The 55,276-nt window shown below is 65.9% G+C and carries 54 protein-coding genes and 2 pseudogenes (1 of these 56 running past the window's edge); 19 read left to right on the top strand and 37 right to left on the bottom strand.

Features of this window, described 5'->3' with window-relative positions:
• Together AB4Y79_RS14630 and AB4Y79_RS14625 are read right to left on the bottom strand one after the other, a co-directional pair.
• Nucleotides 1-557, bottom strand: the 5' portion of a protein-coding gene (locus AB4Y79_RS14630) for an NAD-dependent epimerase/dehydratase family protein (protein ID WP_441863149.1). 322 nt of this gene lie to the left of the window's left edge; only the first 557 of its 879 coding nucleotides appear in the window; it begins with the start codon at nt 555-557; its stop codon lies off the left edge, out of view.
• Nucleotides 558-598: 41 nt separating this feature from the next.
• The gene (locus AB4Y79_RS14625; protein WP_441863147.1) at nt 599-1,192 is read right to left on the bottom strand and encodes an adenylate kinase; all 594 of its coding nucleotides are present in this window, start codon (nt 1,190-1,192) and stop codon (nt 599-601) included.
• Between the two features lie 289 nt (nt 1,193-1,481).
• Between AB4Y79_RS14625 and AB4Y79_RS14620 the strand changes: the two genes are divergently transcribed.
• Both AB4Y79_RS14620 and AB4Y79_RS14615 read left to right on the top strand, forming a co-directional pair.
• Entirely contained in the window at nt 1,482-2,225 is a 744-nt protein-coding gene (locus AB4Y79_RS14620; RefSeq protein ID WP_441863145.1) for a GAF and ANTAR domain-containing protein, read from the top strand.
• Between the two features lie 68 nt (nt 2,226-2,293).
• Nucleotides 2,294-2,701 carry a response regulator transcription factor gene (locus tag AB4Y79_RS14615; RefSeq protein ID WP_441863143.1) on the top strand — a complete coding sequence of 136 codons (408 nt, stop codon included), beginning with the start codon at nt 2,294-2,296 and terminating at the stop codon, nt 2,699-2,701.
• Between the two features lie 51 nt (nt 2,702-2,752).
• Here AB4Y79_RS14615 and AB4Y79_RS14610 read toward each other — a convergent pair whose 3' ends face one another.
• A complete protein-coding gene (locus tag AB4Y79_RS14610; protein WP_441863141.1) occupies nt 2,753-3,589 on the bottom strand; it encodes an alpha/beta fold hydrolase in 837 nt (278 codons plus the stop codon).
• 155 nt (nt 3,590-3,744) lie between these two features.
• Between AB4Y79_RS14610 and AB4Y79_RS14605 the strand changes: the two genes are divergently transcribed.
• Both AB4Y79_RS14605 and AB4Y79_RS14600 read left to right on the top strand, forming a co-directional pair.
• Complete coding sequence (locus AB4Y79_RS14605) at nt 3,745-4,122, top strand: ArsR/SmtB family transcription factor (RefSeq protein WP_441863138.1); 378 nt, start codon at nt 3,745-3,747, stop codon at nt 4,120-4,122.
• Nucleotides 4,119-5,177, top strand: a complete 1,059-nt coding sequence (locus AB4Y79_RS14600; protein ID WP_441863136.1) for a cation diffusion facilitator family transporter — start codon at nt 4,119-4,121, stop codon at nt 5,175-5,177. The genes AB4Y79_RS14605 and AB4Y79_RS14600 overlap by 4 nt, the downstream gene beginning before the upstream one ends.
• A gap of 86 nt (nt 5,178-5,263) precedes the next feature.
• Here AB4Y79_RS14600 and AB4Y79_RS14595 read toward each other — a convergent pair whose 3' ends face one another.
• From AB4Y79_RS14595 to AB4Y79_RS14585, 3 genes are all read right to left on the bottom strand, one after another.
• Nucleotides 5,264-6,433 (bottom strand): fatty acid desaturase family protein, encoded by a 1,170-nt coding sequence (locus AB4Y79_RS14595; protein WP_441863134.1) that lies wholly within the window; start codon nt 6,431-6,433, stop codon nt 5,264-5,266.
• Nucleotides 6,434-6,446: 13 nt separating this feature from the next.
• Nucleotides 6,447-7,544, bottom strand: a complete 1,098-nt coding sequence (locus tag AB4Y79_RS14590) for a ferredoxin reductase (protein WP_441863131.1) — start codon at nt 7,542-7,544, stop codon at nt 6,447-6,449.
• A 143-nt stretch (nt 7,545-7,687) separates the two neighbouring features.
• On the bottom strand, nt 7,688-8,716 hold the full coding sequence (locus AB4Y79_RS14585; protein WP_441863128.1) for an LLM class flavin-dependent oxidoreductase: 1,029 nt from the start codon (nt 8,714-8,716) through the stop codon (nt 7,688-7,690).
• A 207-nt stretch (nt 8,717-8,923) separates the two neighbouring features.
• Between AB4Y79_RS14585 and lhgO the strand changes: the two genes are divergently transcribed.
• The 3 genes from lhgO to AB4Y79_RS14570 are packed head-to-tail and all read left to right on the top strand — an operon-like array spanning nt 8,924 to nt 10,902.
• Nucleotides 8,924-10,126: an L-2-hydroxyglutarate oxidase gene (gene lhgO / locus AB4Y79_RS14580; protein ID WP_441863125.1), complete on the top strand. Its 1,203-nt coding sequence runs from the start codon at nt 8,924-8,926 to the stop codon at nt 10,124-10,126.
• 39 nt (nt 10,127-10,165) lie between these two features.
• Entirely contained in the window at nt 10,166-10,570 is a 405-nt protein-coding gene (locus AB4Y79_RS14575; RefSeq protein ID WP_308929791.1) for a YidH family protein, read from the top strand.
• Nucleotides 10,570-10,902, top strand: a complete 333-nt coding sequence (locus AB4Y79_RS14570) for a DUF202 domain-containing protein (protein ID WP_308929790.1) — start codon at nt 10,570-10,572, stop codon at nt 10,900-10,902. The genes AB4Y79_RS14575 and AB4Y79_RS14570 overlap by 1 nt, the downstream gene beginning before the upstream one ends.
• A 7-nt stretch (nt 10,903-10,909) precedes the next feature.
• Here the strand turns inward: AB4Y79_RS14570 and AB4Y79_RS14565 are convergent, their stop codons facing one another.
• Nucleotides 10,910-11,308 carry a hypothetical protein gene (locus AB4Y79_RS14565; RefSeq protein ID WP_308929789.1) on the bottom strand — a complete coding sequence of 133 codons (399 nt, stop codon included), beginning with the start codon at nt 11,306-11,308 and terminating at the stop codon, nt 10,910-10,912.
• Between the two features lie 85 nt (nt 11,309-11,393).
• Here AB4Y79_RS14565 and AB4Y79_RS14560 point away from each other — a divergent pair, with 85 nt between their 5' ends.
• Nucleotides 11,394-11,630, top strand: a complete 237-nt coding sequence (locus AB4Y79_RS14560; RefSeq protein WP_441863121.1) for a DUF2630 family protein — start codon at nt 11,394-11,396, stop codon at nt 11,628-11,630.
• A 91-nt stretch (nt 11,631-11,721) separates the two neighbouring features.
• Here the strand turns inward: AB4Y79_RS14560 and AB4Y79_RS14555 are convergent, their stop codons facing one another.
• Nucleotides 11,722-12,408 (bottom strand): DUF2848 domain-containing protein, encoded by a 687-nt coding sequence (locus tag AB4Y79_RS14555; RefSeq protein ID WP_441863119.1) that lies wholly within the window; start codon nt 12,406-12,408, stop codon nt 11,722-11,724.
• 160 nt (nt 12,409-12,568) lie between these two features.
• On the opposite strand from AB4Y79_RS14555, the gene AB4Y79_RS14550 reads away from it, so the two are divergent.
• Nucleotides 12,569-13,978 (top strand): MFS transporter, encoded by a 1,410-nt coding sequence (locus AB4Y79_RS14550; RefSeq protein WP_441863117.1) that lies wholly within the window; start codon nt 12,569-12,571, stop codon nt 13,976-13,978.
• Here the strand turns inward: AB4Y79_RS14550 and AB4Y79_RS14545 are convergent, their stop codons facing one another.
• Nucleotides 13,979-14,635 carry a GntR family transcriptional regulator gene (locus AB4Y79_RS14545; RefSeq protein WP_441863114.1) on the bottom strand — a complete coding sequence of 219 codons (657 nt, stop codon included), beginning with the start codon at nt 14,633-14,635 and terminating at the stop codon, nt 13,979-13,981.
• A 32-nt stretch (nt 14,636-14,667) separates the two neighbouring features.
• Here AB4Y79_RS14545 and AB4Y79_RS14540 point away from each other — a divergent pair, with 32 nt between their 5' ends.
• Together AB4Y79_RS14540 and AB4Y79_RS14535 are read left to right on the top strand one after the other, a co-directional pair.
• Nucleotides 14,668-15,462, top strand: a complete 795-nt coding sequence (locus AB4Y79_RS14540; protein ID WP_441863112.1) for a carbon-nitrogen hydrolase family protein — start codon at nt 14,668-14,670, stop codon at nt 15,460-15,462.
• 323 nt (nt 15,463-15,785) lie between these two features.
• Entirely contained in the window at nt 15,786-17,117 is a 1,332-nt protein-coding gene (locus tag AB4Y79_RS14535) for an ammonium transporter (protein WP_441863110.1), read from the top strand.
• A gap of 109 nt (nt 17,118-17,226) precedes the next feature.
• Here AB4Y79_RS14535 and AB4Y79_RS14530 read toward each other — a convergent pair whose 3' ends face one another.
• Nucleotides 17,227-17,853 (bottom strand): PadR family transcriptional regulator, encoded by a 627-nt coding sequence (locus AB4Y79_RS14530; RefSeq protein ID WP_441863107.1) that lies wholly within the window; start codon nt 17,851-17,853, stop codon nt 17,227-17,229.
• A gap of 175 nt (nt 17,854-18,028) precedes the next feature.
• Between AB4Y79_RS14530 and AB4Y79_RS14525 the strand changes: the two genes are divergently transcribed.
• The gene (locus AB4Y79_RS14525) at nt 18,029-20,200 is read left to right on the top strand and encodes a transglycosylase domain-containing protein (protein WP_441863104.1); all 2,172 of its coding nucleotides are present in this window, start codon (nt 18,029-18,031) and stop codon (nt 20,198-20,200) included.
• Nucleotides 20,201-20,357: 157 nt separating this feature from the next.
• Here the strand turns inward: AB4Y79_RS14525 and AB4Y79_RS14520 are convergent, their stop codons facing one another.
• The 4 genes from AB4Y79_RS14520 to AB4Y79_RS14505 form a co-directional block, all read right to left on the bottom strand.
• Nucleotides 20,358-20,957, bottom strand: coding sequence for a J-domain-containing protein (locus AB4Y79_RS14520; protein ID WP_441863102.1), 600 nt, complete (start codon nt 20,955-20,957; stop codon nt 20,358-20,360).
• Between the two features lie 153 nt (nt 20,958-21,110).
• Nucleotides 21,111-21,608, bottom strand: a complete 498-nt coding sequence (locus AB4Y79_RS14515) for an SRPBCC family protein (protein ID WP_441863100.1) — start codon at nt 21,606-21,608, stop codon at nt 21,111-21,113.
• 12 nt (nt 21,609-21,620) lie between these two features.
• A complete protein-coding gene (locus AB4Y79_RS14510) occupies nt 21,621-21,953 on the bottom strand; it encodes an ArsR/SmtB family transcription factor (protein ID WP_441863097.1) in 333 nt (110 codons plus the stop codon).
• A 79-nt stretch (nt 21,954-22,032) separates the two neighbouring features.
• Entirely contained in the window at nt 22,033-22,767 is a 735-nt protein-coding gene (locus AB4Y79_RS14505) for a GAF and ANTAR domain-containing protein (RefSeq protein WP_441863094.1), read from the bottom strand.
• Between the two features lie 472 nt (nt 22,768-23,239).
• Here AB4Y79_RS14505 and AB4Y79_RS14500 point away from each other — a divergent pair, with 472 nt between their 5' ends.
• The gene (locus tag AB4Y79_RS14500; RefSeq protein ID WP_441863092.1) at nt 23,240-24,277 is read left to right on the top strand and encodes a nitronate monooxygenase; all 1,038 of its coding nucleotides are present in this window, start codon (nt 23,240-23,242) and stop codon (nt 24,275-24,277) included.
• Between the two features lie 91 nt (nt 24,278-24,368).
• On the opposite strand, the gene AB4Y79_RS14495 is transcribed toward AB4Y79_RS14500, so the two are convergent.
• On the bottom strand, nt 24,369-25,409 hold the full coding sequence (locus AB4Y79_RS14495; protein WP_441863090.1) for an NAD(P)-dependent alcohol dehydrogenase: 1,041 nt from the start codon (nt 25,407-25,409) through the stop codon (nt 24,369-24,371).
• Nucleotides 25,410-25,563: 154 nt separating this feature from the next.
• Nucleotides 25,564-26,580: a zinc-dependent alcohol dehydrogenase family protein gene (locus AB4Y79_RS14490; protein ID WP_441863088.1), complete on the bottom strand. Its 1,017-nt coding sequence runs from the start codon at nt 26,578-26,580 to the stop codon at nt 25,564-25,566.
• Nucleotides 26,581-26,720: 140 nt separating this feature from the next.
• Here AB4Y79_RS14490 and AB4Y79_RS14485 point away from each other — a divergent pair.
• Both AB4Y79_RS14485 and AB4Y79_RS14480 read left to right on the top strand, forming a co-directional pair.
• Nucleotides 26,721-27,615 (top strand): annotated as a pseudogene (locus AB4Y79_RS14485) (helix-turn-helix transcriptional regulator).
• Between the two features lie 133 nt (nt 27,616-27,748).
• A complete protein-coding gene (locus AB4Y79_RS14480) occupies nt 27,749-28,171 on the top strand; it encodes a universal stress protein (protein ID WP_441863086.1) in 423 nt (140 codons plus the stop codon).
• Nucleotides 28,172-28,250: 79 nt separating this feature from the next.
• Here the strand turns inward: AB4Y79_RS14480 and AB4Y79_RS14475 are convergent, their stop codons facing one another.
• From AB4Y79_RS14475 to ilvD, 6 genes are all read right to left on the bottom strand, one after another.
• Nucleotides 28,251-28,646, bottom strand: a complete 396-nt coding sequence (locus AB4Y79_RS14475; RefSeq protein WP_441863084.1) for a (R)-mandelonitrile lyase — start codon at nt 28,644-28,646, stop codon at nt 28,251-28,253.
• Nucleotides 28,647-28,690: 44 nt separating this feature from the next.
• Nucleotides 28,691-29,917: an MFS transporter gene (locus AB4Y79_RS14470; protein WP_441863081.1), complete on the bottom strand. Its 1,227-nt coding sequence runs from the start codon at nt 29,915-29,917 to the stop codon at nt 28,691-28,693.
• Nucleotides 29,918-29,987: 70 nt separating this feature from the next.
• Entirely contained in the window at nt 29,988-30,884 is an 897-nt protein-coding gene (locus tag AB4Y79_RS14465) for a DUF817 domain-containing protein (RefSeq protein WP_441863079.1), read from the bottom strand.
• Nucleotides 30,877-31,695, bottom strand: a complete 819-nt coding sequence (locus AB4Y79_RS14460) for an oxygenase MpaB family protein (RefSeq protein WP_441863077.1) — start codon at nt 31,693-31,695, stop codon at nt 30,877-30,879. Before AB4Y79_RS14460 ends, AB4Y79_RS14465 begins: the two co-directional genes overlap by 8 nt.
• An 85-nt stretch (nt 31,696-31,780) precedes the next feature.
• Nucleotides 31,781-32,554, bottom strand: a complete 774-nt coding sequence (locus AB4Y79_RS14455; RefSeq protein WP_441863075.1) for a hypothetical protein — start codon at nt 32,552-32,554, stop codon at nt 31,781-31,783.
• 100 nt (nt 32,555-32,654) lie between these two features.
• The gene (ilvD, locus tag AB4Y79_RS14450) at nt 32,655-34,514 is read right to left on the bottom strand and encodes a dihydroxy-acid dehydratase (protein ID WP_441863072.1); all 1,860 of its coding nucleotides are present in this window, start codon (nt 34,512-34,514) and stop codon (nt 32,655-32,657) included.
• A gap of 85 nt (nt 34,515-34,599) precedes the next feature.
• Here ilvD and AB4Y79_RS14445 point away from each other — a divergent pair, with 85 nt between their 5' ends.
• Nucleotides 34,600-35,436 (top strand): helix-turn-helix transcriptional regulator, encoded by an 837-nt coding sequence (locus tag AB4Y79_RS14445; RefSeq protein ID WP_441863069.1) that lies wholly within the window; start codon nt 34,600-34,602, stop codon nt 35,434-35,436.
• A gap of 51 nt (nt 35,437-35,487) precedes the next feature.
• On the opposite strand, the gene AB4Y79_RS14440 is transcribed toward AB4Y79_RS14445, so the two are convergent.
• Both AB4Y79_RS14440 and AB4Y79_RS14435 read right to left on the bottom strand, forming a co-directional pair.
• Nucleotides 35,488-36,435, bottom strand: a complete 948-nt coding sequence (locus tag AB4Y79_RS14440) for a polysaccharide deacetylase family protein (protein ID WP_441863067.1) — start codon at nt 36,433-36,435, stop codon at nt 35,488-35,490.
• Between the two features lie 63 nt (nt 36,436-36,498).
• Nucleotides 36,499-38,049 (bottom strand): purine-cytosine permease family protein, encoded by a 1,551-nt coding sequence (locus AB4Y79_RS14435; protein ID WP_441863064.1) that lies wholly within the window; start codon nt 38,047-38,049, stop codon nt 36,499-36,501.
• Nucleotides 38,050-38,155: 106 nt separating this feature from the next.
• Here AB4Y79_RS14435 and AB4Y79_RS14430 point away from each other — a divergent pair, with 106 nt between their 5' ends.
• Nucleotides 38,156-39,766 (top strand): PucR family transcriptional regulator, encoded by a 1,611-nt coding sequence (locus AB4Y79_RS14430; protein WP_441863061.1) that lies wholly within the window; start codon nt 38,156-38,158, stop codon nt 39,764-39,766.
• A 47-nt stretch (nt 39,767-39,813) separates the two neighbouring features.
• Here the strand turns inward: AB4Y79_RS14430 and AB4Y79_RS14425 are convergent, their stop codons facing one another.
• The gene (locus AB4Y79_RS14425) at nt 39,814-40,398 is read right to left on the bottom strand and encodes a dihydrofolate reductase family protein (protein ID WP_441863058.1); all 585 of its coding nucleotides are present in this window, start codon (nt 40,396-40,398) and stop codon (nt 39,814-39,816) included.
• A gap of 159 nt (nt 40,399-40,557) precedes the next feature.
• On the opposite strand from AB4Y79_RS14425, the gene AB4Y79_RS14420 reads away from it, so the two are divergent.
• Nucleotides 40,558-41,397: a sulfurtransferase gene (locus AB4Y79_RS14420; RefSeq protein WP_441863055.1), complete on the top strand. Its 840-nt coding sequence runs from the start codon at nt 40,558-40,560 to the stop codon at nt 41,395-41,397.
• A gap of 182 nt (nt 41,398-41,579) precedes the next feature.
• On the top strand, nt 41,580-42,287 hold the full coding sequence (locus AB4Y79_RS14415) for a VOC family protein (RefSeq protein WP_441863053.1): 708 nt from the start codon (nt 41,580-41,582) through the stop codon (nt 42,285-42,287).
• A gap of 36 nt (nt 42,288-42,323) precedes the next feature.
• Here AB4Y79_RS14415 and AB4Y79_RS14410 read toward each other — a convergent pair.
• The 12 genes and pseudogenes from AB4Y79_RS14410 to AB4Y79_RS14355 all read right to left on the bottom strand — a co-directional run.
• Nucleotides 42,324-43,019, bottom strand: a pseudogene (locus AB4Y79_RS14410) (IclR family transcriptional regulator); the annotation flags it as partial.
• Between the two features lie 40 nt (nt 43,020-43,059).
• A complete protein-coding gene (locus tag AB4Y79_RS14405) occupies nt 43,060-44,316 on the bottom strand; it encodes an aminopeptidase P family protein (protein ID WP_441863050.1) in 1,257 nt (418 codons plus the stop codon).
• A gap of 80 nt (nt 44,317-44,396) precedes the next feature.
• Nucleotides 44,397-45,767, bottom strand: a complete 1,371-nt coding sequence (locus AB4Y79_RS14400; RefSeq protein ID WP_441863047.1) for an MFS transporter — start codon at nt 45,765-45,767, stop codon at nt 44,397-44,399.
• Nucleotides 45,768-46,037: 270 nt separating this feature from the next.
• Entirely contained in the window at nt 46,038-46,358 is a 321-nt protein-coding gene (gene fdxA, locus AB4Y79_RS14395; protein ID WP_308929755.1) for a ferredoxin, read from the bottom strand.
• A gap of 4 nt (nt 46,359-46,362) precedes the next feature.
• On the bottom strand, nt 46,363-47,832 hold the full coding sequence (locus tag AB4Y79_RS14390) for an aldehyde dehydrogenase family protein (RefSeq protein ID WP_441863044.1): 1,470 nt from the start codon (nt 47,830-47,832) through the stop codon (nt 46,363-46,365).
• Nucleotides 47,833-47,856: 24 nt separating this feature from the next.
• Entirely contained in the window at nt 47,857-48,657 is an 801-nt protein-coding gene (locus tag AB4Y79_RS14385) for an SDR family oxidoreductase (RefSeq protein ID WP_441863041.1), read from the bottom strand.
• Nucleotides 48,657-49,610: a dihydrodipicolinate synthase family protein gene (locus tag AB4Y79_RS14380; RefSeq protein WP_441863038.1), complete on the bottom strand. Its 954-nt coding sequence runs from the start codon at nt 49,608-49,610 to the stop codon at nt 48,657-48,659. The genes AB4Y79_RS14385 and AB4Y79_RS14380 overlap by 1 nt, the downstream gene beginning before the upstream one ends.
• A gap of 12 nt (nt 49,611-49,622) precedes the next feature.
• On the bottom strand, nt 49,623-50,429 hold the full coding sequence (locus tag AB4Y79_RS14375) for an enoyl-CoA hydratase-related protein (protein WP_441863036.1): 807 nt from the start codon (nt 50,427-50,429) through the stop codon (nt 49,623-49,625).
• A gap of 20 nt (nt 50,430-50,449) precedes the next feature.
• Nucleotides 50,450-51,697: a CaiB/BaiF CoA transferase family protein gene (locus tag AB4Y79_RS14370; RefSeq protein WP_441863034.1), complete on the bottom strand. Its 1,248-nt coding sequence runs from the start codon at nt 51,695-51,697 to the stop codon at nt 50,450-50,452.
• The gene (locus AB4Y79_RS14365) at nt 51,694-53,091 is read right to left on the bottom strand and encodes an FAD-dependent oxidoreductase (protein ID WP_441863032.1); all 1,398 of its coding nucleotides are present in this window, start codon (nt 53,089-53,091) and stop codon (nt 51,694-51,696) included. Before AB4Y79_RS14365 ends, AB4Y79_RS14370 begins: the two co-directional genes overlap by 4 nt.
• Nucleotides 53,092-53,101: 10 nt before the next feature.
• Nucleotides 53,102-54,433, bottom strand: coding sequence for an MFS transporter (locus AB4Y79_RS14360; protein WP_441863030.1), 1,332 nt, complete (start codon nt 54,431-54,433; stop codon nt 53,102-53,104).
• 163 nt (nt 54,434-54,596) lie between these two features.
• Nucleotides 54,597-55,202, bottom strand: a complete 606-nt coding sequence (locus AB4Y79_RS14355) for a helix-turn-helix domain-containing protein (protein ID WP_441863028.1) — start codon at nt 55,200-55,202, stop codon at nt 54,597-54,599.
• Between the last annotated feature and the right edge of the window lie 74 nt (nt 55,203-55,276).

Here is a 55,276-nt window from a genome sequence, read left to right as displayed (position 1 = left end):
TCGAAAGAGGGGAACCGCGCATAGTCTGACTCGTCCATGACGTTCGAGAACCGCAGCCCGGTGATGCTCAGTTCCGGGTCCCAGCGGGTCAGTTCCACCGCCATCCGCTCCTCGAGGGTCTTCACCAGGGAATAGGTGCTTTCCGGCCGCGGAGGATATTCCTCGTCCACGGGAATGTAAGGCGGGTCAATGTCGAATGGCAGCCCCAGTACTGTCTCGCTGGAGGCGTACACCACCTTCTTGATGCCGGCCCGTCGCGCCGCCTGGAAGACGTTGTAAGTGGAGAGCATGTTGTTCTCGAACGTCGCGGCGTCCGGAAGGATGCCCGGGGCGGGAATGGCACCGAGGTGTACCACGGCGTCGAACCCGTCATGGCGGTCATCCACTCCCAGCAGCGCATCCACTACCTGGCCATAGTCGCGCAGGTCCACCACGAGCAGGCCAGGGCTCCGGGTCCCGGCACGGTCCAGGTTGAGGACCTGGTGGCCGTCCTCGGTGAGCCGGCGCACCACGTGCCGGCCAAGTTTTCCGCTTCCGCCGGTAACGGCAATTCTCATCAGTGTTTCCTTCTGTTGGAGTTCACCATGCGTTGCTTCGGTCAGGATGGCCGCCTGGGTGCTGCCAGGAATTGTTCGACGGCGGCAATCGCCAGCGCGGTAATTTCCTCCGGGTCTCCGCTGCCGTTGACGGATAGCAGGATTCCCCGGCCCGCGTACACCGAGACTACTTCATGCGTCTGGCGGCGGTAGAGGTCCAACCGGCGCCGGAAGACGTCGATGGTGTCGTCGGTGCGCCCTTGCTCCACCGCCCGCCGGTGCATCCGCTCTTCCAGTTCAGCATCGGGAGCCTGCAATTCGATGACGGCGTCCAGCCCGTGTCCCTGCGCAGCGAGCATATCGTCCAGTTCCATTGCCTGCGGCGCGGTGCGGGGGTAACCGTCCAGCAGGAAACCGTGCCTGACGTCGCCATCAAGGAGGCGGTCCTTCACGAGTGCATTGGTGAGGTGGTCCGGAACGAAATGGCCACCGTCGAGGTATTCGGCGGCCTGGTTCCCCAGCTCTGTCTTCCGGCTGACGTTGCTCCGGAAGATATCTCCCGTCGATACGGCCGGGATCCCGAAGTGGCGGGCCAGGTGTTCAGCCTGGGTGCCCTTGCCGGAGCCCGGCGGACCGATGATGAGAAGCCTGGTCATGTTCCTGTCCTTCCCCGGCGGGCAGCCTTTGGGTTGGCGCCGCATCCGGTGGCCGGCTCCCGCTTCATTGTGCCGGTTACCCCCTGCATGGCGCCAGCACCCGGCTGTGACGGCCGGCGGACATGACGTTTCGCCTTCCTTGCGGATGTATATACTCTGGTTATCGGTTTAGCAGCGGGCCGTTGGAAAGTTCTTCGATCCAGCGACCATCACCGGCTCCCCGCCCAAGTTGCGGGGCGTTTGTGTGTTGCCGGTTCGTTTTGACCTGAGCGAATGGCACCAAGAAACAGTGGCCAGCGAGTCAACAGCTAAACCCGATACATCCATAACCGAGTACCTGCATGAAATTGTCCTTGACAGCTCTGACGTTGAGGACTTCCTCAACGAACTGGCGCAGGTCTCAGCACGCAACCTGTCTGAACCCGGTGATGAGATGCTGTGCGCCGTCACCCTGCTCAGGCAGCGGAAGGGCACCACGGTCGCCAGCAGCAGCCATGAGGCACGGTCCATTGGACGGCTGGAGCACCGGTTCACCGAGACGCCGGGCATGACGGCGGCAACCACCCAGGAAACTGTCCATATTCCGGATCTCACCTCTGACGGCCGCTGGCCGGACTATTCCTCGGCCGTACTGGCGGAGGGGATCCGCTCCGTTGCGGCGCTCCCGTTCCGACTGGAGGGCGACACCAAGGCAGCCCTGTTGCTGTACTCCGGGCGTGTGCACCGTTTCGAGGGCCGCATCCTGGAGTTCGCCGAGGATTTCGTCAGCCAGACCTCATTGGCCTTGCGCCTTGCAATTCGCTTTGCGCATTTCAGCGAGACGGCGGCGAACCTCCGCGCCACCCTGGAAACCCGGACCGTTATTGACATGGCGGTGGGGATCATCATGGCCCAGAACCGGTGCAGTCAGCAGGACGCCTTCGACATCCTTAAGACGGCGTCAAGCACCCGCAATTCGAAACTGCATGATGTGGCCGCTGCCGTGGTCCACTCCCTGGGCCAGGGTCCCGCGCGGACACATTACGACGGATAAGGCCAAGGCCCGATAAACCCGCCACAGCCCCGGTAGACTGTAGCCAACTTTTTCGCCGGGGGGCTTGGATGGAACAGCAGCGCACCTGCCTTGTCGTTGAGGATAACGACGATATCCGCGGACTGATCTCAGTAGTCCTTTCGCGTGCGGGCTTCGTCGTGAAAGCCGTAGGCACGGGAGCGGAGGGCATCGCCGCCGCGGCCGATCCCGCCATCGTCCTGGTCACCCTGGACCTTGGCCTCCCGGACATGGACGGGCATGTGGTTGCCCGCGCCATCCGGGCCAGGACCTCTGCCCCGCTGCTTTTCCTGACGGCCCGTTCGGAGAGCGATGACGTGTTGGCCGGCATGGCGTCCGGGGCCGCCGCCTACCTCACCAAGCCCTTCCACCCCCGGGAACTCAAGGCACTTGCCGAGCAGCTGTGCCCCGTACCCGTGGCACAGGAGCCCCGCATCACTGGCCCGTCCCTCTGCTGACAGGATAAGCAAAGGGCGACGACGGGAGTCCCGCCGCCGCCCAAGGATGCCCTACCTGGAGAGGAACCCGAGCAACGCTTCGTTGACCTCTGCGGCGTGCGTCCAGAGCAGGCCGTGCGGCGCGCCTTCGATTTCGACGTATTCCGCGCTGGGCAGCGCTTTGGCGAACAGCCGGCCCGTCGAGTCGATGGGCAGGATTTTGTCAGCGGTGCCGTGGACGATCAGGGCGGGAACATCGATCTTGGGGATGTCCTGCCGGAAGTCCGTCAGCCATGTCGGCTGGGCGGCAACGGACGCGGTGGCTCCGGCACCGGCGGCGAGGTTCCAACTGGCGTTGACGGCTTCCTGGCTGAGGCGCGGAGTTCCCAGGAAGGTGTCCGAGTTGTAGAAATTCTTGAAGAACTCAGTGAAGAAGGCATACCTGTCAGCAGTGACCGCAGCCTTGAGGCCATCGAACACGTCCTGCGGGACGCCGTCGGGGTTGTCATCGGTCTTGAGCAGGAAGGGCTCCAGCGACCCGAGGAAGGCGGCCCGGGCAACGCGCTCGGAGCCATAAGTACCAAGGTAGCGGCCCACCTCGCCGGTGCCCATGGAGAAGCCCACCAGCACCACGTTGCCCAGGTCCAGGGTTGTCAGCAGTGTGTTGAGGTCCGCCGCGAAAGTGTCGTAATCGTACCCCTCGGCGGGCTTGCTGGACTTGCCGAAGCCGCGGCGGTCGTAGGTGATGACCCGGTAGCCGGCGTCGAGTAGTGCCGCGGTCTGCTTCTCCCAGGATGATCCGTCCAGGGGGTAGCCGTGGATCAGCACCACGGGCTGGCCCGAACCATGATCCTCATAGTAGAGCTCGATATCAGTGCTGTTCTCAGTACCTACGGTGATGAAAGCCATCGGGTAAATTCCTTTCGAGACTGACCGGAGCCGCCGGCTGCACGCCGTGCCCATACCCTCCTACTCTAGGTGGCCGCCCCGCCCCCACGCCGTCGGTCAGCAAACCTGCAGGATGCCAACATGCGCGGCAGCCGGCATTGTGACACTATATGCGCATGAATGCAGATAAGAATGCTTGCTCGCTGGGAACGGAAAGCCAGTACGTGGAGTTGGCCGTAGAGGTCTTCTCCATGCTGGCTGACGCCACAAGGGTGCGGATCATCCTGGCCCTTCGCGACGGCGAAATGGCAGTGGGTGCCCTGGCGGAAGCCGTAGGGAAATCCCCCGCAGCCGTATCCCAGCACCTGGCCAAAATGCGGCTGGCCAGGATGGTGTCCACGCGGCAGGACGGGACGCGGGTGTTGTACCGGCTGGAGAACGAACACGCCCGGCAACTGGTGGCCGACGCCATCTTCCAAGCAGAACATGCGCTCGGCGGCGAGCCGGCGCACCACCGGGCACCCTCCCATCACGCACACAGGAGCGCCTCATGACCGGGCCGCACCAGGAATCAACCCATACGCACATTCACGCCGGGCATGATCACGGCCACGACCATGACCACGGGCATGACCACGCACACGACCATGGGCATGACCACGGCCACCATCACCATTCCGGCTTCAAGGGGTGGCTTTTCGAGCTGTTCGTTCCGCATACCCATGACGCCGCCGATTCCATCGACGACGCCATGGAGGCCAGCACCGAGGGCATCCGGGCGCTGAAGATCAGCATGTTCGTCCTGCTGGCCACCACGGTGCTGCAGTTCCTGGTGGTCCTGTTCAGCAGTTCGGTGGCACTGCTCGCGGACACCATCCACAACTTCTCTGACGCCCTGACCGCCGTGCCACTGTGGATTGCCTTCATCCTGGGTCGCAGGGCGGCGACCCGCAGGTACACGTACGGGTACGGCAGGGCCGAGGACCTGGCCGGCCTGTTCATCGTGGCCGTGGTGGCACTCTCCGCCATTGTGGCGGGCTGGCAGTCCGTGGACCGGCTCATCCATCCGCAGCCGCTGCAAAACCTGGGCTGGGTCATGGCGGCCGGCCTGATTGGATTCGCCGGCAACGAGGCCGTGGCCATCTACCGCATCCGGGTGGGCCGCAGGATTGGTTCTGCGGCGCTGGTGGCGGATGGGGTGCACGCCAGGACGGACGGCTTCACCTCGCTCGCCGTGGTGATCGGCGCCATTGGCGTCATGCTCGGATTCCCGCTGGCGGACCCGATCGTGGGATTGGTCATTTCCGCCGCCATCATGGTGCTGCTCTGGGGGACGGTCCGCAGCATCGGGCGGCGGCTCATGGACGGCATCGAACCGGAACTGGTGGAGCGTGCCGAGGCCGCGCTGCAGGGCACGCCCGGTGTCCTGGCGGTCCGGCAGCTGCAACTGCGGTGGTCCGGCCACCGGCTGCAGGGCTCTGCCCGCCTGGAACTGGCCGATATCGGCTTATCCCAGGCGGCGGAGATCCTTGACCGCGCCGAACACCGGCTCCGGCATGCCCTGCCGAAGCTGGACCATATGCTCCTGGCGCCCGAAAGCCGGCGCTGAAGGTCCGCACAAAAGGGACAAAACGCAGGAAGTGACCCGGCCGGACAGCTCCGGCCGGGTCACTTCCCGGGTTGTGCTTGTGGTTCTTAGGCGCGGGCAGCCTTACCGGGCAGTGCCAGCTTGAAGACCTTCGCCCAGGACGAACCCACCTGCTTGAGCAGCGGACCGGTGGTGTACTTCAGGCCGTAGCGCTGGCAGATCTCACGGACCCTGGGTGCCACCTCTGCGTACCGGTTGGAGGGCAGGTCCGGGAAGAGGTGGTGCTCGATCTGGTGGGACAGGTTTCCGGTCATGAGGTGCATGAATTTGGACCCGGAGATGTTCGCGGAGCCGATCATCTGGCGCACGTACCAGTCGCCCCGGGTTTCCCCTTCCACCATTTCTTCGGTGAACGTGTCAGTGCCTTCCGGGAAGTGGCCGCAGAAGATGACGGCGTGGGCCCACACATTGCGGACCGCATTGGCGGCAATGGTGCCGAAAAGCGCCTGCTTCGCGGAGCCGGTGAGCATGGCCAGGGCAGGGGTGGCGGCGTAGTCCTTGGTGAACTGGGTGATCACCTTGCGGCCGAGGGCCTTGAGGTCCTTGAGCAGGGCTTCCTTGGACTTGGTGCCTTCTTTGTACTCGGTCAGTTCGAGGTCGTAGACGGCGATGCCCCACTCGAACACGGGAGCAAGGATGGCATTGAACAGCGGGTTGGCCAGGTTGATGGGCTTCCACGGCTGGTTCTCGTCCATCCGGAGGAGGTTGTATCCAACGTCGTTGTCCTTGCCCACCACGTTGGTCCAGCGGTGGTGGAGGTCGTTATGGGTGTGCTGCCAGGAGCGTGACGGGGTGACGAAGTCCCACTCCCAGGTGGTGGAGTGGATATCAGGGTCCCGCATCCAGTCCCACTGTCCGTGCAGGATGTTGTGGCCGAGCTCCATGTTTTCCAGGATTTTGGCCAGGCTCAGGAGGGTGGTGCCGGTAACCCAGGCAGCCTTGTTCTTGCTGACCAGCAGCGCGGCCCGGCCGGAGATTTCAAGCCCGCGCTGGATCTTGATCATGCGGCGGATGTAAGCGGCGTCCTCTGCACCGCGCTTGCCCAGGATCTCGTCCCGGATGGCGTCGAGCTCGCGGCCCAGCTCCGCCACCTGTTCGTCGCTGAGGTGCGCTGCGGCCGGGGGCCGGACAGTGGGGCTGCCGGATTCTGCGAGCTTGCCGGGGCGCGTTCTTGAGCTTCCCGTGGCCGTGGCCTTTGCGGGTGAGATTACAGACATACCGTGGTGCTCCTCAGATTTCGAGGTTGACGGGTCCGGCGGCTGCCGAGACACACGTTTGGATCAGTTGGCCGGGTTCGCCATGGATTTCCCCGGTGCGGAGGTCGCGGACCTGGCCGGCCAGGAGCGGAGTGAGGCAGCTGTGGCAGATGCCCATGCGGCACCCGCTGGGCATCAGGACCCCGGCGTCCTCACCGATATCCAGGATGGGGGTATCGCCGTCGGCCTGCACCTCCCGGTCGGAGGCCTCAAAGGTGACCAGGCCGCCGTCGTGCCCTACACCGGCGTTGAAGGTGGTGTTGAAGCGTTCGATCATCAGGTTGCCGGCTTCTCCGGCGACGGCGACGTCGGTGCCGGGCGCACGGGTTGTCAGCGCTGCCCGGTTCCAGAGGGCTTCGGCGTCATCCAGGAAGCTGTCGGGGCCGCAGGCGTAGGCTGCCCGGTCCCTCCAATCGGGGCAGATCTCGTCCAGCTCCTTGGTGCTGGAGAAGTCCATCCGGCCCTGCTCGCCGGTGTACCAGTGCGCCAGCCGGAAGTTGGGGAACTGGTCCGCCAACTCCGCCAACTCCTCGCGAAAGAGGCTGTCACCCGGCGTGCGGGCGGAATGGACCAGCACGACGTCGGCATCCGGACGACGCGGCACCAAGGTACGGATCATGGACATCACCGGAGTGATGCCACTGCCCGCGGTGACCATCAGGAGGGGGCGCGGATGTTCCGGGAGCACGAAGTCACCCTGCGGCGGGGCCAGGAACAGGACGTCGCCGGGTTTGGTGGTCCGCACCAGGGTGCCGGAGACCGCACCGACGTCGGTGACGGTGATTGCCGGATCCTTGCCGGCCGGGGCACTCAGTGAGTAGGAGCGCCAATGGCGCACGCCGTCGAGTTCGACGCCGATGCGCGCCCACTGCCCGGCAAGGTGCGCCTTCCAGCCACGGCCGGGGCGGAAGAAGATAGTGGCCGATTGGGCCGTCTCCTGGACCACCCGGGTCACCACCCCGCGCAGTTGCCGGGCTGAGTAGACAGGGTTGAACAAGGCCAGAATGTCCTCTGGCGACAGGGGTGTGGTCAGCACTGAGGCCGCCTGGGCCAGCTGACGTAGCCGGATCATACGGTTAAGCCTAAGGCGGTGTGAGCCATATTTCTCTCTCTCCGTCATATGACCGTTCCGCAGTCACACAGTAGTAGGGGCGCGAAGCCCCCACCACGCACTTACAACCCTAACGGTTGGGTCTCACAAAAAGTTCCCCGGCCTCAGCGGCGGCTCCATCCCAGGGCAGGCGCAACGTGTTCCACGATGTTGCCAAGGAGTTTCGCGTTGTACTCCACGCCGAGCTGATTGGGAACGGTCAGCAGGAGCGTGTCCGCCGCCTGCACCGCCGTGTCGGCCGCGAGCTGCTCGGCCAACTGATCCGGTGCACCCACATAACTCTTGCCGAACCTGGCTGTGAGGCCGTCAATCACGCCCACCTGGTCGCGGCCGTCCCGGAGGGCGCTGCCGGCAAAGTAGTAGTTGTCCTCTTCATCCACGATGGGAAGGACGCTGCGGCTGACCGAAACCCGCGGGGTGCGTGCGTGGCCGGCCGCGGCCCAGGCCTCCTTGTACAGCTGGATCTGCTCGGACTGGAGTTCATGGAACGGAACGCCGGTGTCCTCGGTGAGCAGGGTGGAGCTCATCAGGTTCATGCCGAGTTCCGCCGCCCACACTGCGGTTTTCCTGCTGCCGGCGCCCCACCAGATCCGGTCCGCCAAACCCGGGGACTGGGGCTGGACGGGCAGGAGGCCGGTGGCGCCCCCGGCATACCGGGGGTCTGCCTGGGCAACGCCCGCCCCGGTAATGGCGTGGCGGAAAACGGCGGTATGGCGCCGGGCCATGTCCGCATCGGTTTCCCCGGGCTGGGGCCGGTATCCGAAGGCTGACGCGCCGTCGCGGGCAGGTTCGGGTGAGCCGCGGCTGATGCCCAGCTGCAGCCTGCCGCCGCTGATCAGGTCTGCGGCAGCCGCCTCCTCCGCCATGTACAGGGGATTCTCGTAGCGCATATCTATGACGCCCGTGCCGATTTCCAGGCGGCTGGTGCGCGCGGCGATGGCTGAGAGGAGCGGGAAGGGTGAGGCCTGCTGGCGTGCGAAATGGTGGACGCGAAAGTATGCGCCGTCAACTCCGAGTTCTTCGGCAGCTACCGCAAGATCGATCCCCTGGAGCAGGGCGTCGGCCGCTGTCCGGGTGCGGGACCCTTGGCCGGGGCCCCAGTGGCCGAAGGAAAGAAATCCAATGCGCTCCATACCTCCCCCAACTGTCCGGCACCCCCGTGCATTCCCGGCTGGCATGATGGCTGCGTGGATATTCCGGAAGAAACCGTCAGTGTCTTCAAGACCATTGTGCTGTTCAGCGGAGTGTTCGTGGCCCGTTCCCTGGCCTGGGGCATGGCGGAGCGGGGGTGAACAGCGCACCGGTGGCTAGACTCTAGCCACAACGAAAGGCGGAGACCCGTGGAACGGACGGACTACTGCATCATTGGCGGCGGAATTGTGGGCCTTGCCACTGCTTACCAGCTCCTGCGGAAAGAGCCCGACGCCTCATTGGTCCTGCTGGAGGCCGCCCCCACGCTGGCTTCGCACCAGACCGGGCACAACAGCGGCGTCATCCACTCCGGGATCTACTACGCCCCGGACAGCCTCAAGGCCCAATTCAGCAAGGCCGGAGCCCGCCAGACCAAGGAATTCTGCCGGGACCACGGCATCAGCTACGCCGAGCCGGGCAAACTGCTGGTTGCCACCACAGCCGTGGAACTGGAGCGGCTGGACCGCCTGGAGGAACGGGCCGCCATCCACGGCCTGGACTGCGAGCGCATCGACCAGACGGAACTGAACCGGCGCGAACCCAATGTTTCGGGACTGGGCGCCCTGTTCATCCCCAGCACCGGCATCGTCGACTACCAGCAGGTGGCCCGCAAGCTGGCAGAACTCATAACGGCCGCCGGCGGACACGTCCTCACCGGAGCCCGGGTCACCTCCGTCGTGGAACACTCCGGGCATGTAGAGGTTGGCACGGACCATGACGTCTACGCCTGCCGCCGGATGGTCGCTTGCGCCGGGCTGCAGTCGGACCGGCTCGCCGAACTGGCCGGAATGAAGATCGACGTCCAGATCATTCCCTTCCGCGGCGAGTATTTTGAGTTGCCCGAAGCAAAATCGGGCTACGTCAAACACCTCATCTACCCGGTACCTGACCCTGAGTTGCCTTTCCTGGGCGTGCATCTCACTCCCACCATCAACGGCAGCATCACGGTCGGACCCAACGCGGTGCTGGGCCTGGCCCGGGAGGGCTACCCCAAGTTCTCGGTGAACCCGAAGGATGTGGCACGCTACCTGCGCTTTCCAGGGTTGTGGCACGTGGCGAGGTCCAATGCCGCCACTGCCGCTCGGGAGATCCGGAACTCCCTGTTCAAGGGAAGCTACCTTCAGGAATGCCGGAAATACGCACCCGGCCTGGCCAAAGAGGACCTGCTGCCCCGCGAGGCAGGCATCAGGGCGCAGGCCGTGCGCCGGGACGGCACGCTCCTCCATGATTTCCTGCTGGCCGGGACCGACCGGATGATCCACGTATTGAATGCTCCGTCCCCCGCAGCCACCGCCGCGTTGCCCATCGGTGAGCACCTGGCCGGCAAGGCAGCGCTCCGCCGGGCGGCCTGACCAGTCATCGTGCCGTGCCGGCGCGGCTAAACTGGGCCCGTGACCAAGAGTGAGCAGCCGCCCGGACCTGCGGCCCCGTCCTCGCGCGGACGACTCGCAGAACGCCTGTTGCCAGGCGGCGAGGAGCCGGACCCGCGATTCACCCTTGCGAACGAACGCACTTTCCTCGCATGGATCCGCACGTCCCTTGCGCTGCTTGCCGGCGGCATTGCCGTCGAGGCGTTCACGTCAGGCCTGTTCATCGAGCCGGTCCGCAAGGGGCTGGCCGTTATCCTGCTTCTGATGGGCATGATGCTCAGCGGCGGTGCCGCGGTGCGGTGGCTTCGCGTGGAGCGAAGCATGCGCAATAAAGCGCCGCTTCCCCTGCCGTTCTTTGTCCCCCTGTTGGCCGGGGCAGGCGCGCTGGCGGCCGCCGTCGTACTTGTCTTTATCCTCATGCGCTGATGGCATCCGGCGCACCCCGGCCGCACGGCGATCCGGGCCTCCAACCCGAACGGACGGCACTCGCCTGGGGCCGGACCATGTTGGCGCTGGTGACAGCGAGCGCCTTCTTCCTGCGCTGGCTTCCCACCTACGGCCCACCCATCCTGATGCTCTTGGCAGTGTCCGGGAGCGCCGCCTTGGCCATCTATCTCACCCAGCGCCGCCGCTACCGGGCGAGGTCCCATGGCCTGGCAGGGGAAAGCATCGAAGCGGATCTTTCGGCCGTGCTCTGGACCGCCGTCGCGGGCGTCGTCCTGGGCGCACTGGGCATCGTTGTGGTGGTAGCCGGCTAGGGTGCGGCTAAAACATCGGCAGGACGAACCCGCCCAGCAGTGCCACGGTACCGATTGCCGTCAGGCAACGGCCCAGGACCGACGCCGTCCTGCCCGCCTCTTCCGGGGCGGTGGCCTGCCACTGGGTTGGGCGTTTGGGGTGGTAATAGATGGGCAACGTGTCCCCCACCGCCATGTCCCTGATGTCGTAAGGGGACATGGGGGCGTTGTGCACCTGGTGCTTCCGGTCGAACCAGCGGAAACCCACGCCGGTGGAGTCCGAATACACCACGGCCTCGGCCACGTCCCACGGGTGGACAAAGCGGCGGAGGAAGCCGGTGTAGATCAGCAGTCCCAGCCCGGCGGGCAGGCACAGCCAGGTCAGCACTTCCAGGATGGGACCTGCCATATCGAGCGCAGTGGGCATGAAATTGATGGTACAGCGCGGGGGCTGGTGGCTTCAGCACCTGCTACGTACGCTGAAGGTGACCGGACCGCAGTTAGGGGAAACCATGAATGACCAGGATATTTTGACGCACATCCAGTCCCTGGTGGAGGAGGAGCACGCGCTGCGCGAGGGCGCGACGGACGGCCGGGCACCGGACCAGTCGCGGCTCAAGTATGTAGAAGAAAGCCTGGACCAGTGTTGGGACCTGTTGCGCCAGCGGAGGGCCAAGAAGGACTCCGGCGAAAACCCGAACGAAGCCCAGGCCCGCCCGATCAGTGAAGTCGAGGGCTACAGGCAGTAGCTTCGAGGCAGTAGCTTCGAGGCGTGAAAGGGTCCGCCGCCCCGGTGGGGCGGCGGACCTTTCTACGCGTTTACGCCGCTCGGTGCCTCGCCTAGCCGATGGGGTGCGGCATTTGCTCCACGACGTACTGCACGTCCAGCGACCCTCCAGTCACCGGATCCGCCATCTCCACCTTCCAGCTGCGGGCGAACTGGTCCACCCCGCCGGTCATCGCCACGGTGCCGGAAATCAGCACCGTGCCCGGCTGGTTGAGACCGCGACCCTCCAGCACCTCCAGCCAATAGTCCGGCGTCAGCAGGGCCTCGAGGGAACTGTCCTGGATGAGGGTGTCCGGGGTTTCCCCCTCCCCTACCCAGCCCCGCAGTGTGATGCGGTCCAGGTGGTCCCGCACATCCTCAAGCCGCCATGCCTTGCGGCCCAGGACGTCAGGGCTGGCGTTCTTGCTCCATGCCACACCATGCACTTCCAGCTCACGGTCCGTGTGATCGCAGGCGACGGTGAGCAGGACGCCGTCGTCGGTGATGACCAGCGCCCATTCCGCCTCCCCGGACGTCCGCCCATGCTGGACCCGGACCTCGGATACCTGCTGCGCGAGATAGGGCGAGACGGGGTACATGGCCGGCGTGGTGGTGGGGCCGGGAACGCCAAGTTCGGCGAGTTCAGCGATGTGCGCCTGCACCTCATCCTGCTCGCGCCCTGCGTAGCCGGCGTTGAGGAGGTGCCGGACCTGCACGTTCTTGATGCTGCCGTCGGGAAGTTCAAAGCTGAGAGCCGTCATGGAGCCGTCCTTTTCGAAGGCCGCGGAGCCGGTGCCCCACGGGAAAATTAACAAACCGGAAACCGGAAACAGTCGCCAATGTACATCCAGTATGCGTAATGTATACATTTAACGCCAGCGTGACAGGCGTCACCTCAAAAAATCCACTGTGGAGGACACAATGAGCAATTCTCCGGTTTCGGCTGCGGGCGCAGCGTCACAGCCAGGGCCGCCGATCCATCCCAAGGGCCTGTTCAAAGCTTTTGCGGCGAGCCTGACCGGCACGGCCTTGGAGTGGTACGACTTCGCCGTCTATTCCGCGGCGGCCGCGGTGGTCTTTCCCATCGTTTTCTTCCCGTCCTCGGATCCCCTGACCGGCACCATCCTCGCCTTCTCCACCTACGCGGTCGGCTATGTGTCACGGCCCGTGGGCGGGGTGGTCTTCGGCCGGCTCGGCGACAGGATCGGGCGCAAGAAGGTCCTGGTCACCACACTGATGATCATCGGCGTGGCCACGGTGCTGATCGGCGTCCTCCCGGGCTACGGCAGCATCGGTGTTGCCGCCCCGATCATCCTGGTGCTGTTGCGCTTCGCGCAGGGCGTTGGCGTGGGCGGCGAGTGGGGCGGCGCGGTGCTGCTCTCAAGCGAATACGGCGACCCGCAGCGGCGGGGTTTCTGGGCCTCGGCCGCTCAGGTGGGTCCGCCTGCCGGCAACCTGCTGGCCAACGGCGCCCTGGCGGTGCTGACCCTGATGCTCACCGAGGAACAGTTCCTCAGCTTTGGATGGCGCATAGCATTCCTGGTGTCTGCACTGCTGGTCGGGTTCGGCCTGTGGATCCGGCTCAGGCTGGAGGACACCCCCATCTTCAAGGCCATCGAAGCCCACGGAGAACAGCCCGCCGCACCCATCCGGGAGGTGTTCAGCAAGGAACTCCGGCCGCTCATCGCAGCCATCCTCTGCCGCGTGGGCCCGGACGTGCTGTACGCGCTTTTCACCGTCTTCACCCTCACCTACGGCATCCAGGGGCTCGGCTACGAACGCAACCAGGTGCTCACCGCCGTCCTGGTCGGCTCGGCCTTCCAGCTGTTCATGATCCCCCTGGCAGGCGCAGTCTCAGACCGCTTCAACCGGCGGCTGGTCTACGGTGCGGGTGCAGTGGTGGGCGCCGTCTGGACCTTCGTCTTCTTCGGCGTCCTGCGTGGCAACAACGAGCCGATGCTGATCGTGGGCATCGTCCTGGGACTGGCGGCACACTCCTTTATGTACGGACCGCAGGCAGCCTTCATCGTGGAGCAGTTCTCGCCGCGGCTGCGTTCCACGGGAAGCTCACTCGCCTATACCTTCGCAGGCGTCATCGGCGGGGCCATCGCACCACTGATGTTCACGGTCCTGCTTTCGCAGTTCGGCACCTGGATTCCGGTGGCCATTTATTTGGCGGTCGCGGCGGCCGTGACCCTCGTGGGCCTGGCCCTGGGCCGGGACAACAACACGGTGGAGGACCAGGACTACCGCCTGCTGCTGGAAGGGACTGCGGCGTCCAGGGCTGCCGTCGAAGCGGCGCGTGCATCCGGCGTGGGCGAAGTCCGATGATCAGGTACGCAGGAGGATGTCCCGCGTCACCGCGAGGTGATGGTCGATAGCCTCCTTGGCACGGGCGGAATCGCCGGCCACCAGGGCATCGAGGATGTCCTGGTGTTCGGCGCACACCGCCTGGCGCCTGCCTCCCGTGCGGAACAGGGCTGCGACGCCCACCAGGATCTGGCGCACATGGAGCTTGCTGTACGTTCGTGAAATGAGTTCGTTTCCGGCGGCGTCGATGAGCTGCTGATGGAAGAGCGTGTCCAGGCGGATGAATTCGCGGGCGTCTTCCGGGTCATCGTTGTTCGGAATCTGCGCCTGCTGCTGCAGGGTGTCCTGCATTTGCCTGGCGGGCACGCGGTGTTCGTCAATAACGAGTTTGGCCGCATGGCTTTCGAGCACGCCGCGGAGTTCCATGAGCTCGGAAATCTCCCGGCCGGTAACGACGGGAACGTATGCGCCCCGCTGCGGAATGAGCTCCACCAGCCCGTCGGAAACCAGCAGCAGCAGCGCCTCACGGACCGGAGTGCGGGACACCCCGATGTCCGCGGCAAGCTCCTGCTCGTTGAGGAAGCGGCCTTGCAGTTCGGGGTCGGTCAGGACGTTTTCGCGCAGGTAGGCGTATGCCTTTTCGCGGCCCGAGGCGGCCGAACCCGAAATTTTTACCATACATTATGTATACAACAGATCGGAGATCTTCCATGCGTATCGCCATCGCCCAAATCATCAGCGGCGCCGACACGGCGGCCAACCTTGGCATCATCAGGGACTACGCCGCCCAGGCGAAGAACGCCGGTGCGCAGCTGGTGGTCTTTCCGGAGGCGGCCATGCGCGCCTTCGGCCACTCGCTGAAAGACATTGCCGAACCGCTCGGCGGCCCCTGGGCAAGCGAGGTGCGCCGCATCGCCAAGGACCTGGACATCACCATCGTGGCAGGCATGTTCACCCCCGGCGCGGAGGGGCGCGTCCGCAACACCCTGCTGGTTACCGGCCCCGGGGTGGAGGCGTCCTACGACAAGGTCCACCTCTTTGACGCGTTCGGCTTCACCGAGTCCAAGACAGTGGACGCCGGGCAGGCGCCGGTAACGTTCGAGCTCGAAGGCACCGTGTTCGGCCTGGCCACCTGTTACGACGTCCGCTTCCCGGCCCTCTTCACGGCCAACGCCAATGCAGGAGCACAAGTGAACATCGTGTGCGCTTCCTGGGGAGCCGGCGAGGGCAAGGCCGAGCAGTGGGACCTGCTGGTGCGTGCCCGTGCGCTGGACAGCACCACGTTTGTGGTTGCGTGCGGCCAGGGCGATCCCGAAACCATCGGCGCGGGCCCCGCAGGCTCGGCACCCACCGGAATTGGCCACAGCGCCGTTGTCACACCCCTGGGCACCGCCGTGGTGGCCCTCGGCGGAAAGACTGAACTCGCCGTCGTCGACATCGATCCCGCGTCCGTTGACTCCGTGCGCGCCACACTGCCGGTCCTGGCCAACGCCCGCAGGTTCTGAACGGGTGAATCGCCGTTCACGGCCCTGAAACATAAGGGAAAAGGCGCACGACGGCGGGTTCTCACCTCTGGAGCAGCCGGAACCCCCGCGAATTCGGCAGGATCGCGGGGGCGGCAGCGGGGACGAGCCGCCAGGGTGGGGCCGTGTTTACATTCCCGAAACATAGCTGATACGTGAACTTCACGCAGGAGCGATTTGTGTAACGTGACCGCAACTTTAAGCGGCACTGGCTGAAACACGCGGCACGAAAAATAGACCGCGGGGGAAATGCCGCGGGGCCAAAAGGGCCGCGCACAACGTTCACGCTGCGAAGGGACCCACCAGTGGAAATCACTGCCCAACACGTCTGGTTGATGATTTCAGCCGCGATGGTACTGCTGATGACTCCTGGCCTTGGCCTCTTTTACGGCGGCATGACCCGGGCCAAAGCCGCCCTGAACATGATCATGATGAGTTTCATCTCTGCCGGCATCGTGGGCGTGGTCTGGGTCCTGTGGGGTTACTCCATGACCACCGGCAACGGCGTGCTGGGACTCTTCGGCAATCCCTTCACCAGCTTCGGCCTGCAGAACCTCATTGGTTCGCCGGACCTGCTCAAGGCCGGCTACAGCGCCACGTTCGCCATCATCACCGTGGCCTTGATCAGCGGCGCCATCGCGGACCGCGCCAAATTCAGTGCCTGGGCCCTCTTCGTGCCCGTCTGGATTACGGTGATCTACTGCCCCCTCGCCTACATGATCTGGGGCGGCGGCCTGATGAGTGCCGGGGGCGCCGTCACGGCAATCTTCGGCCAGGTCATCGACTTCGCAGGCGGCGCGGTTGTGGAAATCAGTTCAGGCACCGCCGCCCTGGTGCTGGCCATCATCGTGGGCCAGCGGCACGGCTTCGCCAAGGATCCCAACCACCGCCCGCACAACATCCCGTTCATCATGCTGGGCGCAGCAATCCTGTGGTTTGGCTGGTTTGGCTTCAACGGCGGCGCGGCAACCAGCGTAGAGCAGGCCGGGCTGATCTGGATCAACACCCTGATAGCTCCCGCCGCGGCGATGTTGAGCTGGCTGGTGACCGAGAAGGTCCGCCACGGGCACCCCACTTCCCTGGGTGCCGCCTCCGGCGTTGTTGCCGGCCTGGTAGCCATCACGCCGTCCTGCGCGAACATCAGCCCGCTCGCTGCTGTGGGCCTGGGCCTGGTTGCCGGGGTTGCCTGCTGCGTGTTCGTGGACCTCAAGTACCGCTTCGGCCTCGATGACTCCCTGGACGTGGTGGGTGTCCACCTGGGCGCGGGCCTCATCGGCACCTTGGCGCTGGGATTCGTTGCCCTTCCCGTAAACGGCCAGGGCGGCGGACTCTTCTATGGCGGCGGCGTGCAGCAGCTGGTCGCCCAGTCGGCCGCCGTCGTCATCACCCTGCTGCTGTCAGGGATCGGAACGGCGATCATTGGCCTGGTCATCAACAAGACGGTTGGGTTCCGTGTCAGCCACGAGGCCGAGACCGCCGGCGTAGACCTGTCCGAACATGCGGAAACGGCGTACGCATTTGGAGAGATGGGCTCCGGATTCAGCACCCTCAGCCACATGCTGACCCACCACACTGCCCACGCTTCGGCTGCACCGGCCAAGGCCGACATGCAGGCCAAGGAAGACGCGTTCGCGTAAATTCCCTTCACCGGGACATCCGATCGCAGGATTTCCGTTCCTTCGACTTCAGTTCCTGGAGCTTGTCCGGGCGGAGCCGGCGCCTGCGGGCCCGGACCGCCCGGAGCACCTAGTCAGCAAGGATCTTGTAGAGTGCCCGCCGCAGTTCGTCCATCTTTTCGACCGCTGCAGCGCGCTGTTCCTCAGTAACACCCGTACGGAATTGATGGATGGCACCCAGCAGCTTTCCTATGCTTTGGTGGAAGTCCCGGTCCGCATTGTCGGGCTCAGCGTTCCAGGCGTTTTCCATTTCCTCCGCGTGCTCTGCCACATAGGCTTTGCCGGCGTCGGTGAGCGCAAACTCTGTTCCCCGGCCCTCACTGAGCGCCTCGATCAAGCCTTCGTCCACCAATTGCTGAAGGGTGGGGTAGATCGATCCTGGGCTGGGGCGCCACATGCCACCTGTCTTCGTGGCAATGGTCTTGATCAGCCCGTAACCGTTGGACGGGGCCTCGGCCAAAAGCGAGAGGATGGCGGCGCGGACATCCCCGCGGCTTGCCCGCCGCCCGCCGCGGCCAAAACCGGGACCGAACCCAGGACCAAAGCCTGCGCCAAAACCGGGTCCAAAACCAGGCCCGAAGCCGGGCCCAAACCCTGGCCCCCGATGCCCGTGCGGACCCCTGTGGGCCCTCCCGCGCTCGAAGCGGCCTTGACCGAAATCCGGGCCGGGGTGTTTCTCGTCGAATATGCCTTTCATAGCGGCATCGTCCTTTCAAATGTTATTCGCTGGTGATTCAGCGATAGTTAACGATATGTCGCTAACTATCGCTGGTCAATAGGCGTGACGTGACCAAATCCTGATCCTTCCGCCTCTGGCACGCCCCTTGCCGGCGGCGTATTCTGTTCACACCTTCAAGCACGAGGGCTGAGGCATGGCGAAGAAGCGGAAGCGCAGGCGGAGTTTCGGCGCAGCTGTGGGACGGCTCCTGGGGTTCCTTGCAGCCAGCATCTTGTGTGGAGTACTTGCCGCCAGCCTGGTGGTTCCGGCGGTCGCAGCCGCGGGCCTGGGCGTCAGTTCTTCCATCGGATTCTTCGATAACCTGCCTGCGGAACTGACCGTGCAGCCGCCGTCGCAAGCCACCAAGATCCTGACCGCCGACGGACAGCAGATCGCCACCCTTTATGCGGAGAACCGTGTGCGGGTGCCACTGGACCAGATGTCACCGTTCATCAAGGACGCCATCATTTCGATCGAGGACAGCAGGTTCTACGAGCATGCAGGGGTGGATCCGCAAGGCATCCTCCGCGCCCTGTTTTCGAACGTGACCAAAGGCAGCGAGCAGGGTGCATCAACCATCACCCAGCAATACGTCACCAACATCCTCAATGAAGCGGAGCTCTCACAGGACAGGCCGGACGCGGTGGTCCTGAGCGGGCAGAAGAACCTCGGCGACAAGCTGCGGGAGATGAAGCTCGCCATCGCGCTCGACAAGAAATACACCAAGGACCAGATCCTTGAGGGCTACCTGAACATCGTGTTCTTCAGCAGCAACGCCTACGGGATTGAGGCGGCGGCCCGCTATTTCTTCAGCACCACCGCAAAGGACCTCACCTTGCCGCAGGCAGCCCTGCTGGCAGGGCTGGTGAACAGCCCCACTTTCTACAACCCGGCCACCAATCCGGACAAGTCCGTAGTGCGCCGCAACCAGGTCCTGGCCCAAATGCTGCGCCTGGGGAAGATCACCCAGGCCCAGCACGATGAGGCCGTGGCCACTCCCATCGAATTGAAGATCACGCCCCAGGAGCAGGGGTGCGCCAATGCGGCCATGGCACCGTACTTCTGCGATTACATTTCCCACTTGGTCCTGGAAAATCCCGCCTTTGGGCAAAGCGAGGCTGACCGGGAGCGGCGGCTGTACCGGGGCGGCCTCACCATCGTCACCACCTTGGACAGCAGGCTACAGGCTGCGGCCCAGGCACAAGTGGACGGGACTGCGGGCCCCAACCCGGACCGCTGGGCGGCATCCTTGGTGACTATCCAGCCCGGCACCGGGAAGATCCTTGCGATGGCCCAAAACACGGTTTTCCTTCCACAACCCGGCAAGTTCGATACCAACCTGAATTTCAACGTGGATGCCAAAGACGCGCAGGGCAATGACCTCAACGGGGCGGGCGGGTTCCAGCCGGGGTCAACCATGAAGCCATTCACGTTTGCCGAGTGGCTGAATGAGGGCAAGGCCCTGACTGCAGTGGTGGACGCATCACGGCGGGTCTATCCCCTCGACTTTCCGTGGAAGGACAGCTGCGGCAAAGTGCTGGGCGCCTATGACAGCGCGCAGAACAACCCCACCCTTGGTGCGGCCGACGACCTGCAGAATGCCGAAGACGGTTTCTACCGGCCAATGCCCGTCAATTACGGCCTGTACAACTCGATCAACACCGCCACCTTCGCCTCTGCCGCGCAACTCGATTTCTGTGGCATCCAGAAGATGATCGACTCGGTGGGCCTGCATAGCGGGTTGGACAGCACATCGGTCAACATGCACCAACTGGGCAACCTCCTGGGCGGCACCGGAGTGGCGCCCCTGACCCTTGCCAACGCTTTTGCCACCTTCGCCACCGAGGGCCGCTACTGCACGCCCATCGCCTTGGTGGAGATCACTGATGCCGCGGGCGCGAAACTCCCCGCACAGGCCCCGGACTGCCATGACGCCGTCAAGCCGGACGTGGCCCGCGGTGTGAACTCGGTCCTGCAGGACGTTCTGAAGCGGGGGTCCGGTGTGTGGATCAACCCGAAGGTGCAGGACAAGTTCCCCACCGCGGCCAAGACCGGAACGTCGAACAACAACGGCTCCACCTGGGTGGTGGGCTACACCACCGGACTGGTCACGGCGTCCTTCTTTGGGGATGCCCTGGGAGGACAGAAGCGATCCGGCCAGAACGTCACCATCAACGGCACGTTCTACCCCAGCCTGGACGGCTACATGATTGCCGGCCCGCAGTGGGCCAACTACATGCTGAAGGTGGCAGCCCTGTACCCCGCAGCACCGTTCGCGCCGCCTCCCGCATCGATGATCGGGCCAAATCCGACTCCGAAGCCCTAGCACCGGAGTGAGAGTGGGACGTGCCAAAGGTTGTTGCAGTGACGCATCCTGCCAACACAGCGTCCCAGCGGGTATGCACCAGGATTGGCATGGCCCATCGCGGACAGACCGACAAGTACTACAACGCACGGTGTGAGCTCTTCGAATCGCGGACCGCTTAGTCCTGGCCCGTCCCCTTCCACAACCGCTGCCACCACGAGCGCTCGGGTTCCGGCTCCGCGGGAACTTCGGCAACCCGCGCTGCCCGGCGGCTGCGCCAGCGCTCCAGTTCCGCTTCCACGTCCCGCGTCTTGGTGATGACAGGCGGGCCGCCCTGCAATTGCCGGCGTGCGTCGATAACCCGGCGGTTGAAGTCCTGCAGGAGGTCCCGGACCTGCTGCTCCGTGTACTGGGCGTCGAGTGTGCCATCGAGTTCGGCGTCCTCGGCGCGGAGCAGGATGGCCGCCGGCCCCAGTCCGCTGATATTTTCCCGCTGGATCAGTCCCTTGACCCACCAGTCCGGATCATAGGATTCGCCGAGGCCGGGTATCGGTTTGCCGGCGTACTTGAGGTTGTCGAACTCGCCCTGTGCCATCGCATCGCGGACCAGGTATTCCGCGTGGGCGGCGTCGCTGACCTTCCGGCGCTTGTCCCTCTCCTGCGCGTCCAGGGCATCCAGTGCGGCTTCTTCTTCGGCGCTGATGCCGGCGCTACGGTACGACCGCCGCTCGGCTGCCCGCTCCAGTCGCTTGCGGAAACCCGCTGCCCCGCCACTCATCGCCGCCACCGCCTTGCGTCAGGTTGGTCCAACTTCCAGTATTCCGGCGCCGGCTTGTGCGTTCAACGCCCGGGGTGGGAGGACGACGGCGGGACGTCCCGCCGTCGTCCTCCCACCTGACGCAGTGGCAAGGTTCCTGCTGGCTGCCGGGTATCAGATATTGGCGTGCTCGGCGAGGATGCCGTCGATCTGGCCGGCGGCCAGCTTCAAGCCTTCCTCCATGCCCAGGGCAACCATCTGCTCCAACTGCTCCTCGGACTCGAACGCGGAGTGGATGGTCATGCGGGTGCGCTCCCCCACCTGCTCGAGCGTGACGGTCGCATGGGTAACCCCCAAGTCACCCGTGGGGTTTCCGTCGCTGTCCGCGAACCCGTCGTCGAACTGGAGCTGCCGGGGTGCCTCGATGGCCGTGAACTCCCACCAGCCATGGGCTTGCTCCCCCTCCGGACCCGTCATGTAGTAGTTGGCGCGGCCGCCGGGGACGAAGTCATGCTTGTGGAAGGTGGCCGGCCAGGTGGGTGGGCCCCACCAGCGCTCGAGCTGGCGGGGGTCCTCCCAGAGCTGCCATACGCGTTCGACGCCGGCGTCGAACTCTGCGACCAGCGTGAGGGAGAGCGCCTCGGGGTTCTTGTCCATACTGATGACTGTCATGGCCGTGCCTTCCTAACCTTTCGCGAGAATGTCTGCCATCCGGGCGGCGCGCTGCCGCCAGATCTGTTCGTATTCGTCAAGCAGCCGCCGGGCTTTCTGGAGCCCCTCGTGGTTGCCCCGGACAATCTGCTCCCTTCCGCGTTTTTCCTTGGTGACCAGTGATGCGCGTTCCAGCACCGCCACGTGCTTCTGTACGGCGGCGAAACTCATGGCGTAGAGGGCTGCGAGCCCGGAAACGGTGTACTCGCCGACCGTGACGCGGCGGACGATGTCACGCCGGGTGGGATCGGCGAACGCTTGGAAAAGGCGGTCAAGTTCGGACTCACGACGCTGATCTACAACCATTTGGTTGTACGTTATTCCATCGAAAAGCAGGTGTCAATGGGTTTCCTGGCAGCCGTGCCCAACAGCACCGCAGGGGCTGTTAGGAGTCGAAGTGCGTCTTCACGCCACCGCCGGACAACTGCTCAACGAGTTCGCTGGCAACATCCCGGAGTTTCCGGTTGCGGTTGCTTGAGACCCGGGTGAGGATATCCATTGCTTCCTGCTGCGAGCAGCGGTTTTGCGCCATGATCACCCCGCACGCCAAGTTGATGGCAGTCCTGCTCTCGAGCGCCGCCTCAAGATCGTCGGCGCGGTTTTGGGCAGTGTTGATCCGAACGGAGAGATGCAGCGTGTTGCGGGCGGCGGCCGCGAAGCCCACCGCCTTGTCGTAAACGTCCGCCGTGAACGCACCAGGGAGGGTGGCGAAGAAGTTCAGCGCGGCACCGGCGTCGCTGGTGATTTCCAGCGGCACGCCAAGGGTACTGTGGACGTCGCGTTTGACCAGTTCCTGGCTGTAGGTCGACCACCGCGAATCCTGGGTGACGTCATCAATCATCACCGGGGCCATCTCCCGCAGGGCACGGAGGCAGGGCCCATCGCCCAGGGCTTGCTCAACCTGGTCCAGCTCCAGCGCACGGGCGCTGCTGGCCGCCGCAGTGGAGGGACGCCGGCGGAGCTGGAGGGTAATGGCACACTCGACCTTGGACCCGGCAGCGTCAGACACTGCCTCTGCCGCCAAGCCGGAGAGTCCGGACAGGAATTCCACGGCATTCCCGGCACCCACCAGGACCTCCTGCAGGTGATGAACGATTTCGTTATCGACAGGATTGAGCATGGGTTTATCCTACGGCTGCCCGGCGCTCCGGAGGAGCCCTTCGACAAGGAGCAACTGTGCCGCGCCTCAGACGTGATGAGATTCACTCGCAATAAAGCGCTATTTGGTTGAGCCCGCCATTCCGGCTTAGGCACTATGGATAGGAAGGGTGGGCAAGCCCCGCCCCGAGATCCTGGTGACGCAACGAGGCCCACCGGTGAGCGCAGGCCACCGATCCCCGGACGCCGGGACCTCCCGGCGTCGTCCGCTCCCCTTTTCACGCCCCAGTCAGGAGTGACGGACGTCAGTGCGTGACGTTTTCCCTCCCCGCCCCGTCCTACTGGTCAAGGCGCACCTTTGAAGAACGTCACCATGGCGGTCGACGGCGTCACGGAAGTATTTCCCGCGCGGAGCCTGTGGCAGCGGCTTCATACCGGAGCGCCGACGGGCGTAGCATTCGTCAGGTACGCACAGCCTGCCCGGGAGGGATTTGTTGAACACCCAGCTGAAACCACGTCGGTTCAGTCTCAAGTCCCTGGAGCTGCCCGTCATCCAGGCGCCTATGGCCGGTGGGCCGTCCACTCCGGAGCTGGCGGTTGCCGTCAGCACCAATGGCGGCCTGGGCTTCCTGGCTGCAGGCTACAAGACTGCGGCCGCGATGCGCGCCGACATTGAAACCGTCAGGAAACAAACGGGCGCGCCATTCGGCGTGAACCTTTTTGTCCCCCAGCCGTCCGTCATTACTCCCGAAACCCTGCAGCGCTATGCCGCTTCGCTTGCCCCCGACGCTGAACACTTCGGCGTCGCACTGGGGGATCCACGGCATGACGATGACGACTGGGACAACAAGCTTGAGGTCCTGCTGGACCTGGCACCGGCCGTGGTGTCCTTTACCTTCGATTTTCCCGGCGCCGGCGTGGTGGAGGCCCTGAAGGAACACGGGGTCTACGTCATGGCCACGGTGACAGGCCGCGAAGAGGCGCTCCAGGCACTTACCCGCGGTGCTGATGCCCTCTGCGTCCAGGGGCCCGAAGCCGGCGGCCACCGGGGGACGTTCAACGCAGCCGGTGCCCCGCCCGAGGTGCCGCTGCACGGGATCCTCGAGGAACTGTCCGATCTTGAGGTTCCCCTTGTCGCGGCGGGTGGAATCGCCACCGCGGATGATACCCGGGCGGCCCTCAGCGTCGGTGCCGTGGCCGTCCAGGCCGGGACGGCGTTCCTCCGCGCTGACGAGGCGGGAACCAAGCCGGCGCACCGGGCTGCGTTGTCATCGTCGGACCGATTCACCACCACCGCCGTCACCCGTGCCTTTTCAGGCCGCAACGCCCGCGGCCTGTACAACGGGTTCATGCGCCGCCATGACGGCGACGCGCCCTACGGGTATCCGGAAATCCACCACCTCACCACTCCACTGCGTGCCGCGGCCGCGGTCGCAGGCGATCCGGAAGGGCTGAACCTGTGGGCGGGAATCAACTACCGGACCACCATGGAAGGCCCGGCCGCGTCGATCCTGCGAAGCCTCACCCCCTGAGGTCCGTCCCGGCGTCGTCCTCCACACGCGTCCTAAGCACGACGGCGGGCCGGCCCCTTTCGGAGCCAGCCCTCCGCACGTTGGTGGTGCCTTAGAGGGTGGCGGTATCGATCACGAAGCGGTACCGGACATCCGAGGCGAGGACGCGCTCGTAGGCATCGTTGATCTTGTCGGCCGGGATGACCTCGATCTCGGCGCCCAGGTGGTGCTCGGCACAGAAGTTGAGCATCTCCTGGGTTTCGCGGATGCCGCCGATCATGGAACCGGCGAAGGAACGGCGTCCGCCAATCAGTGCGAAGGCGTTGACGGGAAGCGGCTCGGCGGGGGCGCCGACGTTCACCAGGGCGCCGTCGAGCTTCAGCAGGCCCAGGTAAGAGCTGATGTCGATCGAGGCGCTGACAGTGTTGATGATCAGGTCGAAGGAGCCGGCGAGTTCACTGAAGGTGTTCTCATCGCTGGTGGCGTAGTAGCTGTCAGCGCCCAGGCGGAGGCCGTCTTCCTGCTTCTTCAGCGACTGCGACAGGACCGTCACGTCGGCGCCCATGGCGTGGGCCAGCTTGACGGCCATGTGGCCCAGTCCGCCGAGGCCGACGACTGCGACCTTCTTGCCCGGACCGGCGCCCCAGTGCCGCAGCGGGGAGTAGGTGGTGATGCCGGCGCACAGCAGCGGTGCAGCGACATCGAGCTCGATGCCCTCGGGGATGGTCACCACGAAGTCCTCGGTGACCACGACGTGGGTGGAGTAGCCGCCCTGGGTGATGGTGCCATCGCGGTCAACGGCGCCGTAGGTGCCTACGTTGCCCTTGAGGCAGTACTGCTCCTCGCCCTTCTGGCAGTTGACGCATTCCTTGCAGGAGTTGACCATGCAGCCAACACCCACGCGGTCGCCAACGGCGTGCTTGGTGACGGCCGGGCCAACCTCGGTGACGATGCCGGCAATCTCGTGGCCGGGAACCAGCGGGTACTGCTGCGGGCCCCAGTCGCCGCGGACGGTGTGGATGTCCGAGTGGCAAATACCGGCGAACTTGATCTCGATCATGACATCGTGCGGACCCACCTCGCGGCGTTCAATGGTGGTTGCCACCAGGTCCTCCGTGGCGGACGGGGATGCATAAGCCTTGACGGTAGTCATGGTTCTCCTCTGATCTGTTGGGGGATAACTCGATGTTACAAGGGCTTGCCTGGTGAAACCCTGTGCAGGGGCACAGCCAGGGTGGCCCTGTTGTACCTGGTCTTGGGAGTCCTACCTTTGCGGGCCATCGTTGCCGGCCACGGCAGGACTGCGGTCACGGGCGCAACAGCACCTTGATGGCCCGGCGTTCGTCCATGGCCTTGTAGGCCTCCGCTGCCTGCTCCAGCGGCAGTTCGAGGTCGAACACTTTACCGGGATTGATCTCGCCGCGGAGGATCAGGTCGATCAGCTCGGGCAGGTATTGCCGGACCGGGGCGGGACCGCCGTGGAGGTGGACGTGCGAGTAGAACAGGTCCCTTCCGGGCAGCGCCACATCATGGGACACACCCACGAAACCAACGTGGCCTCCCGCCCGGGTGGCGTGGATGGCCTGCAGCATGGATTCCTGGGTGCCCACGGCTTCGAGCACGGAGTGCGCGCCAAGCCCGCCGGTGAGTTCCTTGATTTTCGTCACGCCTGCGTCCCCGCGCTCCTCCACGATGTCGGTGGCACCGAATTCGCGGGCCAGTGCCTGCCGGTCGGCATGCCTGGACATGGCAATGATCCTCTCGGCGCCCATCTGCTTCGCCGCCAGGATCCCCAGGAGTCCCACGGCGCCGTCCCCCACTACCGCAACGGTCTTGCCGGGGCCCACCTCGGCCGCCTTGGCGGCGAACCAGCCGGTGCCCAGGACATCGGAGGCGGCAAGCAGCGACGGAATCTTCCCGGCGTCGGGCATTTCCGCGGTGGCCACCAAAGTGCCGTCCGCCAGCGGGACACGCAGGTACTCGGCCTGGGCGCCGCCCACGCCCTGGCGGTGGACGCAGCCGCTTTGGTAGCCGGAGCGGCAGATTTCGCAGGTGTTGTCCGAGGCGAAGAAGGACCCGACGACGAACTGGCCGGGGTGGACGGTCTTCACGTCGGCGCCGACTTCGTCGATGATGCCCACGTACTCGTGGCCCATCGGCTGGGGCCGGGCCAGCTTGTCGGCACCGCGGTAGGGCCACAGATCGGACCCGCACACGCAGGCGGCAACGAGCTTGATGACCGCGTCCGTGGGCTGCTTGATGGCGGGCTTGTCACGGTCCTCGACGCGGACGTCTCCGGGGGCGTGCATGATGGTTGCGCGCATGCTGGGTCCTCCAAATGCTGAAAGGCTGAAAGCGGACGATTACATCAAACCTGCACCGCCGGCAGTTAGCGAGGGCCCTGCTGTAACTGGTTCTGGCAGACCCTCCTTATGGTTGAAGGAATCGTCGTAACGTGTTCCCTATGGATAACCGAGCCGAGGTACGTCAGTTCCTCTCCTCCCGCCGTGGACGCATCACCCCCGAGCAGGCAGGCATTGAACCGTACGGCGGCCGGCGCAGGGTCCCGGGGCTGCGGCGCGAGGAGGTGGCACGGCTGGCAGGGGTCAGCGTGGACTATTACACGCGGCTTGAACGGGGCAACCTCAGCGGTGTCTCGGACAGCGTCCTGGATGCCATTGCCGGCGCCCTTGGACTGGACCGGGCCGAGCATGACCACCTCTACGACCTGGCAAGGGCGGCCAACTCCTCCGGACGCAAGCGGGCTGCGAGCGCCGGCGGTTCCGCGTCCTCGGCGGTGCGGCCGGAATTGCAGTTCCTCCTGGACACCATCACGGGGGCACCCGCCTTCATCGGCAACAACCGGATGGACATCGTGGCAGCCAACACCCTGGGCTACGCCCTCTACTCGGATATGTACCGGAACCCGTCACGGCCGGCCAACCACTCCCGGTTCATCTTCCTCGACCCCCGCGCCCACAACTTCTATACGGACTGGGACCGGGCAGCGAACACCAACGTGGCCATCCTCCGCCGCGAGGCCGGCCGCAACCCGCATGACAAGGGCATCGCCGAACTCATCGGCGAACTGTCCATGCGCAGCGATGAATTCCGGACCCTGTGGGCCGCCCACAACGTCCGGCGCCACTACGCAGGCACCAAGTTCTTCCAGCACCCGGTGGTGGGGTTGCTGGAGCTGAACTACCAGGTCCTGGGCCTGGAGGAGGACCCAGGGCATACCCTCACCGTGTATCCGGCCACACCCGGCAGCCCCTCCGAGGAAGCCCTCAAGCTTCCTCGCCTCCTGGGCAGTCACCGAGAACATCGCCGACATGGCCCAGGGGCACGTGCGGGCTTGACACCCGGAGCACCTGCACAAACGGGCGGCGGCCACAGTTCCGGCAGCAACTGTGTGATACCGGCGCTGATGCGGGTATTCCCTAGACTGGCAGGTGGACGATTGACGTCGGTACGAGGGAAGGACCCCAAAGCATGAGTGGAGTAGTCGTAGTAGGTGTGGATGCCAGCGCATCGGCACGGAAGGCAGCGGAAGTTGCCCTGGGCCTGGCTGAATCGCTGGGAGCATCACTTCATGTGGTGACAGCGTTTGAAACCGAGAATGCCGAAGTGTACGGCGTGGGCTCGGACAAGGTCAGGATCTCCAACGCGGACAGCTCGGAGCTCGTGGCCAAATCCTTGGTTGGCTCACGTCCGGGGGTGGAGGTCACCCACTTCGCCGCACGCGGCAAGCCTGCCGATTCCCTGATCAAGGAAGCCATCCGCCTGGATGCGCGGCTGATCGTGGTGGGTAACCGGAGGATGCGCGGCATCGGCCGGCTCCTGGGCAGCGTCGCCAACAGCGTGGCTCACAACGCCCCGTGCGATGTCTACATCGCCAACACCTACGACGACTGACCCTTACCCGCAACGAGGCGAGCGGACGACGCCGGATTCTTCCGGCGTCGTCCGCTCTTTTTCCTGCCCGGCGCGGGAGCTAAGCCCCGTACTCTTCGTCAGTGACGTGGTCGAGCCAGGTGACCACCTGGCCGTTCGCATCGGCTTCGTGCATGGCGACGTGCGCCATGAACCGCTCCGGGGTTGCCCCGTGCCAGTGCTCCTCGCCCGGCTCGATGTAGACCACATCGCCGGGACGGATTTCATGGACCTCGCCGCCGCGCCGGGCCACCAGCCCAATGCCGTCGGTGACGTAGAGGGTCTGGCCCTTGGGGTGGTGGTGCCATGCGGTGCGGGCACCCGGGGCGAACCGGACGTGGGCACAGCCTACGGCCGACTGCTCATCGGGGTTGCGGATCCCATCGATGTGCACCGTTCCGGTGAACCATTCCTTTGGCCCGGCGCCGGTCTGGCCGCCGCTCTTGGTGAACTTCATGGTCTCCTCCTGTTGATTCGGTTGACAGAAAATCTGTTGCCTGCTCAGGCGGTGCGGCGTGTGGCCCGGGCGGTCACGAAGGCCAGGACGCCCGCGGCCGAAAGAACCGCTGCGCTCGCGATGAAGGTGCCGCCGTGGCCGGCAGAGTCGAACAGTACGCCGCCCAGGGTTGATCCGATGGCAATCGACGTCTGGACCACAGCCACCATCAGCCCGCCGCCTGCCTCGGCATCGTGCGGCATGGCCTCGGCGATCCAGCTCCACCAGCCCACCGGCGCGGCCGTGGACAGCAGGCCCCACAGGCCCAAAAGAACCACGACGGCGGCGATCCAGCCGCCGGCCGGAACGAGCAGGGCCGCGATGACGGCCATAAGCACGGGAATGGTGGCGAGCGTCCGGTACAGGCCTTTCCCAAGGAACCGGCCGATCAGCATGGTGCCCGCAAATCCTGCCACCCCCATCACCAGCAGGACCAGGGACACGGTGGCCGCATCAACGCGCGTCACCCGTTCCAGGAACGGGCGGATATAGGTGAACAGGACGAACTGTCCCATGAAGAAGGACCCACAGGCGGCCATGCCCCAGGCTACCGGCCGGCATTTGAACGCGGCGAAAATCCCGAAGACGCTGCCGGACTCCCGCGGCTTGTCCACCTTCATGGACGGAAGGCTGATCCACTGCCAGACCATGGCAACCACGGCTAACGGCACCAGGCAAAAGAAAGCAGCGCGCCAGCCCATGACGGCGCCCAGGTAGCTGCCCAGCGGGGCGGCCAAAACCGTGGCAAGGGCGTTGCCGCCATTGAAGATCGCCAGGGCGCGTGCCACCTGGTGGGCGGGCACCAGCCGCATGGCGCTGGCTGCGGACAGGGACCAGAATCCACCGATCACTATGCCGATAAGGGCGCGGCCGACCATGAAGAGCAGGTATCCCGGTGCCATGGCCACCAACGCTCCGGAGAGTGCCATCAGCGCCGTGAGGCCCAGCAGCAGGGTCTTGCGGTTCATGCTGCCGGCCAGGGTGGACACCGACAGGCTGGTCAGGACCGCGAACAGGCCGGAGATCGCGATTCCCTGCCCCACCATCCCTTCGGAGACCTGAAGATCCGAGGCCATGGGCGTGAGCAGGCTGACCGGCATGAATTCGGAGGCGATCAGGGCGAAGACGCACAACGACATCGCGAAGACGCCTCCCCAGTGGGCCTGGTGGTGCTCGGGGCCATGGGTTTTCTGCGGCTCGCGGGTACTGCTGACTGTAGTTTCGGGGGGCATAGTGTCCATCAAAGCGCGTTCCCCCAGCCCTAGCGAGGGCTCTGTTGAAACGGGTTTTGGCAGACCCCCTCTAGCGCGGCAAGGCAGCCGACGGAACGTCCCGGCGTCGTCCGTTGTCCGTTTCCGGCGGCTGGGGCTTGTACACCCAGGCCACCAGCACCACGGAGATGAGCATCAACAGGAACCAGGAAACGAGTTTCTCCAGGCCTACCGGGTGCCAGCCAGCAACCTGGCTGGGGTAGAGCCAGGCCCCGGACCAGGTGGCGATGTTCTCGGCGATCCAGATGAACAGGGCCACCAGCAGGAAGGAGACTGCCAGCGGCATCCGGAACTCCCGGCGGAACACGCGGAAGTGCATCACGCAGCGGCCATAGACAATGACGACGGCGGCCAGCAGCACCCAGCGCAGGTCCCAGATGTAGTGGTGGGTGAAGAAGTTGGCGTAGATGGCGCCGGCCAGGATGGCGGTGATCCAGCGGCGTGGGTAGGCAGCGAATTTCAGGTCGAAGAGCCGGTAGACGCGCACCATGTACGAGCCCACGGCGGCGTACATGAAGCCGCTGAAGAGCGGTACCGCACCCACCCGGAGGAAGCCCTCGGCCCCGTAGGACCAGGAGCCGACGTCGGTCTTGAACAGTTCCATGACGGTCCCCACCAGATGGAACAGGACAATGACGCGCAGTTCCTTCAGGGTTTCCAGTTTGAAGGCGACCATCAGGACCTGGATCACGACGGCGGCGAGGGTCAGGAAGTCGTTCCGTGCCAGCACCGCCGTGTCCGGGTACCAGAGCCGGGCCGCCAAGAGCACCGCCAGGAGCGCGGCTCCGAAGATGCAGGCCCAGCCTTGCTTGAGGCCAAAAACGACGAATTCGGTGAGCCGTGCCCTGGCGCCGCGGGCAGGGGAGGTGGCCAGGAAGCGGTGGGCGTAGTCATCGATCCGCTGCTCGACTGAGGTGGAACTACGCACGGGTCCCCTGACGCTGTTGGTGCTGGCCGCTCCTGCGCAGGTCCTTGTCGAGCTCGCCCAGGCAGTAGTCCTTGAACCAGTGCCGGGTTCCCTGCGGCAGTTTGGGGTAGGCCACCGCCAGGACGCGCATGGTCCGGTCGAAGCGCCGCTCGTGGCGGTCGCTCCAGGCAAGGCCAAAGTCTTTCCGCAGCTGGCCGGGAAGCAGCCCGGCTGTCAGGAACCGGGCCGAGGGCATAATGGCCCGGTACCAGAGGGCTGTGTGTTCCGGGTACAGCAGGCCGCGTCCGACGAGCGCGCCTTCTTCCTCCACGCGCAGGGCGGCAAGCTGCTCCTGCCAGTAGCGGCCGAACGCGGCCCGGTCCTTGGGCCACAAGCCCGCGGGAACCTGCAGCGATGTGCCGAGCCGCGCATAGTCCTGGTACATGGCGTCGGCGGACTCGTCGTCGAGCGGGCCGTAGATTTTCTCGATGACGGTGAGCGCCGTGTCGTAGAGCGTGGCCACCACCCAGAGCTGCAGCGCGGGATCGTAGGCGTTGTACCCGGCCGATGACTCGTCGGCCGCGCGCCGCACGGGGGCATGGGCACGGTTCACCCTGCGGCGGACCTCGTGCACCTGCTCATCGGTTCCGTACACGACGGCGTAGACGTAGGTGAGCGTTCCCCTGAGCCGGTTTACGGGGCGCCGGGTGAAGGTGCTGTGTGCCGCCACCCCGCGGCCGATGGCGGGATTGGCAAGCTGCAGCAGGATGGCCCGTCCCGCCCCGGCGAGCAGGATGCCTTCTGCCCGGTAATCGGCCACTTCCTGCACCATGTGAAAAGGGTACCGGAGGGGCAGGACAGCAGGGCGGGGCCTTTGCCCCCATTGTCCGGGCAGGCCCCCTGCCCGCAGCATCCAGCTAGCGATTCACCGGCCGCAGCGAGGTGATCATCTTCCTGATGTCCGAATACTCGGCCGTGTCCCGGTACTTCCGGGCGAGTTCCAGGTATGGGAGGGACGGGTCGCCGGGCGTCGCATTGTTGTCGGGGTCGTAGGACGCACCGAACATGGCAGCATTCGGGGGCCACCTGAAGAACTGGAAGATGGGGCAGGCGTCCGCTCCGCTTGCCGCGGGGCCGGACGTGATGCCGTAGCCGGCGTCCGGTGTGCTGTACAACCCCGGCGTCGCGGCGTTTGCGCGTGATTCGAACACGAACTGCGGCACCATTCCGCCCTGGACCAATGCCGGGACGTCAACGGTGTCCAGGATTTCGTAGGGGTACCTCTCGGTGCAGGTGGATCCGGTGGCCATGTTGGTCCTCAGCGTGGCTATCACCTTTCCGGCCTGGTTCCTTACCTCAGCGAATGCCCCGCCGCCCTCGGCCAGTTCCCCCGCAGGGTCCTTGACGCGCCAAGCGGCCGGAAGATCGAACGCCATGGTGCCGTCCGCCGTCGTAAACGTGGTCCATTGTGCCGCGGCCGTGCCGGACGTTGTTTGGGCGGCCGGTGTGGACGGAACGTCCGACGGCGTCGGCGCGGCGGGCGTCCCGGTCGCCGTTGCGGAGGCAGCAGCGGAAGAGGACTGCGCAGGCTGCCGGCTTCCCGGCTGCGGCGAGCAGCCGGCCACCAGCATCCCGGACAGCAGCATCACGCCCAGGGACGCGGCGGGAAGAGACTTGTTGATGCTGCGCACCACACCTCCCCGGGCCCGACGATGACCCTTCAAGTGTGGCGCGGTAACCCCATGCGGAGGAGGGCCATTGGACCTGCCCCTCCCCCGCCGGGAAAGAGCGTTAGCGCTCCAGCAGCGACACGTCCCGGACGGCTCCCTTGTCCGCCGAGAGGGCCATGGCGGCGTAGGCGCGCAGGGCAGCGGAAACCTGGCGGTCCCGGTCCTTGGGCTTGTACCCGCCGTTGACTTCCAGCTTCTCGCGGCGTTCGGCCAGGATCTCATCGGAGACCTCCAGCTGCATGGAGCGCCGGGTGATGTCGATGCTGATGATGTCACCGTCCTCCACCAGTGCGATGGTCCCGCCGGAGGCAGCCTCCGGGGAGATGTGCCCGATCGACAGGCCCGAGGTTCCGCCGGAGAAACGGCCGTCCGTGATGAGGGCGCACTTCTTGCCCAGGCCGCGGCCCTTGAGGAACGAGGTCGGGTACAGCATTTCCTGCATGCCCGGACCGCCGCGCGGGCCTTCGTAGCGGATGACCACCACGTCGCCTTCCTTGACGGTCTTGTTCAGGATCTTTTCGACGGCTTCGTCCTGGGACTCGCACACCACGGCCGGGCCGGAGAAGATCCAGATGGACTCGTCCACGCCGGCAGTCTTCACCACTGCGCCATCAACGGCCACGTTGCCGCGGAGCACGGCCAGGCCGCCGTCCTTGGAGTACGCGTGCTCCACGGAGCGGATGCAGCCTTCCGCGGCGTCGGTGTCCAGGGAGGTCCATTCGTTCGACTGGGAAAACGCGGTGGAGGAGCGGACGCCGCCGGGGGCTGCGTGCCACAGGGCCTTCGCTTCCTCCGTGGCCTTGCCGCCGCGGATGTCCCAGTCATCCAGCCAGCCGTCCAGGTCATCGGAGTGCACGGAGTGGACATCCTTGTGCAGGAGGCCGCCGCGGTTCAGCTCGCCCAGCAGGGCGGGGATGCCGCCGGCGCGGTGCACGTCCTCCATGTAGTAGGTCTTGTCCTTGGCGACGTTCGGGGCCACCTTGGCCAGGCAGGGCACCTGCCGGGACTTGGCGTCCATCTCGGCCAGGCCGTAGTCCACGCCTGCTTCCTGGGCCGCGGCCAGCAGGTGCAGGATGGTGTTGGTGGAGCCGCCCATGGAGATGTCCAGGGCCATGGCGTTGTCGAAGGCCTTGGCGGTGGCGATGGAGCGCGGCAGCACGGACTCGTCGTCGCCGTCGTAATAGCGCTTCACCAGCTCGACGACGGTGGCGCCGGCCTTCTCGTACAGCGCCTTGCGGGCGGTGTGGGTCGCGAGCACGGAGCCGTTGCCGGGCAGGGCCAGGCCGATGGCCTCGGCGAGGCAGTTCATGGAGTTGGCGGTGAACATGCCGGAGCAGGAACCGCAGGTGGGGCAGGCATTCTCTTCGATGAGGTTGATGTCGGCATCGGAGATGGACTCGTCCACGGCGTCGGCGATCGCGTTCACCAGGTCAAGGGAGCGGACGGAGCCGTCGGTCAGGGTCACCCGGCCGGCTTCCATGGGGCCGCCGGAGACGAAGACCACGGGGATGTTCAGGCGCAGTGCTGCCATGAGCATGCCCGGGGTGATCTTGTCGCAGTTGGAGATGCAGACCAGGGCGTCGGCGCAGTGGGCGTTGACCATGTACTCAACGGAGTCGGCGATCAGGTCGCGGGACGGCAGTGAGTAGAGCATGCCGCTGTGGCCCATGGCGATGCCGTCGTCCACGGCAATGGTGTTGAACTCGCGCGGCACGGCACCGGCGGCGAGGATCGCGTCGGAGACAATGCGGCCCACGGGGGCGAGGTGGGTGTGGCCGGGGACGAATTCGGTGAAGGAGTTGGCCACGGCGATGATCGGCTTGCCGATGTCCGAGTTGGCGACGCCGGAGGCGCGCAGCAGTGCGCGGGCTCCGGCCATGTTGCGTCCGTGGGTGACTGTTCTAGAGCGAAGTGCAGGCATGCTTACCATCCTGCGGGCATCGCCGCCCGTGGGGAAGACGCTCTTGCTACTAGTAGTGGGAGTACCAGAGTAATAGTATTTTTAGGTGACTGAACCAGGGCGCCGAAAAGAACTTGGCCTTTTCCTGAGGGCCCGGCGCGACCAGGCGCTGCGGGCGGACTACGGCCTGCCACCGATCGGCCGGGCGCGTGACCGGGGGCTGCGTCGCGAGGAGGTGGCGTTCCTCTCCGGCGTCAGTGTCACCTGGTACACCTGGCTTGAGCAGGGACGGGACATCAGTCCGTCGCGGCAGGTCCTGGAAGCGGTCAGCCGCGCCCTGCATCTCTCGGCAACAGGCGTGGGTTACGTCCTGTCTCTTGGCGGCTACGCGTCCTCCGCTCCCGCCGGGCCTGCGGCGGACACTGCCCCGCCCCATATCCAGCGGCTGCTGGATGCGCTGGACCCCAACCCAAGTTTCGCGCTGTTCCCGGACTGGGGCGTGGCCGGTTGGAACAAGGCCTATGCCGCACTGTTTCCCAACATCGCCACCGTGGCTCCGGCGGACCGGAACCTGCTGTGGCTGGTTTTCACCGACCCCTACGTCCGCGACCTGCTCCCGGACTGGGAGACCACCAGCAAGCGGTTCCTTGCCGAATTCCGCGCCGAAGCCGGGCAGCGGCTGGGTGATCCGGACATCCAGTACCAGGTGGAACGGCTCAAGGACGCCAGTCCGGAATTCCGGCAGGGGTGGGACCGTTACGACATCCTGGGCTTCGAATCCCGCGAGCGCCTCTTCCACCACCCGGCCGAGGGAGTACTCCAGCTGGAACACCACCAGGTCTCCCCCTCCGACCGGCCGGACCTGCATATCGTGGTGTACACGCCGGCCCCGGGCAGCAACGCGGCCGTGCAGATGAAGTCTTTGCTGGCGGCAACCGAATAGCCAGGCCCGCATAAACGGGCCCGGCTATCCTGTAGTGGGGCGCAACAGGTCCTAGGCCGGCACCCCCTGCCGCACCACGGCCGGCTCGAATTGCGCACCCGCGCCCGGAAATACCGGCACGTCAATCCGCGCGTGGGTGTGGACCCCGGCCACCGTGGCCTTGGTGTGGCGGGCAATCTGTTCCATGGTGGTGACCCACATCCCGTCCATCGCTTTCACCCGCTCGATCAGCTGCTCCAGTGCCACGGCCTTGGAGGGCCGGCCGGAGATGAACGGGTGGTTGGTCAGGACGAAGCAGCTGCCCTGGGAGTGGTGGGCCTCGGCCTCAAGAGTCCACATTTCCAGGACCTTTGCCGGGCTTTCGATGACGCCACTGCCGGTCACGCCGGGGTAGAAGGCGTACTGTTCCCAGTCGTCCAGGGTCCAGTCCACGGGGATTTCCACGATGTCCCGGGGATCATCGGCGGCGACGGCGAAGCGGTAGGGGGCATCGCCGTCGAGCAGGCTGGAATCGTAGAGGAAACCGCGGTTGGCCAGCAGGCCCGGGGAGTGCCAGTTCAGTTCCCACCACGGCGCCCGGTATCCCACGGGCCGGACCCCTGCCACCTTGGCCAGGGCTTCGAGGCCGCGGTCCATGTAGCTGGCCTCGGTGGCGGCGTCAATGCCCTGCATCGGTTCGTGGAGGTAGCCGTGGTGCCCCACCTCGTGCCCGCCGTCGACGATCCGCCGGACCACGTCCGGGTAGGACTCCGCCGTGAAGCCGGGGATGAAGAAGGTGGCCTTGATGTCCTGGCGCTCGAGGATTTTCAGGAGCCGCGGTACGGCGACTTTGGGGCCGTAGGACTGGTGGGTCATCAGCGACATGCGCCGGGTGCTGGTGGGCTCGTGGGCGATGGTGCAGGACTCGGCGTCCACGTCGAAGGTGAAGGAGGCTGCGGCTTTGGCGCCGTCCGGCCAGGTGATGGGGTGCAGGGCATCCGCGATGGCGGGCTGGTTCACGGGAAATCCTTTCGGCGGGCGCATGGCGCCCGCCAGGTTTTGTGGGAAGAGGAGCCGTGCCGGTTAGAGGGCCGGAAGGGCGGGGGCGGTGTCCGCTTCTTTGCCTTCTGCTCCGGGAGCGGTATCAGCCTTCCCACTGGTGCGGGGCTCCAGGGCAAGGTAGCGGATGTGCTGCCGCGGCCCCAGGACGGCGTACACCCCGGCGCTGGTCAGGCCACCGGCGAGCCAGGACAGGTCCCAACCGCCCAGGGCGACGGCGATGGGGCCCTGCATGATGGGGATCAGGCCGTACATGAACAGCCACGTTGCGAAGATGCCGGCCACCAGGGAGACGACGCCGGCCCAGTTGACGCCGGGCAGCCGCTTGGTTCCGACGGCGTCGAACAGGCGCTCCGGCTCGCCGGGCCAGCGCTTGTCCAGCCAGAAGTAGTGCACCAGCATGATCCCGCCCCAGGCGGCAACCCAGGCCACCAGGCCGATCAGCCAGGCGTCCAGCACCGCGGCGAAGTCCTCCTGGAAGATGAAGAAGACGACGGCGGCGAGCGAGAAGACGCCGACGAACAGGTTGAGCTTGCGGCGGCTGATGGAGATGTCCAGTGCCTGGGTGGCAACCGAGAAGGTGTAGATGTTCAGGATGTTGGTGGCGATGGGGCCGTGGAGCACCATCAGCAGCACCGGGAGTGCCATGGCGCCGAAGTTCAGGACGATCAGCTTGCCGGGATCGATCTCCCCGCTGTTGGTGGCGAGGCTTGCGCCCAGGACGCCGAGCCAGACCACCGGGATGAACTGGCCAAGGACGGAGGCGAGGTAGACCTTCTTCTTGGGGACGCTGGTGCTGACGAACCGGGAGTAGTCGGCGGCGTAGGTGAACCAGGTGATGCCCCAGCCGATGCCGATGGCCGTCATGACGGCGCTCATGGCCGCGATCCGTTCGGTGCCTTCCAGGATGTGCCCGGCGGGTCCGGCGTAGCCCCAGTCGATGTCCATGCCGAACCACGCGACGGCGGACATGACGGCGAGGATGAGGATGGTGGGCGGCACGGTCCATTTTTCGAAGGCCGCGATGGCCTTGTAGCCGAACCAGGCGATGGCCACCTGGAGGCCCATGATGACGGTGGCGACGCCGATCTTCCAGGCGTAGTTGGGGGCTTCGGGGTCAACCCAGCCCAGGGTTCCAAAGAGCGCCATGACCAGGTCCAGGATGATCCACGTGTTCACCGCGCACCAGCCGATGACCAACAGGGCCTGGATGGCGGCCGGCAGGTAGTTGCCGCGGCGGCCGAAGGCTGCCCGGGCCAGGACCATGCCGGTGGCTCCGGTCTTTTGGCCCAGCAGGACGAAGCAGCCAAAGAGGAGCATGCCGATCAGGTTGCCCAGGACCAGGACGGTGATGGTGTCCGCCAGCCCGAGTCCCAGCTGGATCCCGAGTGCCCCTAGCACCCAGTTGATGGGGGCCAGGTTGGCCCCCGCCCAGATCCAGAACTGGCCGGATACCTTGCGTGTGCGTGCTGATTCGGGGATGGGCTGCAGCCATGCTTCGTGGTCCACGGCGTTGTGGTCCTGACCGGCTGGGGCAGCGTGCCCGTGCGTTGCTGGTGAAAGCTTTTCTTGCATGGGGGCCTCCGTGAGGTGAATAAGTACTCAAAGGCTATGTGGCCCCCATCACAAGCAACAAGATACAATCTGTCTAACAAAATTCCCTACTACGTTACGGAATGTCGTGTCACTGTTTCTAGGTGAAATACTCGCCCATCCCGCTCTTGCCGCCGCCGATCCAGTGGTCCACCCCCTGGGCGCGGTAATTGACGCCCAGCCGGTCCGCTGGGTCCACTCCAGCGAAGTCCTGGACATCGCTCCCCTGCTCCGCGGCGGCGAGCTGTTGCTCTGCGGCGGGATCACCCTCGCCACGGCCACCCCGGCCAGACGCGAAGATTATGTCCGTGAGTTGGCCCAGCGGGGTATCGCGGCGCTGGCCATCGAGACCGGTGGGGCCCTGCCGGAAATTCCGGCCGACATGCTGAAGAAGGCCGAGGAATACGGCCTTCCGGTGGTAGAGCTGCGCAAGGTGGTGCCCTTCGTGGGCGTTATGCAGGCCATCAACTCCATGCTGGTCAGTGAGTCGGTGGGTCACCTGCAGCAGGCCGATGCCGCCACGCGGGCCATGGCAGCGGAGCTTGCCCACGGGGCGTCGCTGGACAGGATCCTGGGCGTGCTGGCGGGCATCACTGGTTCCGCCGTGAAGCTCACCTCCCCCTGGGGAGTGACCATGGGCAGCGCCGTACCGGAGGGGTGGAGCAGTGGGGTCGACGCGGAAGCCGGGGAAGGACCGGCGGACGACGACGGCTCCGGGCCGGGTGCGCACGCCAACTTTGACGGCGGAGACGGGCGGCCCGGCAGATCGGTGGTCAACGTGGACATTCCCGTGCGCGGTGTCCTGATGGGCCGACTTGAGGTGAGGGTGCCGGACGCCGCGGACGCGGCACTGGCGCAGGTGGCCGGGGAACGCTCTGTTGACATCCTTGGGCTGGCGCTGCTGCAGCACACTCCCCCCGGGCTCCATGCTTTGGCCGGGGCCGAACTGATGCGGGCCGTGCTGAGTTCCGCCCCGGAGTGGCGGCTTGAGCAGCTGGCCCCTGCCGCCGGCTTTCCTGCAGATTCCCCGGCGGTGGTGGCCGCAATGCACGCGGCGTCGCCGCAGGAGGTGCGCGGCGCCGTCGAAACCTTCCTGAGCTCACGCCGGATTCCCTGCGCCGCCTACCTTGACGACGCCGAGCTGGTGGTGATGATCGGGCTGCCCCGCACCGATACCGCCGGTGAGCGGCGGCAGCTGCTCGAATCGCTGAAAGGCTTGGAAGGTGACCATGATGCGGTGATTGCCGTGGGGCCCTTGGCCGGAAGCGTGGCGGCGGCTTCCTGGTCGCTGGCGGAGGCGCGGCGGGCCTTGGAGGTGCGCCAGATCCGGCGGCGGAACGCGTCGGCGCGCCGGCAGTATCCGGCTCGCGGCCTGGTGGTGGTGGATGCGGAGGATGCCGCCGTCGAAAGCCTGTCCCTGACCTGCCTGGATGCCTCGGCGCGGGAGGCGTTCGTGAACCGGCAGCTGCGGGCGGTCCTGGAGCATGACGCACAACGGCAGTCCCAGCTGCTGGAGACCTTGCAGGTGTGGCTGGACTCGGGCTGCAATACCGCTCAGTCAGCGCGCGAACTGCATTTGGAACGGCAGTCCATGCACCACCGGCTGCAGCGGATTTTCGAGCTGTGCGGGGGCGATCCCCGCGGGACGGGGCGGCTGGCTGCGTTGCATCTTGCTGCCCGGATGGCGGGGCTCCCCTGAGAAACCCGTCAGCTGATGTACCCCGGAACAGGCTTTAGGGTCTGCGCCTACGCCTGGAACCTGGTGCGCTCAGCGCCGGACTCATACCTCGTTAGGACCACTCCGCCGGGAAACGCCCGGGTCTCCACCAGCCTCAGCTGCACCCAATTGTCCAAGGCCGTATAGAAGGGCGTGCCGCCGCCCACCAGGACCGGATGGGTGACCATCGCGTACTCGTCAATCAGCCCTGCCCGCATGGCCGCCGCAGCGAGCGTGGCACCGCCGATGTCCATGGGGCCGCCATCCTCCGCCTTGAGCCGCGCGATCTCCGGAACCGCATCGCCGGCGACCAGGCGCGTATTCCAGTTGACCGGGCGGATCCTCGAGGAAAACACCACCTTCGGCATGTCCCGCCAACGGCGGGCGAACTCGATCTGCGCCGGTGTGACGCCAGGCTCCTGGTCCGCGGTGGGCCAGTGGGAGCTCATCGTCTCCCACAGTTTGCGTCCGTACAATGCCAGGCCCGTCGCCGCCACCCGGTCGGACCACCATTGGAACAGTTCGTCGCCCGGTACGCTCCAACCGAGATCGTCCCCGGGCGCGGCGATATAGCCGTCCACGCTCACGTTCATGGCGAAGGTCAGTTTGCGCATGGCGCCAGTTTCCCGTGCGCCGGCCTTGGTTGTACAGACCAGCCCCGCCCGAGGGAACGCCCGGCCAAGCATGAAGAAGCCCGGGACACCCGCCACATCCCGTCCACATGATGGGACATTCTTGCTCAAATAATGGACACATCGTTTAGCCTGCACTGTATGGACCAGACCCCAACAGCCCAGTCGGACCTGCCACCCTTTGTGGATGCCGCGTGGCTCGAGGCGCACCGAAGGAATGTTGTCATCGCCGATGCGCGCTGGTACCTCGACGGCACGTCGGGCCGTTCAGCGTACGACGGCGGCCATCTTCCGGATGCAGTGTTTGTGGACCTGGACGCCTGGCTCTCGGGCGATCCGGGACCGCACGGGTTGAACCCGCTTCCCGACCCGGAAGTGTTTGCCAGTGGAATGTCCTCGCTGGGAATCGGTGACGACACAGCTGTTGTCGCCTATGACGACGCGGGAGGAGTCATTGCCGCGCGTCTCGTCTGGATGCTGCGTGCGATCGGGCATCCGGCAGCGCTGCTCGACGGCGGGATGGCCGCATGGACGGGACCCTTGGAGACCACGCCCGCGAAGCCGATCCCCGCGACGTTCACTCCGGTTCCGTGGCCCGGGTCCCGCCTGGCCCAACTGGAGGACATCACGGCAGGGCCCGCCGGGATCATCGTCGACGCCCGCAATGCCGACCGGTTCGACGGAACCCTCCAGCTGCCCACCGATCCCCAAGCAGGACACATCCCGGGCGCAGTGAACGTACCGTGCCGTGAGAACCTCTCCCCCGATGGGCGCCTGCGCCCGATCGGGGAGGTCCGGACAGCATTCGCGAGAGTCGGGATCGACGACGCCGCCGCCGTCATCTCCTACTGTGGCTCAGGCGTCACGGCGTGCCACAACCTCCTCGCCCTCGAACATGCCGGACTTGGCCAGGGCCGCCTCTACGCCGGCGGGTGGTCGGAGTATGGGGCCGCCTCAGGGCGCCGGGCAGAGCTGGGCTGACAAGCTGCAAAGCCCGCCCCGCCTGGACCCCGCATCTATCTCCCGCCACGCCTCCGCTTTCGGACGTATGCTTGCCTGGCATTGCCCTGGGGGCCGGCGCCATGCGTACGGCGGCCCAGCCGGATTCGAAAGGGTGCATTATGGCTATTCGGGATACGTCGTCGGTAGGAGCACCCTGCTGGGTGGATACCTGGCAACCGGAACCGCAGGCCGCCACAGAGTTCTACCGCCAACTTTTCGGCTGGAGTTTCGACGAGGCCATTCCCGTGTCGGGGATTGACGGCGAGTACTACCGGGCGCGCCTCAACGGACGCCTGGTGGCCGGAGTGGGGCAGGCCCCGCCACAGTCTCCTGCGGGCTGGCTGACGCACGTCCGGGTGGAGGACGTCTCGGAGGCTTCGGCCCGCGCTGAACAGGCGGGGGGCCGGCAGCTTATGTCCCTCGACGCCCACGCCCCCACCGCGTTGGTTGCTGACTCCTCCGGCGTGCTGTTCTGCCTGCGGCAGGCAGGCGAAAATGACGGCGTTGAGCTTGCCGATCAGCCGAACTGCTGGGCGATGAGTTCCCTGCACACCCCGGATCTTGGAAAAGCCCGGGATTTCTACCGGACAATGTTCGCGTGGGAGCTGAAGTCATCGCCGGACGCCGCCTTCTCACTATGGCTTCTGCAAGACCGGATGGTGGCAGTCGCCACCTCAACAGAGGGCGTGGACGTTCCGCCGAACTGGAGTGTGAACTTCGCAGTCGACAGTGCAGACACCACCGCCGACCGGGCCGTTGCATTAGGGGGCGGCATCCTCATGGAGCCCTCGAATACCCCGGGATTCCGGAGCGCGGTGATCAGCGACCCCTGGGGTGGCGTCGTCGCAGTCAGCGCTGTGGCAGCGTGAACCCGATATTCACTCCAACCGCCTGAACATGCAGGATCAGCGTGCCGGCCGGCCGCCCAAACGCGTGGTCACCTTGCCGGCGGCGGCAACGCAGGCTTCGGCCAGGCTCTCGAACCGCTCCTTCGACACCCGGAACCGGGGTGCCGGGATGAGGACGGCGGCCACCACGTCGCCGCGGTGGTCGCGGACGGGTGCTGCCACGCCCACCTCGTCCATGGACGATTCCCCGTAGTTGCCCGCCCATCCCCGCCGCGCCACGTCCTGGAGCCGGGTCTCGTAGGCCGACAGTCCGGCGTCGTCCATTCCGGGAAAGGTGATGGTCCCGCTCCGCAGCAGCTCACGCACCCGCTCGGCCGGCAGCGTGGACAGGAACACCTGGACGGAGGCGCTCATGGCGTCACGGTACCGGGCGCCCAGCGGGGTGGTGTGCTTGATCTGGTGGTGGCTGGCAATCTGCTCCACGCAAATGGCTTCGTCCCCGTTCCAGAGCATCAGCGCACTGGTTTCGCCCGTCTGTTCGGTCAACTGCCGCAGCACGGGGTATGCGACGCGCCGCTCCTCCATTTCGGCCAGCAGCGGCCCGGCGACGGCGATCAGCCCCAGGCCCAGCCTGAACCGCTTGGTTTCCGGGTCCCGTTCCACCAGGTTTTCCTGCTCGAAGGTGGCAAGGATCCGGGAGACGCTGCTCTTGTGCATGCCCACGCGGTTGGCGATTTCCGTAACCCCCAGCAGGGCGCCACGTGTCCGTGGCGCCGCTTCCCTGTGGCGATGGTTATGCCTGGATGATGTTGTGCTCGGGACCGAACGGGAACTTGGTGATGTTCTCCACCGTGTTGTCCTCCCCGATCACCAGGATGTCGTGCTCACGGTACCCGCCGGCGCCCGGCAGGCCGTCCGCTACCGTGATCATCGGTTCCATGGACACCACCATGCCGGGCTCCAGGACCGTATCGATGTCCTCGCGCAGTTCCAGGCCAGCTTCGCGGCCGTAGTAGTGGCTGAGGACGCCGAAGGAGTGGCCGTAGCCGAAGGTGCGGTTGGCCAGCAGGCCGTGGCTGATGTAGATCTCGTTGAGTTCGGCGGCGATGTCCTTGCAGACGGCACCGGGCTTGATGAGTTCCAGGCCGCGCCGGTGCACCTCGACGTTGATGTTCCACAGTTCCAGGGAGCGCTCGTCCGGCTGGCCCAGGAAGAGGGTGCGCTCCAGGGCCGTGTAGTAGCCGGAGGTCATGGGGAAGCAGTTCAGGGAGAGGATGTCGCCCTGCTGAAGCTGCCGGGTGGTGGCCCAGTTGTGCGCGCCGTCGGTGTTGATGCCGGACTGGAACCACACCCAGGTGTCGCGGACCTCCCGGTCGGGGAAGGTCCGGGCGATCTCGTGGACCATGGCTTCGGTGCCGATCAGGGCAACCTCGTACTCGGATATGCCTTCACGGATGGCGTTGCGGATGGCCTCGCCGCCGAGGTCGCCGATGCGGGCGCCGTGCTTGATGACCTCGATTTCCTCGGCGGACTTGATCATGCGCTGGCGCATGGCGTCCTGGGAGACGTCCAGGAGCGTGGCGCCGGGGAAGGCTGCGGCGATTTTCTCGCGGGTCAGGGCCGGGAGGAAGTCGTCCTCGACGCCGAGGCGGGAGGCTTTGACGCCGCGCTGGCGCAGGGCCTCCTGCAGGCCGAAGTAGAAGTTGTCGCGGCGCCAGTCGGTGTAGACGATGTTCTCGCCGTACGAGGTGCGCCACGGCATGCCGGCGTCGATGTTCGCGGTCACGGTGACCGAGTCGTCCGCGGTGACCACCAGGGCGTAATTGCGGCCGAACGTGGTGTAGAGGAAGTCGGAGTAGTACTTGATGCCGTGGTAGCTGGTGAGGATGACGGCGTCCAGGCTCTTGGCGGCCATGATCTGGCGAAGGCCGCCAAGCCGGCGCTCGAACTCCGCATCGGAGAACGTGAGCTTGCCCTTGGTGCCGTTGTGCAGGACCTTGAGGCGCTCCAGTTCGGCGATGGAGGAGGCGGTGTCGGTGGTGATGGTCACAGGTGTGCCTTTCGATGATGCGGCTGGTGGCCGCAATGCGGGTTGTGTGGAAGGAAGGGTGTTCAGGGACCGCTGCAGGATCAGAGGTGCTTGAGCGGCTTGCGCGAGGTTTCGGCGGCGAACAGGACCGCCGCCAGCGATATGGCGGACGCGGCCACGAGATACCAGCCGGGAGCCAGCTTGCTCTGGGTAAGGCCGATGAGCAGGGTGGCCATGAACGGGGCCGTGCCGCCGAAGAGCGCGTTGGAAAGGTTGAAGCTGACGGCGAAGCCGCTGTACCGGACCTTGGTGGGGAACAGTTCGGCCAGGAAGCTGGGTAGCGTGCCGTCATTCAGGGTGAGCATGCCGCCCAGCAGGATCTGGACCAGGACGATCACCAGGAAGTTGCCCGTGTCCAGGAGCATGAAGGCAGGGACGGTCAGGAGCATGAACAGCACCGAAGCGGTGATCAGCATCCGTTTGCGGCCGAACCGGTCCGAGGCCATGCCTGTCAGGAAGATGAAGCCGATGTAGCTGGCCAGGGCGATGGTGGTGGCCAGGAACGATTCGGTGGGGCCAAAGCCCAGTTCCTCGGACAGGTAGGTGGGCATGTAGCTGAGGATGACGTAGAAGCCGACGGCGTTGAGCAGCACCGCCCCGCAAGCAATGATGAGCTGCTTCCGGTAGGTCCGGAACATGTCCAGCGCGGGAGCTTTGGGAGCGGACTCTTCGTGCTCAGCCAGGGCGCGGAAGGCGGGAGTATCCTCCAGCCTGGTGCGGATGTAGCGGCCGATCAGTCCCATGGGGGCGGCCAGGAGGAACGGCAGCCGCCAGCCCCAGTCGTGCAGTTGCCCGGTGCTGAGCACCGAGCTGAGGAGTGCCGCGATCAGCGAGCCCAGGAGCAGGCCCGCGGCGGTGCTGGCGGGGACGACGGCGGCGTAGAGTCCGCGGCGGTTGGCCGGCGCGTATTCCACCAGGAAGGCCGATGCCCCGGCGTATTCCCCTGCCGCCGAGAAGCCCTGGACCACACGGACCAGCAGGAGCAGGACCGGGGCCAGCATGCCGATGGTTCCGTATCCGGGAATGAGGGCGATGCAGAAGGTGGAGACGGACATGATGACGATGGAGAGGGACAGTGCCTTGCGCCTGCCCAGCTTGTCGCCGATGTGGCCCCAGAAGAAGCCGCCCAGGGGCCGGACGAAGAAGGAAATTGCGAACACCGCGAAAGTGGCCAGCAGTGCGGTCTGCCGGTCGGCTTCGGGAAAGAAGACGGATGAAATGACGGCTGCGAGGTAGCCGTACACGGCGTAGTCGAACCATTCGACGAAGTTGCCGATGAAGCTGGCCGTGACCACCCGGCGTCGAACATCCTTGCTTGCCACGGCGTTGCCGGCGCCTTGGCCTGCCAGGACGGACCCGTTGGCGTCAGCGGCAACGGCTCCTGCCCCGGCGGAGTTGGAATTGGTACTCATGGAACCACCATTAGAAGTTTGAGTTGCACTGATTGCAACGTGGTTGTTTCAACATAGATGGTGATGAGCACCACAGTCAAGAGCTTTCTGCGGCATTTATTACTGGTGAATCAACCATAAGAAACAAGGGTCGTCCCACCGCACCTTCTTTGCGCGCGTCAAGCTCTGGTTGCAGTCAGCGCAACTAGGTTGTTCCAAACGTAAAACCTGTGAGTTAACGCAGCAATGGCCGCCAAGCGAAGGCTTGGCGGCCATTGGAGGGTTTGGGCTTTACCGTGCCGGGACGGGCTCCGCGGCAACGACGGGATGGTCCCGATGCAGGTTTCCCAGGGCAGAGGCGCCCTGCGGCGACCCCAGGTCATGGAAGAACTCCACGTTGGCGCGGACGTAGTCTGCCCATTCGTCCGGCACATCGTCCGAGTAGTAGATGGCCTCCACCGGGCACACCGGATCGCACGCACCGCAGTCCACGCATTCGGACGGATGGATATAGAGCGAACGTTCACCCTCGTAGATGCAGTCCACGGGGCACTCCTGGAGGCACGCCTTGTCCTTCACATCCACGCACGGCTGCGCGATCACATACGTCATGGAACTACACGCCCGTGTAGACGGTTTTGCCCCAGGTGAAGAATTCAAGCGCGGACCTGCCCTGCTCGCGGAACGTGTTGGTAGAGGAATCCTTGACGCCGCCGAACGGCACATTCAGGTCCAGTCCGGCGGTGGGCCGGTTGACCTTGATGACTCCGGCCTGGGCCCGCGCGGTGAAATCGGTGGCCAGCGCCAGGGAGTCGGTGCAGATGCCGGCGGTGAGGCCGTAGCGGGAATCGTTGATGGCCGCCAGTCCCGCCTGGTAATCGGGGACCTCCAGGACGGCGACCACCGGGCCGAAGATCTCCTCCGTCACGGCAGGATCGTCGAAGGCCAGCCCGGTGAGCACCGCGGCCGGGAAGAACAGCGCCTCGGAGGAATCGCCGTCGTACTTTCCGTGCAGGAGCGTGGCACCGCGCTCGACGGCGCCGCGCACCGCCGCCTGGTCCTGCTCGAACTGCTGGGGGCTCACCACTGCCCCCATGGCGGATTCCAGGCCGTCCCCCGGGGTGTACTTTGCGGCTTCCGCCACCAGGGCGTCCAGGAACGCGGCCCGGATGCCGGGGGTGACATACACCCTCGACGTGGCGGTGCAGGCCTGGCCGGTGAGGCCGAACGCACCGGCGGCCACCACCTGTGCGGCCTTGCGGGGATCGGCGTCGTCCAGGACCAGGACGCCGTTCTTGCCGCCCATTTCCAGCTGCACCCGTGCCCGCCGGCCGTTGAGGATCTCCTGCAGTCCCAGGCCCACGTTGGTGGACCCGGTGAAGGACATCCCGGCGATGCGCGGATCGCGGGCCAGTGCGTCGCCCACCACCCGGCCTTTGCCGTGCACCACGTTGAACACGCCCGCCGGCAGTCCGGCGTCCTGCAGGGCCCGGGCCAGGTGGGCAGCGGAGAGCGGCGTGAGTTCAGCGGGCTTGATTACCACGGTGTTGCCGCTGATCAGGGCCGGCGCCGTCTTCCAGGCCGGGATGGCGATGGGGAAGTTCCAGGGGGTGATCAGGCCTACCACGCCCAGCGGTTCGCGCCGGGTGGTGATGGTGGTGTCCGGCAGCCCGCTGGGCAGCACTTCTCCGGTGGCGGCCCAGCCGAGTGAACCGAAGAAGCGCAGCACGTCGGAGGCGCGCTTCACCTCGCCCTTGGCTTCGGCCAGGGTCTTGCCTTCCTCGCGGACCAGGTCCTCGGCGATCGCGGACTGCCGTTCGATCAGCAGGTTGCCGGCGGCGATCAGGATGGCGCCGCGGGACGGGGCGGGCAGGGCTGCCCAGGCGGGCTGCGCGGCCGCTGCCGCGGTGATGGCGGCGTCAACATCCTCCGCGGTGCCGCTGGGCGACAGGGCTGCCAGTTCGTCCGGCCGGGCTGGGTTGGTGCGGCGGGTTTCCGCGGCACCAAGCCACTGGCCGTTGATCAGGTGCTGTGCGGTGAGGTGGGCGTGGACGGTGTTGGTGGGGTCCAGGGCGGTGGAGGTCATGGCATTTCCTTTGGAAGTTTGGGGCTAGAGGCTGCGGATGAGGCCGCCGTCGCACCGCAGTGCCACGCCGGTGATGTACGACGCCGGGGCGCTGCAGAGGAAGGCGGCGGCCGCACCGAATTCGGCGGGTTCGCCGTAGCGGCGGGCGGGGATGGTTTTGCGGGATTCCAGCCGGATGTCCTCCAGCGTGGTGCCGCGCCGCTTGGCGGCTGCCTGGTCCAGTTCGGTGACACGGTCCGTGGCGATCCTGCCGGGCAGCAGCACGTTCACGGTGACCCCGTCCAGGGCCACCTCGGCGGCGAGCGTCTTGAGATAGCCGGCCAGGGCGGCGCGGCCCGTATTGGAGACGGCAAGGTTGGGCAGTGGGGCTGCGACGCCGCTGGAGCCGATGGCAAGGATCCGCCCCCACCGCCGTTCGCGCATGGCCGGAAGGGTGCGCGACACCAGGGCATGGTGCGGCTTGACCAGGAGGTCGAACGCCGCGGCGATGTCCTCGCTGCCCAGGGTCGCGGCGGCTCCGGGCCTGGGCCCGGGCCCGTTGAGGACCAGGATGTCGATTGGTCCCAGGCCGGCTTCGGCCTGCACTACGGCGGCATCGACGCCTTCGGTGCCGGTGAGGTCAGCCTCGACGGCGATGGCGGCAAAGCCCGGCAGGCCACCGAAAGCATCCTGCAGCTCCTCCACGATCTCCTTGGCCCGGATGCCGCGGCGGCCCACGATGGCCACTCTGGCACCTTCCGCGGCGAGCGCGCGGGCCACTGCGAGTCCCAGGCCACCCGTGGAGGCGGCCACCAGCGCCGTCTTGCCGGCGATTCCCAGATCCATCAGTTACTCCCTGCGGGGGCCAGTGCACGGTTGAAGTCCAGTGCGACGGAGGCTTCGCGGAGATGTACCTCCATGGCGTGCCGCAGGCTTTCCGGGAAGCCTGCGGCTGGTGCCCGGACACCAGAGTCCTTGATCCAACCCCGTTCCCGGAGGCATTCTTTGCGGATGGCAAGGGCCACCTTGGCCTGCTGCTCGAAGTTGATCAGTGGCAGGTAGGGCACCAGCTGCCCGGCGGCCGCCGCATACCCTTGCTCCTGCCAGGCGCGAACGCAGGCGATCAGTGCCTCGGGGAAGGAGAAACCGGTCATGGCACCGGCGGCACCCGCCAGGAGTTCGTCCAGCAGCCCCTGGCCGCCGAGCCCGCCGAACACCGAGACCCCGGTGCCCGCACTGAGTTCGGCGATGGCCACGCTGGTGGGCGGCGCCTCAGCCTTGACGGCGATGACGCAGGGGCTTGCCGTGACCACGGCGATCAGGGCGGCGGTGGAGATGGCGACGCCGCTGGCCAGCGGGTAATCCTGCAGCACCACCTTGGTTCCGGTGGCACGGTGGATGGCGTCCAGGTGCGCTGCGAGCACCTCGGGCTTCGCCGAGTTGGCCTGCACCATCACCGCGGCCAGGCGCTGCCCGGCAGCCTGCTGAGCGGCGCGGATTTCCTCGATCGCGGGCCGCGTGGCCAGGGCAGTCACGCCCACCACCAGTGGCAGGTTGGTGCATTCGACGGCGATTTCCAGGACCTGGTGGCGCTCCTCCGGCGTCAGCGCGGCCGCCTCACCGAAGACGCCCAGGACGGTCAGGCCCGTTGCACCGATGGCTTCGTAGCGCTCCACGAGGTCGGAGAGGCTATCCAGGTCCACGTCCAGCGTGCTGCCCTGGAACGGCGTGGCAACAACGCCCCACACGCCTGGCGTCAATGACTCCCGCATTGGGTTCTCCCTTGGTTTGTTGTTCATCTGACGCATTCCTTACTTGCCGGGCCAGGCCGGTTTCCGCTTTTCCTGGAAGGCGCGGACGCCCTCGGCGGAGTCCTCGCTGTCCAGGGCTGCCATCAGCGCCGGCAGCCGCAGGCCGCGGGCTTCGGCTGCTGTCAGGTGCCCGGTCCGGGCGACCATCTGCTTGACGGCCCGGACGGAGGTGGGGGCGCAGGCCAGGACCTGGTCCACCCAGCGCTGCACGGCGGCGTCGAGTTCCGTTGCCGGTACCACTTCGTTGACCAGGCCCATGGCCTGCATCTCGGCGGCGTCAGCTTTCCGGCCGGTGAGCAGCATGCCCATCGCCTGGGTGTAGGGGACGCGGCGCACCAGTTGGTGGATGCCGCCGTCGAGCGCCAACCGCCCCACGCGGGGCTCCGTCAACCCGAACTTCGCACTGTCCGCCGCCACCACGATGTCCGCGCCCAGGACGATTTCCATGCCGCCGCCCAGGGCGTAGCCGTTCACGCGGGCGATCACGGGGATATCCAGCGTGGTCCGCAGGCTCAGCCCGCCGAAGCCGTTGGGGTCCAGGCCGGCCCAGTACTCCAGGCCGGTCTTGTCCACGGCGGCGGCGGACATGTCCGCGCCAACACAGAACGCCCGGGGTCCGGCGCCGGTGATGACCACGGCGCGGACGTCCGGATCAGCCTCGAGCTGGTCCCAGATGGTGTTGAGCCTGGCTTGGGCCGTGCCGTCCACGGCGTTGAGGACGTGCTGCCGGTCGATCACCACGGTGGCCACCTGGTTCTCGATGGTCAGGGTGACCTGGTCAACCGCGGCCGGGGCCGCGGGGCTCACGGGGGCTTCCGACACGGCCGTCACCGGAGCACCCCGAGTTCCTGCAGGCGCTTGACGGTGGCTTCGTCGAAGCCGTTCTCCAGCAGGACCTCCACGTTGTGCTCGCCCAGGCGCGGAGCCACGCGGCGGACGCTCGGCGGGGTGGCGGAGAGCCGGATGGGGGCGTTGAGCATTCTCACGGTGCCCACGCCCGGGTGTTCCGCCTCCACGATCATGCCGTTGGCCTCGGTCTGGGCGTCGGCGAGCGCCTGTTCCAGGGTGTGGACGGGGGCGTTGAGGAGCCCTTGTTCCTCCAGCTTGCCGGTCCAGTATTCGGTGGTGTTGGCGGCGAACCGTTCGCGGAAGATGGCCTGCAGCGCCGGCTTGTTCTTGAACTGCTGTTCCAGGGTGGCGAATCCGGGGCGTTCGGTGAGGTCCTCGTCCAGGTCCAGGGCGTCGGAGATCCGGGCCAGCGGGTCAGGGGTGAACCCGCCCACCATGCAGACGGCGCCGTCCGTGGTTTCAAAGACGCCGCTCAGCGGCATGGCGCCCCAGTTGACCTCGTAACCGCGGTTGAGCTGCATGCACGCCTCCTGCATCTGCAGGTGCAGCATGGAGTCGTACATGGTCACCTCAACCTTTTGCCCGGTTCCGGTGGTTTCCCGGGTGCGCAGCGCCAGCAGGATGCCCTGCATCAGGTGCATGCCCGTGATGTAATCGCAGAGCGTGGTGGGGTAGATGGCCGGCTTCTGGTCCTCCGATTCCCGCCGCCACATCACGCCGGAGTAGGCCTGCGCGATCGCGTCCTGGCCACCTTTGTGCGAGTACGGTCCCACGGGGCCGAACCCGGTTCCGGACGCCCAGATGATGCCGGGGTTCTCGGCTTTGAGGTCCTCGTAGCCGAAGCCCATCCGTTCCATGACGCCGGAGCGGAAGTTGCTGACCACCACGTCCGCGTCCGCCATGATGGCGTGCAGGACGTTGCGGCCTTCCTCGGTGCGGGTGTCGATGGAGACGCTCCGCTTGTTCCGGTTGATGGACAGGAAGATCGGGTTGTCCTGGCCGTCCTTGTCCGGGAACGAATTGCGCGAGATGTCCCCGGCGCCCGGGCGTTCCACCTTGATGATGTCCGCGCCGTAGTCGCCCAGCAGCTGGGTGCAGGACGGGCCCATGAACACCTGGGTGAAGTCCACGATCTTGATGCCGTCCAGCGGAAGGGGCACCGGTGAGGCAGCCGCGCCGGTGCCGGCCGCCGTCGTACCTTGCCGTTCTTCAACCACCGCGCTCATGCCGGCACCGCCGCGTCGGAATCGATGCTGGCGTTCGACGACGGGACGTCGCCGGGGTCCGCACCGTGCCGGCGCATGCCCTGCTGGATGTCCGCTGCCGCGACGTCGCGGACCAGAACGCCGGACTGGACGGCGAGCGCTGCTGCGACGCCGACGGCTTGGCCCATGGCCATGCACGGCGGAATTTCGCGGGACATCTTCTGCGCCTCGGGAGTGGCGGAGTAGTGGCGGCCGGCCACCAGCAGCTGGTCCACTTCCTTGGGCAGCAACGAGCGGTAGGGGTAGTAGTAGTCCCGGCCGCGGGCCACACTGTCCTGGAAGTGCCGGCGCTGCGTGACGTCTTCCTTGGTCATGACGTATTCGCCCTGCAGCAGGCGCGTCTGGCGGACACCCATCTGGGAGGCGACATCCAGCATGTAGCACTTTTCGAATCCGGGCAGGTTGGCGCGGACGTAGTCCACGGCCTCGGAGATCTTGTCGCGGGCGGCGAACTCGGCGGCGGTCATGTCCGCCGGGTCCACGCCGTCGTAACCGGTCATGTGCGGGGCGTTGCACCAGACCACGCCGTCGATGGGGGTCTTGAGCCACCACAGTTCCCAGGCGCCGCCGAGGAGGCGCTTGATCTTGCGGTTGATGGCGCGGGCTTCCTTGGGATTGGCCTGTTCGAAGGCTTCCGCGGCGGCGGTATCCACGTTCCCCAGGCGGAACACCAGGGTGGTGAGGTAGTTGTCCTTGGCGTAGCTGGCGCCGGCCCTGGAGGCGACGTCGATGTCACCGGTGGTGTCGATGACCACGTCCGCCATGAAGGCCTGCGGGCCAAGCTTGGTCTCGCAGACGACGCCCTTGATCACGCCGTTGTCCACGATGGGGCGGGAGAACCAGGAGTGCAGCCTCAGGTCCACGCCTGCTTCGCGGACGAGGTCGTTTGAGATGCGCTTCCAGCCGTCGGGATCGAAGGCGGCGGCGTAGCAGATGGGCTTGGGGGTGGTGTGGGAGTGGAAGTCGAAGGTGCCGTAGCGGCCCCACTTGTTCCAGAGCTCCTCTGAGGTGCGGCGGTCTTCGGCCGGCGGGACGATGGCAAGGCCCAGTTTCTGCAGCCGTTCCACGTATTCGGAGACGATGCCGGTGACCGTGATGTCCTGGCCGTTGATCATGTCGTCCAGCACCAGCACCATGCCGCCGGAGGCCAGGCCGCCAAGGGAGGAGTAGCGCTCCAGGAGGGTGACTTTGGCCCCGGAGCGGGCGGCGGTGACGGCGGCTGCCACGCCGGCGGGGCCACCGCCTACCACCAGGATGTCGGAGCGGGAGATCACCGGGGCGGTGAGGTCCGCCGTGGTGGTGCCCAGTTCCAGGGAACCGGTTTTGGGCGCGGCAAAGCTGCGTGTGTTGTTCATGGGGAAGTCCTTACTTTCCGACGAAGATGCCGTTGGAGCGGCGGGCTGCGATGTAGAAAACGATGCTGAGGATGGAGAGGACGGCCACGTAGACCGGGAAGACCCAGGTGAGGTTCAGGGACTGCAGCCACACCAGAAGGTAGGAGGCCGTGCCGCCGAAGATTGCGACGCCGATGCCGTACCCGAGTGCCACGCCGGTGCCGCGAATGTTCTTGGGCATCAGGGACGAGCTGACCACGTTGTAGAGGGTCATGTTCAGGACCAGGACGATCGAGCCGCCCAGCAGGACTGCCGCGAATCCGCCGATGCCGGGCTGTACGTAGAGGAGCATGAGGAAGACGGAGGGGATGGCCAGGACCCGGGTCACCAGGAACCAGCGGGACATCGACCGGCCGTCGGCGAGTTTCCCGATGATCCAGCTGCCTGCCACCAGGATGACGCCCAGGATGGTGGTGAGGGCGAAAACGGCGGTGGGGTCCTCCTTGAAGCCACTGCGTGCGGCGCTGGGGAGGCCCACGTTCCAGGCGTAGTTGTAGGCCTGGGCCGCACCCACCACGAACACGATGGCCAGGACGGAGAGCCAATGCTTGCCGACTCCTGACCATACGGACTTTGCCGTGGTGGAGGCCATTTCCTCTGCCTTCAGGGTTTCAGGCAGTGAACGGCGCAGGTAGAGCACCACGAAGCCGAACACGGCGCCGATGATGAACGGGACGCGCCAGCCCCACTCCCCCATGGCCGCGCCGCCGATCATCAGGCTGCAGACGAAACTGACAAGGGAGGCGAGCAGGATGCCGATATTGACGTAGAAGGACATGATGCCGGCCACGTAGCCTTCGCGGCCCTCCGGGGCGAGTTCCACCGCGTGGGAGGTGGAAAGCGGGGCTTCGATGCCGGTGGAGATGCCCTGCAGGACGCGGCAGGCCACCAGGATGATGCCGGACCACGCGCCGATGGTGGCGTAGCTGGGGGTGATGGCGATGACCAGGGTGGTGCCGGCCATCAGCATGATGGACAGCAGCATCACGCGGCGGCGGCCGATCCGGTCCGCGAGCGTTCCCAGCATGATGCCGCCCAGCGGCCGGAAGGCGAATCCGACGGCGAACACGGCCAGCGCGTTCAGGGTGGCCGAGAGCGGCTCGTCATTGGGGAAGAAGTTGGGGCCGATGAAGGCGGACAGGAGGCCGAAGACCATCCAGTCGTACCACTCCAGGGCGTTGCCCAGGCCAAGGCCCAGGAGGCCTTTGCGGACTTCGGGGGTGAACTTCTCGCGGTTGCGGGGGGATGAGGTGGTGGAACGGGGTGACGGGACGGCATTGTCCGTCGCTTGGATGTCGAGCATGGAAGTGTCCTTACGCTGGCGCCGGGGATGGCGCGGGAGGGTATGACGCAGCGGCGCCTGTTGGAGGAGGCGCATGCTGCGAAGATGGCAAGGATTGTCCGGGGCCACGTGTGGGGTCCGGGCAGTTAAGGGGAAACGCTGGCGCCGGCGGGGACCGGGACGCCTACCACTTGTGTGGTGCGTTCACCCAGATGGCTACGCATACCTCTTCGTAGCTGTTTTTGTACCAGTGCGGGGTCTCTGCCGGGTAGGTGATGGAGTCGCCCTCTTCCAGGCTGTAGCAGACGCCGTCCAAGTAGACGTCCTTGCGGCCCGAGATGATGTAGCAGAACTCTTCCCCGCTGTGGGTAAAGGGTGTTGCGCTGGTGTCGTGCCCTGGGGGCGTACTGATCCATTGCGCTTCGATGGTGCCGTCGCGGTCCGGAGTGAGCAGTTCATGGACTGCTTCGCCGACGGATTCGCGGGTGACGTTTTGCAGGTTCCGCCGTGCCGACCTGCGCACGACGGGGGATTTGGATTGTTCCTGGCCAATGAAGAACCTTCCCACGGGAATGTCCAGTCCATGGGCCAGTTGGGCAAGGGTTGTGAAGGACGGGTTGGCCATACCGCGTTCGATCTGGCTGACGATCGCCTGGCTGAGTCCGGTGATGTCCGAGAGCTTGGCGAGGGTCATGCCCTTCTCCTTGCGCATGGCCCGCACCTTGTTTCCAACCGTGGCCAGCAGTTGGCTGGTGGCTGGAGGTGCGGTGGTGCTACTCTCGGTGGTCATCGGCCGTCTTTCACTGGGTGAGCTGACTCACATAACTATAGTGAATATTTGGGGACGGTCAACGCTTTTTCTTA

The organism is Pseudarthrobacter sp. YAF2 (assembly GCF_052113345.1).
Classification (GTDB): Bacteria; Actinomycetota; Actinomycetes; order Actinomycetales; family Micrococcaceae; genus Arthrobacter.
Note: the sequence above shows the minus strand (reverse complement) of the source record. Positions and strands in the feature narration are given on the sequence as shown.

Coding starts and splice junctions, on each gene's coding strand:
- AB4Y79_RS14480 (WP_441863086.1), top strand. CDS start 27,749: ATGAGTGGAGTAGTCGTAGTAGGTGTGGATGCCAGCGCATCGGCACGG.
- AB4Y79_RS14515 (WP_441863100.1), bottom strand. CDS start 21,608: ATGACAGTCATCAGTATGGACAAGAACCCCGAGGCGCTCTCCCTCACG.
- AB4Y79_RS14565 (WP_308929789.1), bottom strand. CDS start 11,308: ATGCCCACTGCGCTCGATATGGCAGGTCCCATCCTGGAAGTGCTGACC.
- AB4Y79_RS14380 (WP_441863038.1), bottom strand. CDS start 49,610: ATGAACAACAAACCAAGGGAGAACCCAATGCGGGAGTCATTGACGCCA.
- AB4Y79_RS14520 (WP_441863102.1), bottom strand. CDS start 20,957: ATGAGTGGCGGGGCAGCGGGTTTCCGCAAGCGACTGGAGCGGGCAGCC.
- AB4Y79_RS14610 (WP_441863141.1), bottom strand. CDS start 3,589: ATGGCTTTCATCACCGTAGGTACTGAGAACAGCACTGATATCGAGCTC.
- AB4Y79_RS14400 (WP_441863047.1), bottom strand. CDS start 45,767: ATGAGTACCAATTCCAACTCCGCCGGGGCAGGAGCCGTTGCCGCTGAC.
- AB4Y79_RS14530 (WP_441863107.1), bottom strand. CDS start 17,853: ATGAAAGGCATATTCGACGAGAAACACCCCGGCCCGGATTTCGGTCAA.
- AB4Y79_RS14615 (WP_441863143.1), top strand. CDS start 2,294: ATGGAACAGCAGCGCACCTGCCTTGTCGTTGAGGATAACGACGATATC.
- AB4Y79_RS14475 (WP_441863084.1), bottom strand. CDS start 28,646: ATGAAGTTCACCAAGAGCGGCGGCCAGACCGGCGCCGGGCCAAAGGAA.
- AB4Y79_RS14510 (WP_441863097.1), bottom strand. CDS start 21,953: ATGGTTGTAGATCAGCGTCGTGAGTCCGAACTTGACCGCCTTTTCCAA.
- AB4Y79_RS14360 (WP_441863030.1), bottom strand. CDS start 54,433: ATGCTCGACATCCAAGCGACGGACAATGCCGTCCCGTCACCCCGTTCC.
- AB4Y79_RS14625 (WP_441863147.1), bottom strand. CDS start 1,192: ATGACCAGGCTTCTCATCATCGGTCCGCCGGGCTCCGGCAAGGGCACC.
- AB4Y79_RS14370 (WP_441863034.1), bottom strand. CDS start 51,697: ATGAGCGCGGTGGTTGAAGAACGGCAAGGTACGACGGCGGCCGGCACC.
- AB4Y79_RS14420 (WP_441863055.1), top strand. CDS start 40,558: ATGGACCAGACCCCAACAGCCCAGTCGGACCTGCCACCCTTTGTGGAT.
- AB4Y79_RS14605 (WP_441863138.1), top strand. CDS start 3,745: ATGAATGCAGATAAGAATGCTTGCTCGCTGGGAACGGAAAGCCAGTAC.
- AB4Y79_RS14470 (WP_441863081.1), bottom strand. CDS start 29,917: ATGCCCCCCGAAACTACAGTCAGCAGTACCCGCGAGCCGCAGAAAACC.
- ilvD (WP_441863072.1), bottom strand. CDS start 34,514: ATGCCTGCACTTCGCTCTAGAACAGTCACCCACGGACGCAACATGGCC.
- AB4Y79_RS14435 (WP_441863064.1), bottom strand. CDS start 38,049: ATGCAAGAAAAGCTTTCACCAGCAACGCACGGGCACGCTGCCCCAGCC.
- AB4Y79_RS14590 (WP_441863131.1), bottom strand. CDS start 7,544: ATGATCCGGCTACGTCAGCTGGCCCAGGCGGCCTCAGTGCTGACCACA.
- AB4Y79_RS14495 (WP_441863090.1), bottom strand. CDS start 25,409: ATGACTACCGTCAAGGCTTATGCATCCCCGTCCGCCACGGAGGACCTG.
- fdxA (WP_308929755.1), bottom strand. CDS start 46,358: ATGACGTATGTGATCGCGCAGCCGTGCGTGGATGTGAAGGACAAGGCG.
- AB4Y79_RS14390 (WP_441863044.1), bottom strand. CDS start 47,832: ATGACCTCCACCGCCCTGGACCCCACCAACACCGTCCACGCCCACCTC.
- AB4Y79_RS14560 (WP_441863121.1), top strand. CDS start 11,394: ATGAATGACCAGGATATTTTGACGCACATCCAGTCCCTGGTGGAGGAG.
- AB4Y79_RS14460 (WP_441863077.1), bottom strand. CDS start 31,695: ATGGTGCAGGAAGTGGCCGATTACCGGGCAGAAGGCATCCTGCTCGCC.
- AB4Y79_RS14385 (WP_441863041.1), bottom strand. CDS start 48,657: ATGGATCTGGGAATCGCCGGCAAGACGGCGCTGGTGGCCGCCTCCACG.
- AB4Y79_RS14585 (WP_441863128.1), bottom strand. CDS start 8,716: ATGGAGCGCATTGGATTTCTTTCCTTCGGCCACTGGGGCCCCGGCCAA.
- AB4Y79_RS14540 (WP_441863112.1), top strand. CDS start 14,668: ATGCGTATCGCCATCGCCCAAATCATCAGCGGCGCCGACACGGCGGCC.
- AB4Y79_RS14545 (WP_441863114.1), bottom strand. CDS start 14,635: ATGGTAAAAATTTCGGGTTCGGCCGCCTCGGGCCGCGAAAAGGCATAC.
- AB4Y79_RS14355 (WP_441863028.1), bottom strand. CDS start 55,202: ATGACCACCGAGAGTAGCACCACCGCACCTCCAGCCACCAGCCAACTG.
- AB4Y79_RS14600 (WP_441863136.1), top strand. CDS start 4,119: ATGACCGGGCCGCACCAGGAATCAACCCATACGCACATTCACGCCGGG.
- AB4Y79_RS14505 (WP_441863094.1), bottom strand. CDS start 22,767: ATGCTCAATCCTGTCGATAACGAAATCGTTCATCACCTGCAGGAGGTC.
- AB4Y79_RS14490 (WP_441863088.1), bottom strand. CDS start 26,580: ATGCGCGCAACCATCATGCACGCCCCCGGAGACGTCCGCGTCGAGGAC.
- AB4Y79_RS14550 (WP_441863117.1), top strand. CDS start 12,569: ATGAGCAATTCTCCGGTTTCGGCTGCGGGCGCAGCGTCACAGCCAGGG.
- AB4Y79_RS14365 (WP_441863032.1), bottom strand. CDS start 53,091: ATGAACAACACACGCAGCTTTGCCGCGCCCAAAACCGGTTCCCTGGAA.
- AB4Y79_RS14555 (WP_441863119.1), bottom strand. CDS start 12,408: ATGACGGCTCTCAGCTTTGAACTTCCCGACGGCAGCATCAAGAACGTG.
- AB4Y79_RS14525 (WP_441863104.1), top strand. CDS start 18,029: ATGGCGAAGAAGCGGAAGCGCAGGCGGAGTTTCGGCGCAGCTGTGGGA.
- AB4Y79_RS14425 (WP_441863058.1), bottom strand. CDS start 40,398: ATGCGCAAACTGACCTTCGCCATGAACGTGAGCGTGGACGGCTATATC.
- AB4Y79_RS14595 (WP_441863134.1), bottom strand. CDS start 6,433: ATGTCTGTAATCTCACCCGCAAAGGCCACGGCCACGGGAAGCTCAAGA.
- AB4Y79_RS14570 (WP_308929790.1), top strand. CDS start 10,570: ATGGCATCCGGCGCACCCCGGCCGCACGGCGATCCGGGCCTCCAACCC.